Origin of the sequence: Carboxylicivirga caseinilyticus, assembly GCF_050589785.1 — a bacterium.
Taxonomy (GTDB): domain Bacteria; phylum Bacteroidota; class Bacteroidia; order Bacteroidales; family Marinilabiliaceae; genus Carboxylicivirga; species Carboxylicivirga caseinilyticus.
Window position 1 is genome coordinate 1 of record NZ_JBNGOX010000027.1, and the last position, 57,671, is coordinate 57,671.

A 57,671-nucleotide genomic window follows, 5' to 3' on the forward strand; every position below is an offset into this window, starting at 1 on the left:
CCTTCAGGGGATTTAGGGGTGACATAAAATGATATTTTATTACAAATTGAAACTAACGTTGTTCTGATGTTTAATTTTTGGACACCCTCTTTTTTATTGTAATAATTCCAGTCCCATTTCAAGATAAGAATATACGTCTGATGGGTGATGATTTATTTGCACCTTGCTCCGTTTGTGGCCAAGTCGTACGATAATTGCATTTTTCTCAGGTATTGAAAAAATATATTGACCAAGAATACCACGTGCATAAGGGATCTTGAAGCCTTCGTAATTGATAATCCAGCATTGAAAACCATAAAAATCTAGATCTTCTCCATCGTCTGTTTTTAAATAGCTTGCAGGTGTTATTGCTTCATCTATGTATTTTTGACTGATAATTTGCTGATTTCTCCAAAAGCCATGATGATTAATGAGTGCGCCGATTAATGCAAAGTCGCGAGCGTTTGAGTTAAAACAGCAATATGCTTTCTCCGTTCCATTCTTCTTATCAAGTGACCAAAGTGCTGTATTTTTGGCACCAAGTGGTTTCCAAAGTTTCTCTGAGGCATAGTCACTTAGGGTTCTGTTTGTGCTGTGGGTTATAATTTGCGCCAATAGTTGGGTGTCGCCGCTTTTGTATGAGTGAATTTTCCCTGGTTCTTCCACAATTGAAATATCTTCTGCAAGACTAATCAAATCGTTCCCATAATATGCTTTTGTTGTCATTGAAGTTGGACTGCTATAGCTTTCGTCCCAATTTGATCCGCTACTCATGGTTAATAAATTCCGGATGGATAATTCAGAATTCAATCCATCTTTCATATATGGAAGAAAATCACCTGCTTTCTGATCAACTGAAGAAATGTAGCCATCGTCTATGGCGGCTCCAATTAAAAATGACACCAGGCTTTTAGAGGCGGAAAATGAATTTGAGTATGAATCCGGTCCATAATCATCCCAATATTCTTCGTATAAAATGCTGTCGTTTTGTATAACCAGAAAGGCTACAGTGCTATAATGCTCTAAAGAGTCTCTTTGTTGTTGCGAAAACTCAAATTGATTATAGGTTTTACTGACCGGCCATTCAAAAGGATCATCAGAGGCTATTACTTCCCGATTATCGAATATTTTGTAGTCTTCAATACCCGGGAACCAATAAGTAAAAGCCATTCTTAAATGGTGTGGAAGGAAAAACCAAACACCAATTAAAATTACAACGATGAATGAGAAGCGAAATTTTTTGGATGAAGCCATGATTAAGATGATTTAGTCAGGAAGCCATTCGCGTATGTGAATTAAATCTGGGAAAGCCTCTTTTTTATAGATTGATTTATTGCTGATGGTTCTTAAACATTCTTGTATTCCTTCAGGTATACTAGGGTGAGGATAAAATATTTTTAAAACTTCCTGCAAACTGTTTCCCTGGTTAATTAAGTGCGCCACTGAAACAATAAAAGCGGATGCCTGTGGACCGGCAGCTCTCATGCCAAGAATTCTTTGTTCTTCATCGTTGCTAACCAGTATTTTAACAAATCCATTGGTATTTCGCATGGCAATAGCTCTGTTTACCAATTTGTTAGAATAGAAGGCTGCTTTATAAGGAATCTTTTTCTGTTGTAGCATTTTTTCGTTGGCTCCAACAGCTGCTACCTCTGGTTTAAAGAACATTAAAGTTGACATGTGTGAATAGTCAAGAGGATATAAAGGTACATCCCCGATTTTTTCTGCTGCCAGCCTTCCCTGGAATTCGGCTACACTATATAATTGCGTATGCCCTGTAACATCACCGGCAGCATAAACATGACAATGGCCTGTATCATCATGTAAAACGCAATCATCCTTTATTGGAATTGTTCCATTAGAATTAATTTGGATACCCAATTTATCAAGACCCAGGCTTTCGGTGTTTGGGACCCGGCCAATGGCAACCAAAGCAACGTCAACTTCTATCACTTTACTGTGACCATCCTGATAATCAAGGACCACTTCAAGGTGTTTAGGATGTTTTTTTATATGCCGTAACGTTGCTGTGTGATGAATTAAAACACCATTATTTTCCAGATTTTTCGATACAAAGGAACTGACATCATCATCTTCATAAGGTAATACCCTGTTGGATCGGTCAAGTAAATGAACTTCTGTTTGAGCAAAATTGGAAAAAATAGTTGCAAACTCACAGCCAATGATACCAGATCCAATTATCAACATTCTTTCAGGAAACTCCTTTAGATCAAGAATGCCATCTGAAGTGATAATTCTTTCTCCATCAATTTGTAACTGTTCGTATTCTCTCGGTCTTGAACCAGTTGCAATAACAAAGTTTTTAGCAAATATTTCCTTTGTGCTGTTATCGTTTTTTACTTCAATGGAGTTGGGAGTTTTAAATTTAGCCCATCCATATTCAATAGATAAGGAACCTTTTTTGCTTTTTTCAGGGGAGAAGGTCTCAATCTGACTTAACATTTGGTATTGCTTTTCTTTTGCAGCTCTAATAACGGTTTTTTTTACTTCATTAAAATCAACGCTAAGAGCACCAACTCTGTAACCTCTGTCAATTCTGGCAGCAACTGCATAATCCATCGATAGTTCATACATGGTTTTTGAAGTAAGAGCACCATTCATAATGCCTGCTCCACCAAGATGTTTGGCTTCAACAATGCATACATGTAATCCATAATCAAGGGCTCTCACTGCAGCAGAAAAACCAGCAGGTCCGCTTCCTATTACAACTAAATCAAATTGGTCTATCATATATGGTTCGATTATCAATAAATATATAAAAAAAAAGAGCTGCAATTGTTTGAAAGCAGCTCATTCTTTTATTTTGTGATATTTTTAATTGTGTGGTTCATCGGGTTTGAATGTTGTTACATGTCGACCCACTTTTTGTTTGTATAATTCATTGATAGTAATTATTATACCAGTCTCTTCAACATCTCCAAACCTATCGTTAATAGCAGTTCCGAAGGTTCTCATCGAAGGAGATAAATTCATGTAGGCATTAATCAATGGTGGAATATTTTCTCCAAATTCGCGCACTTTCTTTGTCAGAATTTTATAATCTTCAGCAAAGGTGTTATTGGGAAAAATTACCTTAATATCTTCTTGAGTCAGTCCAATTTTTACCGGTTCGTGTGGGTAAATCAAGTTGTCAGGATCTCCAAAATGTTTACTCATAAAGCCTAGGATCAAATCTCTCGCAGATTTATTGTAATGAGTATACATGGTTACCTTACCGAAAAAATATTTCATTTCTGGATGACTAACAATCAAAGATCCCAATCCATCCCATAAGTTATCAAGTGCAAACAGGCTTTTAGCACCTGCTTTTGATGACTGATAAATAGGTTGAACAAAGGAGCGACCTAATTCAATAGTAGTCGGTAAATATTCTTTTATGAACCTTTCCGAAAAATGGAAAAGTCGTGAAGTAGCTAATTTAACCTGGCCATTTTCATCTACAGGTATGTCATTACCTAATAAATAACGGTAGCCGCCAAGTACTTGCTTTTCCTCCGGATCCCAAACGATCAATTGACGATAAGGAACTTCAGCAATATCATAGTCATCGATATCGGCATCTTTACCTGTACCACCGCCTGCCATTCGAAAGCTGACTTCTCTTAATCTGCCTACTTCTTTCATTAAAGCAGGTGCTTCATGAGCTGTAAAATCGTAAATTTTATTATTCCCCTTGTTGGTGTTCCTAACAAAAGTTTCCTGTGTTAATTCAGCTTCAAGCTCTTCGCGAGGCACAGGAGGTATAATGTCTTTTGCTCTCATTCACTAGTTTTGTTAATGACTTACAAATTTAGTTTATTTTTTCAAGGAGTAAACTTCCTCTCTTATTTTTTGAGCCCAATCGTAAGGAGCTGTTCCATCATTCAGTTTTTCTGAAGGGATGGGTTTGCCAAAAGTAATTACAATTGTTTTATTGTATTGTTGATAAAGCTCATCTGCCAGATAAAGCATTTCAATGTTAGCCTTAATGCCTAATCTTTTTCTCCAATTGGCAAGGCTGTAAAAGAAATTGGTATTTTCACCCGAAATGTGAACCGGAATTATTGATCGTTTGTGTTGTTTAGCTTTAGTTACAAATGTCTTCTTCCATTCCAGGTCTCTGATGATGCCTTTTTTACGTCTTGAAACCAATCCTGCCGGAAACATGAGCATTTGAGCATCGCTGGCATATGCTTCATCTATTAAACGGGCAGCTTCTTTTGGATGTCCGCCATGCTTGTTAACAGGTAAGAATATTGAATTCAGATTTTTTAAATTCATCAAAATATCATTAACCGGAAATTTCAATTGGCTAAAAAACTTACCTACAGCGGCTACAAACACCATTCCGTCCATTCCGCCTAACGGGTGGTTGGCTGCAAACACAAATCTTCCTTCTTTTGGTATGTTTTCTTCTCCATTAATGATGTATCTTGCGCCGAAATTTTTGACTATAGCTTCCGCATACTCTATCCCAAAAATGTGAGAATTATTAACGATAAACTCGTTTATTTCATCCTGATGGGTGATTCGTTTCAGGTATTTGATTAGAAATTTGGGAATGATTTTTTTTAGTTCCGGATTCTTCTCTTCAAAAACCTTGTCTATATCAATAAGTTTAGCTGGCGTTTCTTTATCACTCATGATGATTGTTAACAAATTTGAGCTTAAAGTTTAGAAAAAATATTAGAAATAACGCCAGTTAAACCATGAAATCATTTGACTATGGTTGAATGTTGGTAGGAAAAGTTATTAACAATGTGGTATAAAGTGGAGTAAAGTGGTTGGAAGTGGTTTCTTTTTTACTTACTTTTACATTACTAATTTCATTTTGTTAATGATCACATTTATAGGCGATTTTGTTTGTAAGCCTGATGCAAAAGGGCGCATTGTGTTGCCATCACTGTTTAAGAAAGCAATGAGTGATGGTGGTCAACAGTGTTTTGTGATCAGTAAAGATTTGTTTGAAGATTGTCTGGTTTTGGTTCCTTATGATCGTTGGACGGAAGAAGTGAAAGTGTGGGAGGAAAGATTGAGTTCTTATCGTCAGAAGGATCGTCGGTTAAAAAGAGCTATGTATCGTTCTTCCGCAGAAATTGCACTTGATGGGAATGGTCGTTTTTTGGTACCAAAGCGTTTGATGGATATGATTAGTGTTGACGGTGAGGTGGTTTTGCTGGGTGTAGGAAGTAGTATTGAATTGTGGAGCAAGCAGCAGTTAGAGGCAGGTGAACTGGAAGGAGAGGAGTTGGGTAATTTGGCAGAAGAGTTGCTGGGTAGGGATGCTCCGCTAACAGAGTAGGGTAATCATAAGAGCATGGAACAAGAATATCATATACCAGTGTTGTTGAAAGAGTCGGTAGATGGTTTGGCTATAAAACCAAACGGGATCTATGTCGACTTAACTTTCGGAGGAGGAGGTCACAGTCGTGAAATTCTAAGCAGATTAGATGATGGTAAATTAATTGTTTTTGATCAGGATGCGGATGCATATGCTAATCGGCCTGATGATGATCGACTAATTTTTGTCCGTCATAATTTCCGGTATTTAACTCATTTTTTAAGATATATAGGTGTTGAAAAAGTAGATGGCATACTTGGTGATTTAGGTGTGTCGTCGCATCATTTTAATGAGGCTGATCGTGGATTTTCATTTCGTTTTGATGGAAAATTGGATATGCGAATGAGTCAGCAACTTCAGAAAACAGCGGCCGATGTTGTAAATACATATGATGAATCGGAATTGAAGCGTTTGTTCTGGCAATACGGAGAGATAAAGCAATCCGGCAAATTAGCAGGACAGATTGTGAAAAGACGCTCTGCCAATTTATTTGAAACCACAACAGATCTCAAAGAAGTTGCCGAGAATTGTGGTCCTAAAAAAGAACAATCTAAATTCTTAGCGCAGGTTTTTCAGGCTTTACGAATTGAAGTCAACCAAGAGATGGATGTGTTAAAGGCAGTACTTAATGCTTCTGTTGATGCTATAGCTGTTGGTGGAAGGTTGAGTGTGATATCATATCATAGTCTGGAAGACAGGTTGGTGAAAAACTTTATTCGTTCGGGTAGTTGTGATAAAGCAAATGCCGAACAGGATATATACGGTCAGACTAATGTTCCGTTTAAAGCGGTCAATCGAAAGATTATTGTACCGACCGATGAAGAAATTGAAGTAAACGGCAGAGCCAGAAGTGCGAAGCTAAGAATTGCTGAGAGGGTATGAATTGGAGAAAAAATAAATTCACTGAGTTTATTCAGTCCAAAGAGGAGTTTGGAGAGATAAAAGGTATCTCGTTTCGCGACATTATTAATGGTAGAATATTTACCAGAACATTGGTTACGAAGCAAATGCCATTTTTTATTTACCTGGCATTTATGGGATTTCTGTACATCGGGAATCACTATAAGATGGAAGAATTAATGCGTAAAGTCGCTGATCTAAATAAAGATTTAAAGGAATTACGATACGAAGCAATCACTACTTCATCGGAGCTGATGTTTATGAGTAAGCAAAGTGAAGTTTTAAAGAAAGTGAGAGCCAAAAATTTGGATTTGGAGGAATTAACTGAACCTCCACGAAAATTAAAAGTGCGAAAGTAGTAGCAATGCAGATTAAGAAAGGTATCATATTACGATTTGGAGTAGTCTATATAAGTATAGGTTTGCTTGCTGCATGGATTATTGTAAGTGCACTTTATTTGCAATTAATTGAGGGTGATAAGTGGGCTGAGGAAGAAATGAAACTCACTAATAAAGATATTATTATTGATGCTAATCGTGGAGATATTCTTGCTTCAGATCTTCGTAAACTGGCTTGTTCGGTGCCAACTTACCGGATATATATGGATATGAAGGCCAATGGTCTGACTGATGAGGTATTTAACGCAAATGTAGATAGTCTGGCAATTTGTTTATCTAAATTTTATAAGGATAACTCGGCCAGTTATTACCGTAATAATTTAAAAAAGGCCAGAGCGCAAGGGAAACGATATTATCAGGTTCATCCGCGTAGAATTTCATTTACTGATCTTAAGATAGTGAAGCAATTTCCATTGTTTAGGTTAGGTCCAAATAAAGGTGGATACATCGAAAAGAAATACGAGAATCGTAGACTACCATTTGGTGATTTAGCCTCCCGTACGATAGGTAGTTTGTATGCTGAAAAAGATCTGGGCGGACGTTTTGGTCTGGAGATGGCTTACAATAATACACTAAAAGGTATTAATGGAATCAGCAACAAGACACGTGTTGCAGGTAATTGGGTGGTAGAAGAAGAAATTGAACCAACGGATGGTAATGATGTGATTACAACCATTGATATTGGTTTACAGGATGTGGCAGAGCAGGCTTTATTAGAACAGTTAAGGGAGCATAGGGCAGATCATGGTTGCGCTATTTTAATGGAGGTAGGAACAGGAAAAGTTAAGGCCATCGCTAATCTGGGTCTTACTTCGTCTGGTGATTATTCTGAGCAATATAATTATGCAATAGGAGAAGCTACAGAACCCGGATCAACTTTTAAACTTGCTTCGATGATTGTGGCTCTTGAAGATAGAGTGGTAAAATTGGAAGATAGCATTGAAACCGGCAAAGGCTCTTGTTATTTCTATGATCGAAGAATGACTGATAGCCATCATGGAGGCTTTGGAACTATTACTGTTCGTCAGGCTTTTGAGAAATCATCCAATGTTGGAATTTCAAAAATCATCTTTAATAATTACAAGGATAATCCCCGACGATTTGTGGATCGTTTGTATTCGATGAACTTAAATGATCCGCTTGGCATTGAGATAAAAGGTGAAGGAATACCCCGTATAAAATATCCTAAGGAAAAAGACTGGTGGGGAACAACCTTGCCATGGATGTCGATTGGATACGAAACACAGTTAACTCCTCTACAAATTTTGGCTTTTTATAATGCAATTGCCAATAACGGTAAAATGGTGAAACCTATGTTTGTTGAAGCGGTTTCGCGTCATGGCGAAATATTAGAGCAACGAGAAACGGAAGTGATAAATCCTTCGATATGTTCATTGGAGACAATTGAGAAAGTGCATGAGTTGCTTGTGGGGGTAGTTGAAAATGGTACAGCCAAAAACATTAAAAATAATCGATATAAAATTGCCGGTAAAACCGGAACAGCCCAAATAGCAAAAGGAAAATCTGGTTATAAAGGTGAAGGCGGGGTTCAGTATCAGGCCTCATTTGTGGGATATTTTCCGGCTGACAGACCTCTTTACAGTTGCATAGTGGTTGTCAATGGCCCTTCGAATAACGTATATTATGGGAATCTTGTTGCAGGTTCTGTGTTTGGTGAAATCGCCGATCGGGTTTATGCACAAAATTACGATCATCCTGATATTAAAGAAGAATACGAAATACCTGTTGGTGAATATCAACCATATGCAAAAGGTGGTCTGAAAGAAGATCTTTTAGCTGTTTTTGAAGAGGTAGGAATCAATGTAAAAGGGCAGGAAATAAACTCGCAATGGGCATCAACCAAAGCTCGCGAACACGATATTCATCTGGCATCAAAAAGTTTTCCGGAAGGTTTGGTGCCTAATGTTTTAGGAATGGGAGCAAAAGATGCGGTTTCGATTCTTGAAAACATGGGCTTAAAGGTTGAGCTAAGTGGAGTAGGACGGGTGCGTCAGCAATCAATGACGGCAGGTCAGAATTTCAGAAGAGGTTCTACAATTTATTTGAAGATGGGCTAACTATTAAATCTGAGAAGTGAGGAATTTGAATAATATATTAAAAGAAGTTGAGGTTATCAAAATCATAAATGACAATGATGTTGAGATAACTGAAATTTGCTTTGATTCAAGAAAAGCCAAAGAGGGTTCGGCATTTGTAGCGGTTAAAGGTACAGTTAATGACGGACATCAATATATAAAGCAGGTTTTGGAAGCCGGATGCAGATGTGTTATTTGTGAAAAGGCACCTGATTCATATCCTGAAGATGCTATCATAGTAGAGGTTAAAAATAGTTCACTTGCTTTGGGTAAGATGGCATCCGCTTTTTATGATTACCCATCAAGAAAATTTAAACTGGTTGGCGTAACCGGTACTAATGGAAAAACCACAATCGCTACTTTACTTTATAAGTTGGTTTCATCGTTAGGTTATAAAGCCGGATTGTTTTCAACTGTTGCAAATTATATAGGTTCAGAAGAAATTCAGGCAACACATACAACACCTGATGCAATTGCATTAAATAGTTTAATGGCTCAAATGGTAGAAGCTGGCTGTGATTATTGCTTTATGGAAGTAAGTTCGCATTCGCTCGATCAAAACAGGGTGGCTGGTTTGCAGTTCGATGGAGCCTTGTTTACCAATATTACACATGATCATTTAGACTATCATAAAACCTTTAAAGCCTATATCGAGGCTAAAAAATCATTCTTCGATAATTTGGATAAAGAAGCCTTCTGTCTGGTGAATGCAGACGATAAGAATGGCATGGTAATGATGCAAAATACCAAGGCAGAAAAGAATACTTATTCCATTAAGGGGATGGGAACTTTTAAGGCTAAGATTATTGAAAGTATGTTCGAAGGTATGCAACTGGAGGTTGACGGACATGAAATATGGACTCAGTTTGTGGGTCATTTTAATGCACAAAATCTTTTGGCTGTATATGGTGCTGCTGTTCTACTGGGATTTGATAAAATGGAAGTGCTGGTTGCATTGAGTCAACTACAATCGGTTGATGGTCGTTTTGAGACCATTCGCTCAAAAACAGGAAAAACGGCTATTGTAGATTATGCTCATACTCCTGATGCACTAAAAAATGTGATAGAAACCATAAATCTGGTTCGTCAGGGGCAGCAACAATTGATAACTGTTGTTGGGGCTGGAGGTGATCGCGATCCGATGAAACGACCTGAAATGGCAAAAGAAGCGGTTCAGGGTAGTTCTCGTGTAATTCTAACTTCAGATAATCCACGAAGTGAAGATCCTGCTGAAATAATAGAGCAAATGATGAAAGGGATTTCTTTCAAAGAACGCATTAAAGTTCTGTCGATAGTTGATCGGAAGGAAGCTATCAGAACAGCCTGTATCGTTGCTCAACCTGGAGATATCATCCTTGTTGCAGGTAAAGGTCATGAAACATATCAGGAAATCAAAGGGGTGAGAAATCACTTTGATGATCGGGAAATTGTAAACGAAATTTTTAACGCAGAATAATTAAAGCCAATGTTGTACTATTTGTTTAAATATCTTGAAACTTTAAACTTTCCCGGAGCAGGAGTTTTTCAATACATCTCTTTTCGTGCAGGTTTAGCGGTTATTATTGCTTTATTATTCGGTGCTATAATTGGTAAAAAAGTTATAAAACTGCTTCAAAAGCAACAAATTGGAGAAATTGTTCGTGATTTAGGTCTCGAAGGTCAATATGCAAAAAAAGGAACACCAACCATGGGAGGTGTGATCATTATTGCAGCCATACTGGTTCCTGTGCTATTACTTAGTAAACTGGATAATGTATATATCCTGTTAATGATTATTTCAACGCTTTGGTTAGGAACCATTGGTTTTATTGATGATTATATCAAAGTATTTAAAAAAGATAAAGAAGGATTAGCAGGTAGATTTAAAATTGCAGGACAGGTTGGTTTAGGTTTAATCGTTGCTATTACCTTATTCGCAAGTGATGATGTTTTTGTTAGAGAACGGATTCCAGATGAAACAATTACTGTTCAGGCTGAAGATGGTACTATGGTTGAACGAATTGCTACTAAAGATACCAAGTCAACAGTTACCAATATTCCATTCCTTAAAAATAATCGGTTTAACTATTCAAAAGTAGTATGGTTTCTGGGTGATCAGGCCGAAAAATGGGGTTGGTTGATTTTTGCTGTAGCAGTTATTTTTATAATTACTGCCGTATCCAATGGAGCCAATATTACTGACGGGTTAGATGGTTTGGCAACAGGTACATCGGCGATAATAGGAACGACACTAGGTGTTTTTGCCTATCTGTCGAGTAATATTATCTATGCTGATTACTTGAATATTATGTATATACCCAATTCAGAAGAGTTGGTTGTTTTTATTGCAGCCTTTATTGGTGCCACGGTTGGCTTTTTATGGTATAACTCTTTTCCTGCTCAGGTATTTATGGGTGATACAGGTAGTTTGACTTTGGGCGGTATCATTGCTGTGTTTGCCATTTTGTTGCGCATTGAGCTTTTAATACCTATCCTTTGTGGAATATTCCTGGTTGAGAATGTATCTGTAATGATGCAGGTTAGCTGGTTTAAATACACTAAAAAGAAATATGGTGAAGGTCGACGCATCTTTAAGATGGCTCCTTTGCATCATCATTATCAGAAGAAAGGATATACAGAGTCGAAGATCGTTACCCGATTCTGGATAATCGGTATCATATTGGCAGTATTAACTATTGTAACCTTAAAAGTCAGATAAAAAATGAAACGCTTGGTTGTTCTGGGATCTGGTGAGAGTGGAGTAGGTACAGCTCTGTTGGCTGTGCAGAAGGGATGGACTGTGTTTGTTTCTGACAAAGGAAGCATCTCGCAGGAACATAAAAAAGAACTGAATGATGCTGGTGTTGAATTTGAGGATAATAAACATACTGAGGAAAAGATCTTAGCGGCTGATGAAATAATGAAAAGTCCGGGAATACCGGATACTGCTCCACTTGTGGTAAAAGCCCGTGCCAAAGGCATTCCTGTTGTTTCTGAGATAGAATTTGCCGGAAGGTACATGGATGCTAAATCAATATGTATTACGGGTAGTAATGGTAAAACCACAACTACCTTATTGATATACGAGTTACTGAAAAATGCCGGTTTGAATGTTGAACTGGCTGGAAATGTTGGAACCAGCCTTGCTCGTCAGATTGCTGAAGGTAAGAAGCCCGAATGGTTTGTGATAGAGTTGAGTAGTTTTCAGTTAGACGGAATGTTCGACTTTAAGGCAGATATCGCAGTGTTGTTAAATATTACTCCAGATCATTTGGATCGCTATGAGTATAGCATGCAAAAATACATAGAGAGTAAATTCCGTATTCTTCAAAATCAAACAGAGCAGGATTATTTTATCTACTGCGAAGACGATGAAAATATTAGAAATGAATTAGGAAATCATATTTATAAATCTAACCTGATACCCTTCACTCAAAGAGATTTACTAAAGAGTGGGGCATACGTCACCAATGACGAGGTCATTATTAATTACAACCAGGACACAATGAGTATTTTATCACAAGAACTTTCATTGCAGGGCAAACATAATCTTTATAATTCGATGGCTGCCGGAATTGTTGCTTCGGTTTTAAAGATTAAAAAGACATTTATTCGCGAAAGCCTGACCACATTTAAAGGGGTTGAGCATCGGTTAGAAAAAGTGTGTTCTGTAAGAGGGATTGAATTTATTAATGACTCAAAAGCTACTAATGTAAACTCAACATGGTATGCTCTTGAGTGTATGAATAAATCCGTTGTTTGGATAGCAGGTGGGGTTGATAAAGGGAATGATTACGAAGATTTAATGCCTCTTGCCAAAAGTAAGGTGAAAGCATTGATTTGTTTAGGAATAAATAATACAAAACTGATTGAATCATTTCAGGATGTTATTCCAACAATAAAAGAAAGTAAATCGATGAAGGAAGCTGTTGAACTTGCGTATCATCTGGGTAAGAAAGGAGATATTGTACTTCTGTCTCCGGCTTGTGCCAGTTTTGATTTATTTAATAGCTATATCGACAGAGGTATTCAGTTTAAAGAGTGTGTGAGAGAATTGTAAGAAATTGAAATGAACGAAACCTTACGCAAATACATTAAAGGAGATCGAATCATTTGGTTCGTTATTATAGCATTGGCTATCTTCTCCAGTCTGGTGGTTTACAGTGCTACTGCTAACCTGGCCTATAAACACCATGATGGTAATGCTATATATTATCTTTTCCGACATGCCAAATTTTTAATGGTTGGTATTGGAATTATTGTTGGAGTGCATCATCTCCATTACAAATGGTTTGCAAAGTTTGCATCTGTGTTTCTGTATCTGTCAGAGGCTTTGCTGTTAATTACCTTACTGACAGGTGTGAGTTTAAATCAGGCAAGTCGTTGGTTAACAGTTCCTGTTGTAGGTATCTCTTTTCAGCCATCAGAGTTGGCTAAGTTGGCCTTGATGATTTATATCGCTAAAATTTTAGCACAATATCAGCGCGATGATAAAAATGCTGATGAAGCTTTTAAACCTATCATGATTCATGTGGGTATTGTTTGTGGATTGATTTTTAAAGAAGACTTTTCAACGGCCGGACTAATTGGGGCTTCTGCTTTAATTGTAATGTTCATTGGAAGGGTGTCGTTAAAATATATACTTGGAACAGTTGCGGCTGTTTTGCTTTTTGTTACTGTTATTATTTTTTCAGCAGAATATGTTCCGTTTTTACATAGGGCCAGTACCTGGAAGGCACGTATAATGCGTCATGTAGAAAGTGAAGAAGATGCTGGAGGAACGGCAGATTATCAGGCCGAGAGATCTAAAATGGCAATTGCTACGGGGGGCATTATAGGTAAAGGACCGGGTAATAGTCATCAGCGTTACTTTTTACCACATCCATACAGTGATTTTGTTTATGCTATTATAACTGAAGAATTTGGATTAATTGGAGCTGTACTGGTTATGTTGGCTTATTTGATATTGCTGTTTCGGTCAGGTGTGATTGTCAGGGCCAGTTCAAGAACATTTCCGGCTTTTCTGGTCGTTGGTCTGGCTACCTTGTTGTCAGTTCAGGCATTTATTAATATGGGTGTTGCGGTAGGTGTCTTTCCGGTAACCGGACAGCCATTGCCTTTAGTTAGTATGGGAGGAACATCAACTTTATTTACCTGTTTGGCTTTGGGTGCCATACTGAGTGTAAGCAGAAATAATATGCAAGAACGTTCAGCTTTGGAGGCTGAAGAAAAACCAGAAGAAGAATGAGCGAATTAAAAGTAATAATCAGCGGAGGTGGAACCGGAGGTCATATCTTCCCGGCCATTTCTATTGCCAATGCGGTAAAAGAGCAGCTGCCTGACGCAAAAATTCTATTTGTAGGTGCTCAGGGTAAAATGGAGATGGAAAAAGTACCGGAGGCTGGTTATGAAATTGTTGGGTTGCCTGTTGCAGGTTTACAACGAAAGGTTACGCTTAAAAATTTATCCTTTCCATTAAAACTGATTAAAAGTTTGGCAAAAGCTCGTTCTGTTGTTAAAGAATTTAATCCGGATGTAGCTGTTGGTGTTGGAGGATACGCCAGTGGGCCTGTTTTGAGGGTGGCTTCTCAAAAAGGAATCCCTTGTTTATTGCAGGAACAGAATTCTTTTCCGGGTGTAACAAACCGGATTCTTGCCCGAAAAGCGGCAAAAATTTGTGTTGCTTACGATAAGATGGATCGCTTCTTTGAAGCACAAAAAATAATATTGACAGGTAATCCTGTAAGAAGTAATCTGATTGCATCGGTAGATAGAAAAGAGGCGGCCGAATTCTGGAAGTTAGATCCGGATAAAAAAACAATTTTGGTAATTGGAGGAAGTCTTGGGGCTCGTTCGGTTAATAATGGAATTTTGCATGGTATAGATCAGTTGCCCGAAGAGTGTCAGCTGATATGGCAAACCGGTAAATTTTATTTCGAAGAGATGAAGGCCGGTCTTCCTGAAGAGTTGAAGGGCAGGGTGATTGTAACTGATTTTATAAGTCGTATGGATATGGCTTTTGCAATGGCTGATGTGGTTGTTTCTAGAGCTGGAGCAGGAACTATTTCTGAACTCGCTATTTTAGGTAAGCCGACCATTTTCGTGCCTTCACCCAATGTTTCGGAAGATCATCAGACAAAAAATGCAATGGCCTTGGTAGAAAAAGATGCAGCCATGATTGTAAAAGATAGTCAAGTAAAAGGAATCATTCATGAAGCATCTCAATTGGCGTTAGATGAGCATCTGATCAGTAATTTGGCTGAGAATATAAAGAAATTGGCAAAGCCTGATGCAGCTAAAGATATTGCAAAAGAAGTTATCAAGTTAGGAAAAAGCAAAAAGTAGATGTTGAAGTTGAAAGACATAAAAAGTGTTTATTTTATTGGAATAGGAGGGATTGGCATGAGTGCCCTGGCTCGTTTTTTTAAACAGCAGGGGATGAATGTTGCCGGTTATGATCGTACTCCAACTCCATTAACAGATACTTTAAAGCAAGAGGGGATTGAGGTTCGTTTTGATGATGATGTAGAAAGTATACCACAAACATTTAAAGATAAGCAATCTTGTTTGGTAGTTTTTACACCAGCTGTTCCGGTTACTCATGCTGAATTACAATATTTTAAGAAGAATAATTTTCAGGTTAAAAAACGAGCTGAGGTATTAGGTCTGTTGACCCGTGGAATGGAAGGAGTATGTGTTGCAGGAACCCATGGTAAGACAACTATATCAAGCATGACAGCTCATCTGATGAAACAGTCAGAAGTGGGATGTAATGCCTTCTTAGGAGGAATTACCCGAAATTATGCTACCAATTTTCTGCTCGATGAACATTCTTCCTATGTGGTGATGGAAGCTGATGAGTTTGATCGTTCGTTTTTGCATTTAACGCCACACCTGGCATTGGTTTCGGCGATGGATGCCGATCATTTGGATGTATATGGAGAGGCCTCAAAAGTATATGAGGCATTTAATGAGTTTGTTCAATTAATAAGTCCCGGTGGAGCGTTGCTTTATAAGGAAGGTCTTCCGCTGGAATTGCCAGATGATGATGTTGAAGTTTTTACCTATTCAGCAAAGGAAGAAGGTGATTTCTATCCTTTTAATCTTAAGCTGGTAGATGGTTTGTATAAGTTTAGTCTGAAAACTCCATTTGGTAAGATTCATCATCTGAAAATGGGAGTACCTGGTTTGTTAAATGTTGAAAATGCGGTTGGAGCAATAGGGTTGTCACTATTAGCTGGCGTTGACGAAGACGAGATCAGAGAAGCATTGCCAAATTTTAAAGGAATTAGAAGGAGGTTTGAATATAGAATCAGAGAAGAAAACCTGGTTTATATCGATGATTATGCACATCATCCTGAAGAGATAAATGCAACTGTTGCATCTGTTCGGGCATTGTATCCAGGAAAGCAACTAACTGTTGTTTTTCAGCCTCATTTATTCACTCGTACAAGAGATTTTGCAGATGGATTTGCGGAGGCTCTGGATAAATGTGACAGGGTATTTCTGTTGGATATTTATCCTGCACGAGAGGAACCGATTGAAGGTGTTACTTCTCAAATGATAGTAGACAGGATGCAACTTGAAAAAGTTAAGTTGTTGAAATATTATGATTTAAAAGAAGAATTGAAAAGTGATGTTCCTGAGGTTATTTTAACTCTTGGAGCAGGCGATATAGATAAGCTTACAGATGATTTAGAAGGGCATTTAAAACTATTCATCTTCAATGAATAGGCTTTTGACAAATTGTTAATAACTATTGAAATATTTCCGGTAGTTGAAAGGCTGAAAAAGCTATATTTAAACGGTATAATGGGTGTTTTGAGAACATGAAGAAGTGGAAAAACATAGTTTTAATTGTGGTAGTGGTAATTTACTTCCCTATCATCTTCTCCTTTGTGTCGGTTGGTAAGAGTCAATTGGTTTGTGGTGAGATTGTTCCGGCGATCTGCGACAGTGTTGAAAACCGTTTTATCAACAGTGAAGAAATAACAGATATTGCTCTGGAAAAATATCCGGGCATACTGGGAAGAAAAATTAGTGATGTGAACTGTGAGGATATGGAAGTCTTTTTCAGGAAACATCCGGCAATTGAAAGTTGCGAAGTGTATTTTACCTATGGTGGTGCACTTCATATTGATATTTCGCAACGCGAACCTATGTTGCGTATTTTTGAAGGTAATTCATCTTACTACCTGGATACTAAAGGTAATAAGATGCCATTATTTAAAAATCATACGGCACACACTTTGGTTGCGAATGGTCACTTGAATAAACTTGATTCGAGAGATGATTTGATTATGATATCTCAGGCTATTATCAACGATTCGTTTTTAAAAGCCCAGATCGAACAGGTTTATGTAAATGATAAAGGTGAATTTATTTTGGTTCCCAGGGTGGGTGATCACCTGATTGATTTTGGAGGAATTGATCGGATGGAAAATAAATTTCGTAACCTGAAAGCATTGTATAAATCGGGATGGGATTCCCGTGAATGGAATTTGTATAAAAGAGTCAACTTAAAGTATAAAGGACAAGTCGTTTGCACAAAAGCATAGTTGTATGAATCAAGAACCTAACATAATTGCCGCCATCGATATTGGTACAACTAAAATTGTTGCCATTGTAGGGCGAAAGACAGAAGAAGGAAAACTTCGATTGTTGGGCATGGAACAGGTGCCTTCAATTGGAGTGAAGCGTGGGGTTGTTTTAAATATTGATGAAACAGTATCGTCAATAAAACAGGTAATTGCCAAAATTGAACAAAAATTAAATATCACACTAACCGAAGTGTTTGTGGGTATTGCTGGACAGCACATCAAAAGTATGAGAAATCGTGCCTATCGCTTTATCGAAAATGGCTTCGAGATTAATCAGAAAGATGTTGACCAACTGTTTGATGATAATTACAAAATACCGGTTGAGGCTGGTGAGAAAATCATGCATGTTATACCACAGGATTACATTGTGGATAACGAAACCGGAGTGAAAAATCCGGTGGGTATGTCCGGACGTCGATTGGAAGGAAATTTCCACATTGTGTTAGGACGTATTGCTTCAGTTAAAAATATTGAGAAATGTATTCACAGAGTGGCCTTACAACTTAACGACTTGATTCTTGAGCCACTTGCATCTTCAAAAAGTGTTTTAACTGAAGAAGAAAAAGAAGCGGGTGTTGTATTGGTTGATATTGGCGGTGGTACAACTGATGTTGCTGTTTTTTACGATGGAATAATACGTCATACCGCAGTTATACCTTTTGGGGGTAATGTGGTGACGTCCGATATAAAAGAAGGTTGTTCGGTTTTGTATAAACAAGCTGAATCTTTAAAAGTCCAATTTGGATCTGCTGTAGGAGATATGGCCCGTGAGGACATGGTGGTAACCATTCCGGGAGTTGCAGGTTGGGAACCAAAAGAGATTTCATTCAAAAGTCTTTCTTACATTATTCAGGCTAGAATGGAAGAAATTATCGATTACGTTTTGTTCCAGATCGAGAGCTCAGGATGTTACGATAAATTAGGTGCCGGTATTGTTTTAACAGGTGGTGGTTCTCTTTTGAAAGATCTGCCTCAGTTAATTAAATTTAGAACCGGATTAGATGTTCGTATGGGATTACCTGATCGTTTTATTGAAGGTAATTTACCTGAAATGGCGCATCTTCCTAATTACTCTACAAGTATTGGGTTGGTTTTAAGTGCAATGGAACGACCAAAGCGTAAAATTATTGAACCTGAGTTATTTGGTGAAGTAGAACCTCAGAAGCAGGATATCAATAATAAGTCTGTGAAACGCGAAAAACCTAAGAAGGAGAAAAGTAGTTATATGACCGGAAACCTGTTTAGTGGGTTGACTAAAAAGATTGAGACCATCTTTGATGAGAAAGATGTTGAAATGTAGTGGTGATTAAAACGGACGGAAATGAGTGAAGATTTGATGAATTTTGATATGCCTCAGAATAATTCTTCGATTATCAAAGTGATCGGGGTAGGAGGAGGCGGAAGCAACGCCGTCAACTACATGTACAGTCTGGGCATAAAAGATGTTAGTTTTGTGGTGTGTAACACCGATGCACAGGCATTAGAGAATAGTCCTGTTCCTGTTAAAATTCAGTTAGGTGAATCATTAACCGAAGGAAGAGGTGCAGGTAACCGTCCCGACAGAGGGCGTGAAGCAGCCATTGAGAACCTCGAAGATGTTGTACGGGTATTGGAAAACAATACCAAAATGGTGTTTGTAACTGCTGGTATGGGTGGAGGCACCGGTACAGGAGCTGCTCCTATTATAGCAAAAAAAGCTAAGGAGATGGGCATCTTAACAGTTGGTATTGTAACCATTCCTTTCCGCTTTGAAGGTAAACTGAGAATCAATCAGGCACTTGATGGTATTGCCGAGATGGAGAAGAACGTCGATTCGTTGCTTATTATCAACAATGAGCGTTTGCGTGAGATGTTTGGTGATCTGAAACTGTCCAATGCTTTCTCCAGAGCTGATGATGTTTTATCTACAGCAGCAAAAGGTATCGCAGAGATCATTACGGTTCATGGCTATATAAACGTCGACTTTGCTGATGTTGAAACAGTGATGAAAGATAGTGGTGTGGCTATTATGGGATCGGCCTATGCCGAGGGAGCTACTCGTGCCATTGATGCAATTCAGGCCTCATTGGAGTCTCCATTGCTGAATAATAATGATATTAAAGGAGCTAAAAATATACTTCTGAATATAACCTCGGGAAGTGATGAGGTGACCATGGATGAAGTGGGTGAAATAACCGACTATGTGCAAGAGGTTGTTGGTGACAGTGCTTCGATTATTTGGGGTACAGGTAACGATGAATCTTTAGCAGGTCAGGTTTGTGTAACCATTATTGCGACTGGTTTTGTTTCCGGTCAGTTAATAGAGCATCAGGAGAAAAAGAAACAGGATGCCGTAACCCGTTTTTCACTTGACGAGAATGGAGAGGTTACAGATGCTGTTATAGAAGACGAAGAAAGTGCTTTTGATCTCTCAGATGAGGAAGAAGGAGTTGGCAGAGTTGTAGATTTCGAAAAGATCGAAAAACAAAAACAACAGCGAATAGATAAGTATTATAAACCAATTGTTCCTCAAAATACCAATAAGGTGCCTGAAGTTGAGAAGTTTCAACTGGACGATAATCTATTTGATACCGGTTATGGTATGGAGCAAAGTGCTGCAACATATGGCCATCGTCGTGTTCAACTAACGCAGGAGGAGATGGAAGATGAAAGAATGATAGAGCAATTGGAAAATATCCCGGCTTATAAACGTAAACAGATGGCTTTGGGTAAAACCAAACCGGAAGTAAGTCCACAGTCGCAGGTAAGTCGTTTTTCTTTATCTGATGATTCAAAGAATGGACCACGCATTAGCAGGGATAATCCATACTTACATGATAATGTTGATTAAAGCAAAAATACAATGAGTTTAGAAGTAACACTTAATAATGATATTAAAGAAGCCATGAAGGCTAAGGATCGTATCCGTTTAGAGGCTTTACGTGGTATTAAAAAAGAAGTTCTTGAAGCAAAAACAGCCAAGGATGGAAGTGGTGAATTAACAGATACGGATATTGTAAAAATTATACAGAAAATGGTGAAGCAGCGTAAGGATGCTGCAGCTCTTTTCTCAGAACAAAACAGAGCAGATTTAGCTGAAAAGGAATTGGCCGAAGTAGAGGCAATTTCGGGCTATTTGCCAGCTCAAATGAGTAAAGATGAGTTAGTAGTTGCTGTTAAGGCTATCATTGAACAAACAGGTGCAACATCAATGAAAGAGATGGGTAAGGTGATGGGAGTAGCATCGAAAGAACTGGCAGGTAAAGCTGATGGTAAAGATATTTCTGCTGTTGTTAAAGAACTTTTAGGATAGTACGATTAGATTAAAATATAGGTAACCGGATTCGAAAGATTCCGGTTTTTTTGTGCCCAGTTATTTCTTTTAATTTTTGGAACTGCAATCGTATGCACGATGACAATAGTATCAAAAAAAAGCAGAACATGAAGTTCTGCTTTTTGTATATAACATAGATAAATTCTAGTAGAATTTAATTCTTTCGTCTACAATATTGGCTTTGTCCTTAATAGTCTGATATGCCTGGTAAACTTTGTAAGCATTGTTTTGCTTCATTTGAGCTTTAGCCGCTTCAACATCAGTTTCATCCATGGTAACATTAGTAACTTTAACAACAAATACTCCGTTGTTACCTGCAACAGGTGCACTGACTTCACCTTGTTTTGCTGTTGTTGCCAATGCAACTAGGGCTGGTTCAACACCTGCACCAGGCACCTGGTATGAAGCAAATGTAATATCGTTTGCCGATTGAACTTCTTCGTTAATTGCAGAAGCCAAAGCATTCAGGTCATTACCTTTTTTATTGTTGTTGATTTCAGCAATCAATTGTTCTGCTTTTTTCTCATTACGTAACTGGCGCTCTATTGCAGATTTTACAGAAGCTAAAGATTGGTATCCTTCTTCGTTGATTCCGGTTAGGTATGCGATTACATATTCATCACCAAACTCAAAAATCTCTGACATGTCTTTAAGATCAGCTTTGAATGCCCAACGCACCATTTCTCTTGAATTCTCAAGATTAGAAACTTTGCGATCTGCCTGACGGATGTTACGTCCGTATCTTTTAATCAGGTTTTCGCTTTGAATACTCTCATTAAACTGATCGTAAGTTTTGTTTTGAGAGGCAAATTTAGCAGCCTGCGCATAAACCTGTTGATTAGTTTTAGAGCTGTATGTAATCTGACGATCAAGTGTTGCAATGTTATATTTTGTAACAGGAGTTCCTTTATCCTGGATGTTGATAATGTGAATGCCAAATTGAGTCTGAACTTTCACAATATCGCCTTTTTTACCATTGAAACAAGCATCGTTAAATTCTTTTACCATGGTTCCTTCGTTGAACCATCCAAGGTCGCCACCATTAATAGCGGATCCAGGATCCTGAGAATTAGAACGAGCGATATCAGCAAAATTAGCTCCACCTTTAACAAGATTAAACAGGCTATCAGCAACAGCTGGATCTTTTAATAAGATGTGACGTGCTTTTACTGAGTCAGGCATTTCCTTAATATCAACCAAACGAGTTAATTTGTAGGTTTCGCCTTCCAGATAAGGTCCGTAAACTTCACCAACCTTAGCACCACTAACAAAATCCTGTAGTTGTATACTCAGTTGTTCTTTTTTCCAGTTACGATCAGCGTACTCAGTTTCTGAGTTCATTTTAACATACTGAATTGGGTCAGTATCAGGATTTGCAAACTCAGCTCTTGATTTAGTAATCCAATCAAGAGTTGCTTCTTTATCTTCAGCCGAAGGTTTTACTTCAAAAGAAACATATTCAACTTCGCGAGTAGCATCTTGTTTGTAGTTTTCAATGTTTTTGTTGTAATAATCTTTGATTTCACTTTCAGAAATAACGATAGTTGAATCTGAAATAGAACGGTAACGTTTTACAACAAAATCGAAATCAACAACTGCTTTCTTGGCTTCAGCTTCAGCTTGAGCTTCGGCGGTTGTGATAAACATTCCTTTGTTTAGTAATTCACTATATTTTTTCATTAAACGCTCTTTCTTGATTTGTTTCTCAAGAAACATCCAGTAGAAACGAGCATTTGAATCATTGTTTTTCTGACTAAGGAAATTGATTACTTGTTGCTTGTCAAAAATTCCTGTTTGAGGATTGGTAAACATTTGACGAATCTGAGGGTGTACATTTTTACCTGTAGCCATCTCAAAAATTTCATCAGATGTCACTTCTATTCCAAGCTCATCATACTTCTCATTCATAATTACATCCTGAACCAGTTGATTCCATGCAGTTTCTCTTAATTCATAAGAAGTATTCTCATCCATTCCGGCCGAACGGGAATTGAGTTTATAGTAATCTTCTAATTCAGTTAAATAAGCCTGATATTCAGGTAATGATACAGTAGTTCCGTTTATTTCAGCAATTTCCATCTGACTGCTTCTAAACATAGAACCCCCTGAGTTCATTAAGTCTCCCAACAAAAAGGCAGCCATACCGACACCGATCACAACGATCACTAAACCGGCTTTGCTCCTAATTTTTTCTAATGTTGCCATTCTTTATTACTTATAATTATTGTCTTTTTTCAAAATAGGTTACGAATATACAAAAAACATAGTATTATGCATTCTGACGATGATTCTTTATATGAATAAAGTTTCAATAAATTACTGAGAGGAAATAGAAACCTTCACCAATTCGATGCGTGCATTGGTCGCCTGCAGAATCTGGAAGGTAAAACTACCAATGTTAATTACATCATTCACCTCTGGTATTGATTTATTATGAGTCAGAATTAATCCTGCTATTGTTTCGTAATCGTCAGATAGGGGCAGGTTTATTTTGTATTTTTCGATCAGGTAATCAATTTCTAGTCGAGCAGAGAAAATGTATTCAGTCTCACTTAGTTTTTGTTCTACATGTTCCGAAACATCATGCTCATCGTTAATCTCTCCAAATATTTCCTCCAGAATGTCTTCCAAAGTTACAACGCCTGCTGTACCACCAAATTCGTCAACTACGAGGGCAATACTTTTATGCTCTTTAGTAAATAGTTCCAGAACTTTATTAGCTGTCATAGTTTCCGGAACAATGGAGATCGGACTCACACAGTTTCGAAGTTTTTTAGGATTCTTAAACAGTGATGATACATGTACGTATCCAATGATATTATCGATACTATCTTTAAAAACCAATATTTTTGAAAGGCCTGTTTCAATAAATTTTTGTCTCAATGGCTCAATCTCTTCTTGTACTTCTATGGCCTGAAGGTCTGTCCGGGGTACCGTACAATCTCTGATTTTAAGTTTTGAAAAATCAAGGGCGTTTTTCAATAATTTGATTTCATGAGAGGCATCGTCTGTTTTATCTATTTTGTCGTGATGTTCGGTTAACAGGTTATCGAGGTCTACTCTTCCCAACATCCATTTGGCTCGGGGTTGGATGTTTTTTGAGCGCAGAATTACCTTTATCACAACGTTTGAAAGCCACATGGTAAAGCGGCTGATTGGATAAAGTATAGTGTAAAAAAACAGCAAAGGCAAAGCAAAAACATTCAATAGCATTGTGGGATGTATCCTAAAAAGTGTTTTTGGAAGAAACTCAGCTGTTATTAAAATTATTAATGTTGAAAAAGAGGTTTGCAGCAGTAATATGCCACTGTCTGAATCGGTGATATGCAATTTTATAAATGGCTCTAATATATCTGCCATTTGTAAGCCATATATAACCAAGGCTACATTGTTGCCCACTAATATGGTAGAAAGGAACACCTCCGGATTCTGAACAAACCGATCAATGATTCGCGCAGGAAAAGGATATTTTTTTTTATTGAGTTCCAGCAATAGTTTGTTAGAACTGAAAAAGGCCATTTCACAACCTGAAAAGAAGGCTGAGAAAATTAAGGTTAATAAAATGATCGTGTAAGTGTTCATTTATGCAATGCGACTATTCAGTATGAAAGATAGGAAAAATTAATTGGAACCATCATCTTCGAATTCCATTTCACCTGATATATCTCTGATTTCCCATTGATCCATATTCTGATCAGCGTCAAATCCTGTACCCATCCAAATTCCACTTTCGCTGGTAATTTTCACGAATTTATCTGAGTAGATAATTTCTTTTTTAGTATCCCAAAACAATTGTTCTGTATTCAGAATCTCATTTTTTTCACTTACTGCCTCAACATCGTTATTTAGTTCCCACAGTTCGTCTTTTTCGTAGTAGATGGCATGGCGGGCTTTGATTTGTCCTTTTACACTTCCATCAGTGTTATAGGTAATCACATTTAATCCTTGTGGAAATTCAATTCTTGCTTCATCTTTTGAATAAGTAAAGTGTTTCATTTCAGGTGTAATAACACGCCTTTGTACTCTTCCGGAATCGGTAAAAACACTCTCTAAATCACGAAATACAAGGGAAGGTATTTCTTCCCTGTTGCTAATAGCTTGAATTTCTTCGGGTTTATTGGTTGAGCATGAGCTCGATAAAACATAAACAGCAAGCAGTAATATACTGCTTGCTGAATATATAATGTGTTTAGTATTTTTAAAATAAGGTATCAAGTGCTTATTTTTTAGCTCTAACTGTTGTTTGAACGTTAATCCAGTCTCCCAATTTGTATGCTTCTCCTTCTTTTAAGTTACGGAAGAAGATTTCTTCTGTACCAGGGAAATATTGAGAATAAGTAACAATCAAATCATTTGCTTCGCTTGCTGATTCCGGATCAACAGATTTAGCTTTTGCGAATTGATCAACTGCAGCCCAATAAGCTGTTTTGTGTTCAAATTCATCAGCTCCAAAGTTATTTGCTCCAGCGGCATAAGCTTTACCGATCATGATGTAAGGTTTACCCCAATCTGGACGTAAAGCAATAGCTTTATATGCTTCTGCACGCACAGCAGCATATTGTTTTTGCGACAAATAGATTATTGAAAGGTAGTTATGATATTTAGCTTTTGTGTTGATATCTTCTTCCAATTCAACAGCTTCTTTGCCATATTGTATCGCTTTGTCAAGATCGTTTGTTTTCAAATACATCTGCATTAAACCAAATGCTGAAGATGAAGATGGTTCAATGTTATGCAAATGCTCTGATGACTTGTAAAACAAATCAGACTCGGTACAATCACCTCTCGCCAACAATCGGTTTACTCTTTTTAACCAGTCTAAATCCTGAGTATGATCTGGTAATTGAGGTTCAAAGATACTAGCTAAAGTTCCACAGTCGGCAGCTCCACTTTGAGCAAAAAGGCCTTCAACTTGATTCTTAAGCTCAATAAGCTTGTCAGTATATTTCGAATCAGCATCAATTTGTTTCTGGAAAATGTTTGAAACTTCAATATAAGTATCAACTAAATCTTCAGCTGTAGTGGCGTTTAATTTAAAAGTAGCAACTGTACTCATCATATATGACATCAATACAGCAGGTTGAGCGCTTGCTTTACGTTCAGATACAGTTTGTTTTAATAGAGCCTGAGCTTCTTTTACCACTTCAGGATCATCTTTCTTATACTGTAGCATCGAAACAGCTTTTTTACCATTGATGTATGAAGCAGGATACCTCTTGTGATCACCAAAATATTTAATTCTTTGGTCGTAGACCTTCATCAATAATTGATAAAGCTCTTCCTGTTTAGTAGCATCTTTTTCTTTTTTCATCATGGCTTGAATCATGTTCTCGCCATCAGAATAAATGCGGCTGGTTGACAATGGGCATTCATTAAATGCAATTTGCCAATATGGAAATGCTTCTTTTAAGTTTTTTTGCTTATAGTATTCAGCATAAAGCGAAAGGTTTTCTAAGCATCTTACGCTATCCTCTCCATGTCCATATTTGGACCCATCTTCAACTCCCTTTTGTGCAAATGCAGCAGTGCTTAAAAGCAAGGCTGTAATTAGTAATGTAGTAATTTTCATTGGCATGGTATTGCGGTTTATCTTTTATTAATCAAATTTACGTTTAACAAACCAGAACTCGTGAAGAGTAAGGTTCATTGTTAATTTAGCATAGTTCTCTTTTACAAGATTATAATCTGTTGTTCCTCGTTGTCCCCATTCAAAAGCTAAATTGAATGACGTTTTTGTTCTTTTCAATGGTAAACCTACACCAAAACTTATGCCAAAGTCAGTTAGTTGGTGTTCGTTTAAAATTAAATAGTCTTTCTTATAGTATGTTCCAAAACGGTATCGCAGACGTGATAAGTAGGATGTAGCGCGCTCATTAGGAATAATTTCACCTCCAAATGCCCACTTCTGCATATCGGATGTTTCTGTTATTTCATCCGGAAATTTGGCTTCACTCCACTTTTCAAGTGTATATTCTGCCGTTAATGTTACTGCATCTTTTAAGTTATAGGCAACACCAAATCCAATTTTTTCTGGCATCTCAAATGCAGTTCTTTTTAATTCATCTTGTACGAATTGCAGCGTGTCAATCGTATTAACCATTGAACCATCTGAATTCAAACTGGTACCCTGACCTACTAATTTCGTCATATTTGCATTTATACCAGTTTTCGGTCTGTAGATACCACCAATAACAAGTTCCTGTTTTTGGTTGATATTGATTTTGTATTGCAGACCAAAGTCAAAATAAATATCATTTATACGTAAAGCTTCTTCAGAGCCCAAATAAGAGGCAAATGGGTCATTCTGAAATTGAGCAATATTTGAATTTTTTATTTTACCAAAAAGATAAACAGAATGCACACCTATAGAAAAATCTTTAAAAGGCCTTAATGCTAAACCAGCATAGGTTTTAGTAGTATTGCCATTACCCATGGCTGACGAAAGGGTATAGTCGCCTGAGTTTTCGGTATTGGTGTTTTCTTCATAAAAGTCGTACCCAACTGCCGATGCTGGTTGAAGCCCAAAAGACATGAATCCCCATTTTGCTATAGGAAAACCTATTGCGAAATAGTCGAAATGCATGTCAGAAAAATTAGAACTTGCATCAGTCGATTTTAAAGATTGACTGTAATTCATCAAACCTCCTTCGAAATAAAACGACATAGAATCCAAGCCGCTATATGATGCTGGATTTATATTGTTAAGGTTAAACGAATTTTGAAGTGCAATACCGGTTCTACCCATAGCTGCATTACGTCCGAAACCACCATCTTGCAATTCGCCAATACCATATCTTGAATAAGGCGAGTAAGTTCGTTTTTGAGCCGTAGCTGAAAACGTCAGTAATGCAATGATTATTAGGGTTAAACCACTTTTATATGTGTTGTGCATTATATTCCAGAATTCTATTAAGTCCAATAAGTACTAAATTAGGAGCTACAAAGATGGGATTTTTTACTTTTCTAGCAAAAAATTCTGCATCTCCCCCTGTAATAATAGATGTAAGGTGAGGGTAATTGCCTCTAAAGTGATCAATTAGCCCTTCAATTTCTAAAGAAATACTATTCTGAACTCCTGCTTCGATGGCTTCCTGAGTAGATGTTCCAATAAAAGGTGCATCAGCATTTGATTTTAATAATGGCAATCGGCTGGTAAAAGTATTTAATGCTTTAAAACGCATTTGCATGCCTGGCGAAATGTTACCACCTAAAAAAGTTCCGGTATGGTCAATTACTTCATAGGTTAGAGCTGTTCCAGCATCAAAAACCAATATATCTTTTTGAGGATATAGCTCAATGGCGCCTGCCACTGCTGCCAGACGGTCTTTGCCGATTGTTTCTTTTGATTTGTAATTCCATGAGAATGGAAGAAGTGTCAGATGCGATAGCTCCAAAAAGAAGTTGGTCTCTTCTTGAATGTTTTTTGCTAAAATATCGTTTCTTTCTTCAACAACAGATGATAATATAGCATTTGAGATATCAAATTCTTTTACCAGTTTTTTAATGTCATTTTTATCAAGAAAATTGGTTGAATCAGTAGCAACTAACTTGCACTGGTCAAAAATACCATATTTAAGATGGGTATTTCCTCTATCAATAACTAAATTCACGCTAAATTATCTTAAATTAATTGTTTAAGGTTGATAGAACGATACAAAGATACGAATATTATTTCTGCTAAAAACCGGAACTAACTGAGAGAAGATTTTTATGAGAAAAGTAGTTGTTGTTGAAGACGATAAGTTTATTGCAGCCATTTTTACGATGTTTCTGCGTGAACTTGGACATGAATTGGTTGGACGTTGTTCAACCGGTGCTGAGGCAATTGATCTCTGTCATCGCCTTCGACCCGATGTGGTGTTGATGGATATTCATCTTGATGGTGAGTTAGATGGTATTCAAACATCGGAACAATTGCGTCGAGAACTTGATATTCCGGTAATTTATGTTTCTTCTGATACCAGTAGCCAGGTAATTAAAAGAGCTATAGTGTCTAATTCGTATGGTTATTTGGTGAAACCTGTTAATAAAAAGGAATTAGGGATTAGTATTGATCTGGCATTTTATAAGCATCGTGTTGATCAGGAACAGCGTGAAAGAGAGCGGGGATACCGCCAATTTATAAGTGATGCACCCATGCCATTAATGATTTTACAGGATGGCAGAATACAATATTTGAATCATTTAGCACTTGATTTATTTAAAACTCATTATATGGAAGATGTAATTACACTTCCTTATCTGAATTTTGTGGAGCCGGAATACAAAGAAATGGTGGACAAACTTCTGAAAGAGTTTAAAGATAAAGGGCAAGGATTTCAGAATCAATTATTGGCAATGCAGGATGTGCACGGGCAGGTATTCTATGCAAAGATATCAGGATCACCCATTGTTTTTAATAAGAAGAAGTCGTTGCAGGTGACAATGGTTGAAGCATCTGATATGGAGTACAGCAACAAGACATCTCTTGCTTATAAAACCATGATTGATTCATTTGGTCTTCCTTATTTTATCACAAATGCTGATCTTGAAATTAAGGAAATTAGCAACAGCTCTCTTTTTGACGGCTTAGAGTTAAATGGTAAGAATATTGAAGACTTATCAGATTATTTTCAAAAGATCTCAGAAGAATCAGTTTTATCATACAAATTGATTGCCGATGATAAAGTACCAACCTTATTTAAAAGCCATATCATCAAAGATGCTTCCGGTAAAGTGATGGAAATATTCTTCTATCCAGGTAAATAATTAAGATGAATGGTACATTTGATTAATTATTTCTCTTGCTTCTTCAATCGAGTTAATGTCTTTCATCATCAGGTATAGCTTACTCTTTCCTTCTTTCATTGTGGCTTTTCTGGGGTTGTTCTGTAGCCATAATAAGATTTTACTAAATACCTGTGATTGGAAAAAGATAGATTCCTGATTGGATACAAAATACAGGTAAAGCAGGTTGTTTTTCAACATGATTTTTTCAATACCCAGTTTTTTGGCGATCCTTCTGATACGAACAATCTCAAATAAACCTTGACCAGATTCAGGAATAGGACCAAAGCGGTCAATGAGATTGTTTTCAAAAGCCTTCAGTTCTTCTTCCTCTTCAATGTTATCTAAATCGCGGTACAACTGCATTCGCTCTGCAATATTTTCAATGTACGATTCAGGCAGTCGTAATTCGCTATCAGTTTCAACAATACAGTCTTTTACAAATTCTGCATTCTCAAGATCTTTCTCTTGTTCTTCTTTGTATAAATCCTGATATTCTGTTTCTTTCAGTTCTAATAAAGCTTCATTTAAAATCCGCTGATAAGTTTCGTAACCAATATCAGAAATAAAACCACTTTGCTCACCACCTAACAGGTCACCTGCGCCTCGTATATCCAAATCCTGCATGGCAATATTAAAGCCACTTCCCAGGTCAGAAAATTCTTCGATAATTTTTAATCTTCGACGAGCTTCCTGGGTTAAAGTAGAGAGAGGTGGTGCCATCAAATAACAAAAGGCCTTCTTGTTTGATCGTCCAACACGTCCACGCAGCTGATGCAGTTCGCTTAATCCAAAATTATTGGCATTGTTAATAATAATGGTGTTCGCATTAGGTATGTCCAGACCTGATTCAATGATGGTTGTTGCAATTAGAACATCATATTCACCTGATATAAAGTCAAGCATAATTTTTTCTAATGTTGGTCCGTCCATCTGACCATGAGCTACAACAGTTTTAATATCGGGCAGAATACGTCGTACCATATCCTGTATCTCCATAATGTTCTGAACCCTGTTGTGTATAAAGAAAACCTGTCCGCCACGTTCTACTTCATACAGGATGGCTTCTTTGATTATTTCTTCGTTTAAAACATGTAACTCAGTAATAATTGGATGTCGGTTGGGAGGTGCTGTGTTTAAAATAGACAAATCGCGTGCACCCATCAACGAAAATTGCAGGGTTCGCGGTATAGGTGTTGCAGTAAGTGTCAGTGTATCTACGTTTACTTTTAACTGTTTAAGTTTTTCTTTTACTGATACACCAAATCGCTGTTCTTCATCAATAATAAGTAGACCCAGATCTTTAAACTCAACATCTTTTCCAATTAAACGATGCGTTCCAATTAAGATATCAAGTTTTCCTTCTTTGAGATTTTTAATGGCTTCCCTAATATCTTTAGGTTTTCGAAGTCGACTGATGTAATCAACTGAAACAGGAAAATCTTTCAATCGATCTTTAAAGGTCTGAAAATGCTGCAGGGCCAAAATGGTGGTGGGCACTAATACCGCAACCTGTTTATTGTCTGTAACAGCTTTAAAGGCTGCGCGAATAGCTAATTCTGTTTTTCCAAAACCAACATCACCACAAACCAAACGATCCATTGGAGTCGATGATTGCATATCATCTTTAATTGCAAGGGTTGATTTATATTGGTCGGGAGTGTCCTCATAAAGGAACGAAGCTTCTAATTCGGTTTGTAAATAAGTATCCGGCGCAAAAGCAAACCCGGGATTGGCTTTTCGTTTGGCATACAAAGCAATTAGTTCACGGGCAATATCTTTAACCTTCGATTTGGTTTTATCTTTCAGCTTTTGCCAGGCAGGTGTTCCCAGTTTGTTGATTTTGGGTGGTGTGCCGTCTTTGCCTTTGAATTTACTAATGCGATGAAGCGAATGGATATTAACTAATAATACATCATTGTCGCGGTATATCAATCGAATGGCTTCCTGTGGTCTTCCATTTACCTCTGTAGTGACCAAGCCTCCAAATCGTCCAACTCCATGATCGATATGAACAACGTAATCACCCGGATTCAGGCGATTCAGTTCTTTTAATGAAATGGCTTGCTGCGCAGCTTTAGCCTTTTCAGTTCGTAATGAGAATTTATGGTAACGTTCAAAAATCTGATGATCAGTATAAAAAGCAAGAAAAGCATCATTATCAATAAACCCTTCATGCAAACTGTGATCAATTTCGGTGTATTTGACATTTATACCTCTGTCCTGGAAAATGGCCTTCAAACGTTCGAATTGCTTTGGATTATCGGATAGAATGTGATTTTCGAAGCTGTTGCTTTTCTTTTCCTGTAAATCCTTTTCTAGCAGATCAAAGTTCTTATGAAATACCGGTTGCGGAGATAAATCGAAATCGATTATAGAACTGCTGTTTAAAGAGTTTTTGCTCCCAAATACCAAAACGGTTTTATTATTCAGTCCAGTTTTAAAATCTGAATAGGTGCAAACCTGATTTGAAAGCAGGTACTGATGAGTGTCCTCTTCATCATCTTCTGTTTCAATTTCTGGAATGTCTTTTAATTTTGTTTCAATATCATTCAAGCGATCCTGAATGAATTGGGGATCGGCCATCCATATTTTAGTATTAGATGGCAAATATTCCGAAACAGCACAAAGCGATTGATTATCCTGATTCTCGGTTAGGTTAGGAACAATAATTACTTTTTCAATCTTCTCTTTTGATAATTGATTTTCGAGGTTGAACTTTCGGATGCTGTCGACTTCATCTCCAAAGAAATCAATCCGGTATGGGTCTTCATCAGAGAAAGAATAGACATCAATAATACTACCGCGAACTGAATATTGTCCTGGCTCAAATACAAAATCAACCCGTTGAAAATGATATTCGGCTAATACTTCAGTTATGAAGGAGATATCAAGGTGATCTCCTTTTTTTATCACCAACCGATTATTATCCAACTCTTCTGCCGAGATTACTTTTTCTATCAAAGCCTCGGGATAAGTTAAAACAAAGAGTGAACTATTCTCAGAGTGAAGATGACTTAATGCCTCGGTGCGCAACAGAACATTCTGACTGTCTTTTTGGCCATATTCTGGTGATCGTTTAAACGAAGAGGGTAAAAATGATACATGTTTTTGAGAGCTTAGCTGAACGAGATCGTTATAAATATATGCCGCTTCTTCGCGATCATTCATTACTATCAGATGTGGTCCCTCTTTTAAAAGGCTGGCCATTAAAACTGATTTGGCACTTCCTACAAGGCCATTCAGGTATATTGATCTAGTATTACTTTCAAAAAATGATTTGACCTGAATGATTCGTTCGTCGTTCTGATAGAATGATAGTATACGGCTTAGCTCCACTTCTAAAAATTTTTGCAAAGGTAAGGGAAATAATTTATTCAATGATAAAGCGCAGAGCAAGCTAAATGTTCGATCGGGGTCATAAAAAATGGCTAACCGAAAGGGAAGCCATTATAACATCTATTGTTTTTTGTGTTAATTGTTTTGAACTGATTGTTGAGCTGCTTTAAAACGTTTTGAGTTTTTATGTGCAAAATCATTCAGGTAATCTTCAATCATGTCAACCATATCTTTCGAGCCTGTATAGAAGGGTGTGCGTTGATGTAATGATTTGGGTTGAATTTCCATTATACGTTTTTCACCATTGGAGGCTTTACCTCCGGCTTGTTCTGCCAGAAAAGCTATTGGGTTACACTCGTAAAGCAAACGAAGTTTGCCCAATGGAGCGGATTCTGTTTCGGGATAAATAAAAATGCCTCCTTTTAAAAGGTTACGATGGAAATCAGCTACCAATGATCCAATATATCTTGAAGTATATGGGCGACTGGTTGATTCGTCCCGTTCCTGGCAATATTTTATATATTTCTTAACTCCTTTGGGGAATTTCTTGTAGTTGCCTTCGTTGATGGAATAAATACGACCCGTTTCCGGAGTAGTTATTCTGCGGTGTGAAAGACAGAATTCACCAATGGAAGGATCCAGAGTAAAACCATTTACACCATTGCCTGTAGTGTAAACCAGCATGGTGGAACTGCCATATAAAATATATCCGGCTGCAAGCTGAGCTGTTCCTGGCTGTAGAAAATCTTCCATACTTGCTTTTTCGCCAATGGGGGTAACCCTTTTATAAATTGAGAATATTGTGCCGATTGAAACATTTACATCAATATTAGAGGAGCCGTCAAGTGGATCCATCAGGAAAACATATCTTCCATTTCTGCCTTTTTCATCATCAAAAAAGATAAAACTCTCATTTTCTTCTGAAGCAATGGCACAAACTTCACCACAACCTCTGATTGCATCAATAAAGTGTTCGTTGGCAAAAATATCCAGTTTCTTCTGATCTTCGCCCTGCACATTGGTATTTCCTGCTTCACCCAGAATGTCAACCAGCCCAGCTTTATTTACTTCTCGATTAACAATTCGGGCAGCTGTACTAACATGATGAAGCAGGTGTGAGAAGCCTCCACGCGAATGAGGAAAAGACATTTGTTTGTTGAGGATATACTCGCTCAACGTTGTGACTTCGAATTTTGTCATAGTATTTGGTTTTAAATTGTAACGGGTGTTCAGGTATTGTAATTAACAAGGTTTGCTATCGAAAGTTTTTTCAATTGATTAAAGTCAGTTGTGAATTGATAGTAGTAGATTTTTTTTGGATAAATATGAAATTATTGAACCTTTCGTTTAATTTTACTTACCTATTCGAGTAGTTTATGAAAGTATTTAAGTTTGGCGGCGCATCTGTTAAAGATGCCGATGGTGTCAGAAATCTGGCCAGTATTGTTAATCGATATAACGACCCGTTAGTAGTGGTCATATCGGCAATGGGAAAAATGACCAATGCCTTTGAAGAATTGGTACAGGCTTATTTCGAAGGAAATGGAATTGAAGAGCATTACAATAAGATAAAGGATTATCATCAGAAAATTGTTGCCGATTTATTTGATGAGTCAGAAAATGATTTGCTGGATGAATGGCTTGAAATCATACACTTAAAACTCGAAACTGAACCCTCGCTTAATTTTGATTATGAATATGATCAGATTGTGCCATTCGGTGAGTTGATGAGTACTTTTATTGTTAGTGCCTACTTAAATAAAATTGGTTGGGAGAATAATTGGATAGATATACGGAAGATTTTAAGAACGGATGACTTGTATAGAAGTGCTGGTGTTAACTGGGAATTGACCTCGAGGTTAATGAAGGAAGTATTTAGTTTTGATGGAGATAAAAGATATATAACGCAGGGTTTTATTGGATCAACTGATACGAATCTTACCACAACACTGGGGCGGGAGGGATCAGATTATACAGGAGCCATTATTTCATATGCTTTGGATGCTGAAAGTTTATCTATTTGGAAGGATGTGCCCGGGGTACTGAATGCTGACCCGCGATGGTATCCAAAAGCTCAGATGCTGGATGAACTATCATACTGGGAAGCCATTGAATTAACTTATTATGGTGCGCAGGTAATTCATCCAAAAACCATAAAACCACTGCAGAACAAACAAATTCCATTATTGGTAAAGTCTTTTATTCATCCTGATAATGCTGGAACGGCTATCAAGGCAACTGAGCAAAACCTGCAATTACCGCCAATTTATGTGTTAAAGCGCAACCAGACATTACTAAGTATCTCACCTAAGGATTTTTCGTTTATATTGGAAGAAAATCTGAGTGAAATTTTTGAAGTTATCAGCAGGCACAGGATTAAGATTAACCTGATGCAAAGTTCTGCACTAAATTTTTCTGTTTGTGTAGATCATCATAAAAATATTGATGCTGTAATAGAAGAATTAAGTAACCATTATGGAGTGTTATATAATACAAATATGGAGTTGGTTACCATACGTCATTACACACAAGAAGCAATTGATGAGGTAATGGAAAACAAGGAAGTTGTTGACTCTCAGGTTAGCCGAAAAACAGCTCGTTATGTGATGAAAGGATCAGAGTGGAGTTTTAATGAATAGTACCATTTGTTTTCTTTATCGGATATTATTTTTATTGAATGTTATTTTGCTAATTTATACTTACCCGTTGAGTATAACTTTAGTTTTTTATATGGAATAACCGACCACGGAGCAGATTCTTCTGATTTGATAATTACTGGTGATTTACATTCAAAATAAATTCCTTTGGGAGTAAGATACCAGTCAGGAAATTGCCATAGTTTGACATTGTTATAACTAAAGGCTGTATTATCATTCGGATTCATTTTTTCAGGATATAGCTCATTAAGTAAATCCAGTATTTTAGGGCCATAAATTTTATATCTGTATTGAAACCATTGGTATTCTCCCGGACTGTATGATGGTTGTGGAAGTTCCCCAAACCAGTAGAGTTCTTCAAATTGCACTGCCTCAGCATTGGCCATTTTCAGGGTACGGTACATCTTTTTTTCTGGTTCCTGTATTCCATAACATGATGAATTGATAATGATGCTGTAACTCAGTAATTCATTATCTATATAATGAATACTAAAAGAAGTTGAATATTTACCCTGTTTACCCAGGTTAACACAGCTATAAGTCATGTTAATTGCATCCAATTGTTCGGCTTCGAGCCAGGTATTGATAGAATCAACCTGCATACGTCCTTTTTTATTTGATTTGACTCTGAACCATGTTATATCACTTTCGGGTTCCTTGAGATAATCGATAAAAATATTTTTACCTATTTTTTCTGTTTTGATGGTTTCAAATTGTATTGCTCTTGTTTTATATGCCAGGTAGGGAGTGACGCGGTACTTTTTAATAGCTTTAACGCATGGATGATTGAGTTCATCAACCAATAAAGGTTTTAATTTAAAATCAGACTGTTTGCCATTTTTATCTATCCATTTGCCGTCCCATTTATCCAATTCGATTTCGTGAAGAAAGAGAGAGTCTGTTATTACTTTTTGTCTTTTCTCATCATCAAAATAAGATGCAGTCAGAATAAATTTTCCTCCTTTAAGAATCTTTCCTTCCAGCGTTTGATCAAAAAGGTTGTCTTCAGTTATGTATCTGGCCATACAAACATCACCGTATTCATCCAGTTGAATAACAATTTCCTTATCGTATAATCTTCCTTTAAGGTAATAAGTCTCTTCGCGATGTGCATAAAGATTCAGACAACCAAAGAAAAATATGATCAAGAGTAGATGAAATTTCATATATATTCAGGTTTTGGAACAATATTCCAGTTTTGCTTACTATATTAATGCTAATTTGCCGCAACTTATTAAAATAACCTCAAAAAATGGATCAATTTCTATTTTATTTAAAACAAGGAATAGACCATATTACCGATCTGCAAGGTCTGGATCATATGGTTTTTATAATAACTCTTTGTGCGGTCTATCAGTTGAATCGCTGGAAACAAATTCTGATTCTCATCACTGCATTTACTATTGGACATACAGTTACACTTGCATTGGCAGGGTTGGATATAATAAGTGTGAATCAAAAACTGGTTGAGACTTTGATTCCGGTTACTATATTATTGACCAGTATATTTAATCTTGCCCAAAAGTCAACACCTGATAAGAAAATACAACTCAATTATTTTCTGGCTTTAACATTTGGTTTGATTCATGGTATGGGATTCTCTAATTTTTTTCGTTCAATGATGATGGGGATATCTGATGAGTCAATTGTCTTTCCATTGTTTTCGTTTAATCTGGGTATTGAAGTAGGTCAAATTATAATTGTTGGTGTTTTTCTGTTAGTTAATTTAATAATGACACGCTTGTTCGCCATTAAACATCGTGACTGGAATCTGGTTGTTTCTGGTGCAGGAGGAGGGATCGCACTGACAATGATTATAAAAGCTATGATTTAATAAAATGAAATTCAGATTAAAAAACTTGCTGCTGGCCACTTTATTTACATTTATCTGTTTTTCAGTAAGTGCACATCCAATTAAGATGACAACGGGTAAACTGGAGATTGATTCTGAAACTATGTCGTGTAAATTGACAATAAATTTTTTTGCGGATGATTTTGAATCTGCTTTACAGTCTGAATTTCCTCAACCTTCGTTTAACTATGATAATCCTCAACCCGAAATGATTGAAACAATTAAGAATTATGTGTCGGGTGAGTTTTTGCTATCTGTTGATGATGTAGAAGTTAAATTAGAAATGTTAAAAGTAAAGATGATCGAAGAAAATGTTTGTCAGGTTACTTTTAGCGGTGATTTGAAAACAGTGAGACTGTTTGAAACGGTAACTATAAAAAACACATTACTTTTTGATGCTTTTAATAAACAGTCGAATATTTTACATCTGATTTTTAATGGAGATAAAATTACTATTCTTCAGTTTTATCCTGCAGTTCCTGTTCGAAAGGAGAGGTTGCAGTAATTAATGTCTTTATTAACCACCTTTCAGTTTCAATTCATTGATATGCTTGTTTGCTTTTATCCAGGGAGCTGAAATCATGGATGTGTCAATTGGTTCAACATATCTAATAAAGAACGTTAATTTAGTTACTTCAACAATTCGCCTGTTATAACCAAAAGATCCTAAATCAAGCATCTGAAATTCAATGCTTTTATTTTTAAGTTGTTCATGCTCATACAGTATAGTCTGAGTTTTCCAAACATCGGTGTAATTAGTTGTGGCTAATACAATTTCACTGATAATTATTGCACCAGTAGCTATAAACGTACTTTTGTTTTTTAAATTTTTGAAATGGAATAGGTTTACTAAATTTTTGACAACGAAATAAATCAACAGTATTAAACTAAACCTTATAATAAGTTCATTAGTAATCTCCAACGGTTTAATAAAAACAGATAGGATCCATAAGATTCCTAGCAGAATGGATAAAACAATAATTGTGGTATTTATTATTCGTTTCATTACATCCTTTTTATTTTGATGATTGCAATGAATTTATTTAATGTATTCTATTATAACATGAGTTTTACGAATATAGTCGGATTTACATTTTTTATTGTTATAAATCAGCGACATTGATCAAGTAAATTATATACTAAACTACTTTGCATTCCTAGTTTTATAGCTTTTTTAAATTCTTTTTCAGCTTTTTTTCTATTTCCCATTTTCAGATAGATTTCTCCTCGGGTAACGTATGCATTAGCGTAGGTTTTTTTAAGGCTTATAGCTTTATTTACATCTGTTATGGCCTTCTCATATTCTCCTTTTCGCATATAAAAGTCTGCCCTGTTATTAAATGGAATAGCCTCATAAGGAACCCGTGCAATTATTTCATCCATATCACTGATAGCTTCATCCAGTAGGCCCTGTTCAACTTTTATAATGGCTAGATTCGTTGCTGCCGGGAAAAATTTTGGATTAAGTTTTAGTGCTGATTGATAATCATTGACTGCGGCAATTGTATCTCCCATCACTGTTTTAGTATGTGCTCGTTCTGAATATGCATTAACATCTTTAGCGTCAATAGATATGATTAAATTATAGTCTTCGATGGCACCATTGTAATCATTAAGCTGCCTTAATAAAGAGGCTCTGTTCTTTAATATTCCAACGTCTTTTGGGGCTAATAATAAAGCTTGGTTATATGATTCCAATGCTTCTTTCTTTAAACCATAACGTCTTTGCGCCGTTCCCAGATTTGATAATATAAGATGTCTTTTAGGATGTTTTGTGTCGATTAAAGAAAGAGCCGAGTTATAATTTTCGATCGCACATTTATAATTTTCTTCGCTAAAGCATTCGTTACCGCTATTTACAAAGTCTCGATATTCCTGTGCTGAGACATTAAGAAAACTCACAAATAAGATGAATAACAATAAATTTCTCATGTTGAACATTTAAAAGAATATGGATAATTTTTTATAATAAATTATTGCCAGTCAGATTAATTGATCGACCAGTTATCGTCAACTTTAAAAAGTGTAAAAGAAATTGTATCCTTATTATCTTCAATATCAATTACATAATACAAATCAATTTTATTCTTCTCTTCATTCATTAAAAACGAAACTTTCTCAAATTTCATGTCTATTAATTTCTTTCGTTTAATCTTTTTTGAAAAATCCGAATCAGAAATCATCATATCAATGGTTTTATTTAAACCCTGAAACATTATTTTACTTTCTATGCGAATAGATTTGGCTCCAATTATTTCCATGTTTTTCAGTCGTGTCATGGCTGAAAAATAATACTCTATTCCGTCTATAGTTTGAACGTCAGTTAGAAAATTACTTGTGCCTTCATAGGAGAATGAACAGGAAGTGATATTAATAATACAAAGAGATATAAAGAATAGTTTCTTCATAATGTTAGGAATTAGGGTTTGAGTTATTCTAAGGTTAAATATTAATGTTTAAAATTAACAGACATAATTAATATTCCAAACAGTATGCTTAATAAAAATTAAAGAATTGTGAATAATATATATGCTAGATTTTTTTCAATCATTCTTGGTGTTTAAGAATATAAATTGAAATAATAAATTCTTAAGAATCTAATCCTGTTGTAAATTGCAATTTGATTTGTTATAACGTTGAAATACAGGTAGTTTTCAAATAAAGAAAGAAGGGTGAATTGTTCGTTTTACTAGATTGTTAAGTTTAAAAAGGGGTTTGTTCGTATATAAACTCCTTTTTTAGTTCTTTGAGAGGATAATTGGTTTAGACTTCTGATAAGTCTTTGTTCAGATTCTTCTATTTTAATTTTATATAAAATGCAGCTTTGTGTCCCAGAAAAACACCATCATCAGTATTTGCTTCATACGACACCAAAACAGATAACACCTTTTTAGTCATTATTTGGTTCTGTTCATCGTAGTACCACGATTCCCAAAATTGAAGTTTCCCAACCTGATCTCTCGAAAAACCCTCTTGCTCTTCAATTGCCTTTACTTCAGAAATACTCATTGGTGCTTCAGTCATATAATTAAAGGCTTGTGCTTTATGATTATAAACAGATTCAAATAACTTATCAATCATTTTTATACGATCCAGACTTTTTAAACACTCTTCTTTCCAGTGGTCATTCGGATCATAGTTTTTGATTTCTACAGTATAGATAATAGTATCAGCTAAAAGCTCACCATTGATCTTTTCATTTGAAGTTACATTATTGGTGTTTTTTTGATTATCACAGGCCTGTAATAATCCAAAAAAGCACATCGCAATAATAAGGATGTGCTTTGAGATGGTTATTTTATTCATGAAGTATAGCCTTAATAGTTTATCTGTCAAAAGAAAGACGTTCTCCTTTTACTTTTTCGTTAACCTGGCCATTGGAATAAGCCAACTGACCATTTACTAAAGTATGGGTTACGGTGTGAGAAAATGTAGTTCCTTCAAAAGGCGACCAGCCACATTTATAAAGAATGTTTTCTGGTTTAACTTCCCAGACTTGATTAGGATCAACTAATACCAGATCTGCTTTAAAGCCTTCTTTGATATAGCCACGCTTTTCAATCTGGAATAAAACAGCCGGGTTATGACTCATTTTTTCAACTACCATTTCATAGGTAAAATGACCTTGTTTAACCATTTCCAACATGGCGACCAAGGCATGTTGTACCAATGGTCCACCGGATGGTGCTTTAAAGTACTTGTTGTCTTTTTCTTCCTTTGTATGAGGAGCATGGTCTGTGGCAACAATGTCAAGGCGACCATCAGCAAGACCTTTACGTAACTCATCCCTATCATGTTCCGATTTTACAGCCGGATTCCATTTAATTCTCGAGCCATAAGTATCGTAATCTTTATCACTAAACCAAAGATGGTGTACACAAACTTCACCGGTTACTTTTTTATCTTTCAATGGCATGCCCTGATCGAGTAATTCAAGTTCTTCGGCTGAACTCAAATGAAGAATGTGCAGTCGGGCATTGTGTTTACGTGCCAGAGTTGAAGCTTTTTTCGACGACATGTAACAGGCTTCAGCCGATCTGATAACCGGGTGATATTTGAATGGCATATCATCGCCAAATTTGTTTTTATAGATTGTTGTGTTTTCGCGGATTGTAGCTTCATCTTCGCAATGAGTCGCGATTAAAACCTTACTTTCTGCAAAAATTTTGTCCAGTATTGATTCGTTATCAACCAGCATGTTTCCTGTTGATGAACCCATAAAGATCTTAATTCCGCAAACAGTCTTTGGGTTGGTCTTGAGTAGCTCCTCAACATTATCGTTTGTAGCTCCAATATAAAAAGAGTAGTTAGCAACAGAATTCTTCGCTGCTACCTTATATTTTTCTTCTAATATTTCTTGGGTGGTTGCCTGCGGATTAGTGTTGGGCATTTCCATAAAAGAAGTGATTCCTCCGGCCACAGCTGCCTTTGATTCACTGTTGATGTCACCTTTATGAGTCAAACCCGGTTCGCGAAAATGCACCTGATCGTCAATCGCACCAGGAAGTAAAAGTAATCCTTCTGCGTTAATCGTTTCATCAGCCGATGGTAATTCACCTTTGTAAATAATTGTTTTGATCAGATCATTTTCAACTAAAACACTTCCTTTTTTTTGAATGCCTTCGTTGATGATAGTTGCATTTTTAATCAGTATGGTTGACATATCTTTGTTTTTCGCGTTAATTGATAAATTTACCAAGAGTGAGGCTTAAAGTCAAACTTCATAGCTTTTAAAGAAGCTTGCTATCTTCATTTTTATCACACCCCACACTGCTTCGTTAAAAATTCCTCCACTCATTTTTGAAGTCCCTTGTGTGCGATCGGTAAAAACAATGGGAACTTCCACTATTTTAAAACCATACTTCCATGTAGTAAATTTCATTTCAATCTGAAACGCATAACCTTTTAACCGAATTTTATCCAGTTTAATAGTTTCAAGAACTTTTCTGCGATAACATTTAAAACCAGCAGTGGTATCCATTATCTTCATGCGGGTTATGAATCGAACATATACCGATGCAAAGTATGACATGAGAACTCGTCCCATGGGCCAGTTCACCACATTAACACCCGAAATATATCTGGAGCCGATTGCCAGATCAGCATTCTGATTAAGGCAGGCGTCGTGCAGACTAATCAGGTCTTTGGGAGGATGAGAAAAGTCGGCATCCATCTCAAATATATAATCATATTTGTGTTCGATAGCCCATTTAAAACCAGCAATATAAGCTGTGCCTAATCCAAGCTTTCCTTTGCGCTCAACCATATGAAGCTTAGCTGGAAATTCCTGCTGTAGTGTTCTGATAATATCTGCGGTGCCATCAGGAGAGCTATCCTCAATGATCAGGATTTCAAATTCACGAGGTAATTCAAAAACTACCCTTATTATATTTTCAATATTCTCTTTCTCGTTATAAGTCGGTATAATAACCAGGTTCTTACTCATCTGAACTTATTAAAATGAATAGGCCAAAGGTAATAAAATGATAAAATGCTAGATGTTTTCTATGTGTTAATGTTAATTCTATTATTAAATCCGAGAGTTAAAAAGAATCAAAAAACAAATAAAATGATCAGTAACTAAAACTACTGCCCCCTACAAATTCGCGCAATATTGATGTTGGTGGAATGTCAGAACTTAGCAAAGGTTTGAAATAACTAAAGAAACGTAATAACCTTCTGGCTTCAGAATATTCCTTCTGATTAGGTTGAACTTCCAGTAAGATTGATTCTGCTAACGGTTTCAAAACAGATAATTCGTAAAGCAATGCTGTATTAAACATTACATCAGCTTCCTCCTGGTAGGGGAAGATATGCAAATCCTCGCCACGTCTCACACTTGGCCAGCGCGAAATGGTATCTTGCGCAGAATACTTACGGTATTTATAGTCACGAACAATTCTTCTTATCAGACGATTGTCGGTTGTATGAATCAGGTTTTGATTATCAATATTAATGGATGTTAATGCAGAGACATAAATTTTAAATTTTGATTCGTTGGGGATGAGGTGAGTCAATTGGGGATTTAAGCCATGAATACCTTCAACAATCAAAATATTGTCATCACCCATCTGTAATTTCTCACCATCATAATAGCGCTCGCCTTTCTCAAATGAGAACTTTGGAATTTCCACTTCATTTCCGGCCAGGAGATCAACAAGCTGTTGATTGAATAATTCTATATCTAAAGCATTGAGCGCTTCAAAATCAAAATCACCATTTTCATCCAAGGGTGTCTGCTCCCGATTGACAAAGTAATTATCAAGAGAAAGATTTAAAGGTTTCATACCCGCAACCATCAGTTGAATTGCCAGGCGTTTGCCGAAAGTGGTTTTGCCACTAGAAGAAGGACCGCTGATAAGAACTAATTTTACCTGATGATTCCGGGCAGCAATCATATCTGCGATATGACCTATCTTCTTTTCGTGGAGAGCCTCAGATACCTTAACCAATGTTTCAGCTTTACCATTGTTACATGCCGAATTGATATCAGCCAGGTTGCTGACTTTTAATACTCTGTTCCATTCTGCAAATTCCTGAAAGATATCAAACATCTTATTTTGGATCACAATATCTTCCAGTAGGTCGGGCTGAGTTCTTTTGGGTATTTGAAGTAGCATTCCATTGTAATACTTGATAAGATCAAAAACCTTTAGATAACCTGTGGATGGAACCATGTAGCCATAATACATACCAATATGATTATCCAAAGTATAATAGGTTGTATAGACTTGACCACGGTGTTTAATCAGATCCGTTTTATCAAATTGATTTTCAGCCTCGAAAAGTTTTATTACTTCGTCCGATTCTTCTTCTTTACGAATGAATGGAATGTCAGCATCTATAAGTTTACGCATTTTATCACCAATCTCAAGAATCTCGATCATCTGAAGTTCTTCAATATTTTCTAAAGAACAATAGGTGCCTTTAGACACAGAATGTTCGATGCGTAAGGTAGCATGTGGATACAGTTCTTTCACTGCTAATGATAATACAAATGATAGACTTCGGATATACATTCGCATTCCATCCGGTTCAGTAATATCAATAAAACGTATGTTCTTGGGATGATATAATTCGTACGATAACTCTGTTAAGGTATTGTTGACATAGGCACCTAGAATAGGATTCTCAAGTTTAATTTTCATATCATCAGCGATTTGCTGAAGAGTTGTGCCAAGTGGATATTCTTTCTGGAGGTTATTGTTAAGACACTTAATACGTACGGTGCGTTTCATATTGTTAAGGTTTTAGGGAATTAAAAATACGGAATAATATCAGAAAATTATATTATTCATGGATAAGGCATAAGAAATAAAAAAAACAGGGACTCTTTATTAGAATGCCTGTTTTTAGTTTTGTGAATTCGATCAGTTACGCTTTTAATTCTTCTTTTAAAAATTTAGCTGTATAACTCTTCTTGTTTTTAGAGACTTCTTCTGGTGTGCCACAACAAACCAGTTCGCCACCAAATCGTCCGCCATCAGGACCGATATCAATGATGTGATCAGCTACTTTTATAACGTCCAGATTGTGTTCAATCACTAATACAGTATTGCCTTTATCAACAAGTCGTTTTAATACATCAAGAAGTACCCTGATGTCTTCGAAATGTAAACCAGTAGTTGGCTCATCCAGAATATAAATGGTTTGTCCTGTATCTCGTTTTGCCAGTTCTGTAGCCAATTTAACTCTTTGGCTTTCACCACCTGATAAAGTTGTGGAAGGTTGACCTAATGTAATATATCCCAGGCCAACATCCTGCAAAGTTTTTAATATCTTAATAAGTTTGGGTATGTGTGCAAAGAATTCAACAGCCTGATTAATGGTCATGTCAAGCACATCGCCAATTGATTTACCCTTGTATCGTACTTCTAGTGTCTCACGATTATATCGGCGACCACCACAATCGGGGCATTCAACCATAACATCCGGTAAGAAATTCATTTCGATAACCTGAACACCTCCACCTTTGCATGTTTCGCATCTTCCTCCGGCAACATTGAATGAGAATCTGCCGGGTTTGTATGCCCTGATTTTTGATTCGGGTAACTCAGCAAAGAGTTTTCTGATCTCATCAAACAGTTTTGTATAAGTAGCAGGGTTCGATCTTGGTGTTCGACCCAGTGGTGTTTGATCCACATCAACTACTTTATCCAAATGCTCCAGTCCTTCAACTGATTTGTAGGGTAGAGGATCTTTAATTGCATTGTAAAAATGTTGATTAAGGATTGGGTAGAGAGTCTCATTAACCAACGAAGATTTACCACTTCCTGAAACACCGGTTACACAAATCAGCTTACCCAAAGGAAAATCAACATTGATACTTTTCAGGTTATGTCCTGTAGCTCCTTTTATGGATAGTACTTTGCCGTTTCCTTCTCTTCGTTTTACGGGTAATTCAATTTTTTTACGACCTGTCAGATAATCAGCCGTTAAAGAATTTTTTTGCATGATCTCCATAGCAGTCCCCGCTGCCACAACCTCTCCGCCGTGGCGACCTGCATGAGGTCCCATGTCAATTACATAATCGGCAGCCAGCATCATGTCTTTATCATGCTCAACTACCAAAACAGAGTTTCCTGTATCACGCAGTTGGCAAAGAGAGTTAATTAAACGATGATTATCTCGCTGGTGCAGACCAATACTTGGTTCGTCCAGAATGTAAAGCACATTTACCAACTGCGATCCAATTTGTGTTGCCAGTCTGATACGTTGACTTTCGCCACCAGATAAAGTCATGGCACCACGATTTAAGGAGAGATAATCCAATCCAACATCAATTAAAAATCCCAGTCGGCTTCTTATTTCTTTTAAAACTTCATAACCAATGGTTTTTTGTTTTTCTGTTAATCGATCTTCCAAACCGTCAAACCAGGTATGTAATAACCCCAGATCCATATCGGCCAGCTCAGCTATATTCTTGTCATCAATTTTAAAATGTAATGCCTCGAGGTTTAATCTTTGTCCATTACACTCATCGCATTGCGTATGCTTGATAAATTGACGGGCCCATTTGCGGGCTTGCATAGATGTATCATTATCTTGCTGGTCAAGAATATATTTTATTACTCCCTCAAAACTCAAATAGTAATTAGAAGAACCTCCTAATGGAGTGTTCTTAAGAGTGACAGGTTCACTGGAACCATGAAGGATAATGTCAATGGCTTCTTCCGGTATGTTTTTAATGGGAGTATTAATTGTAAAACCATGTTTCTCGCCAATAGCCTCAATTTGCCAGAAGATGAGGTTATTCTTGTATTTACCTAAAGGAGCAATCCCTCCATTTTTAATGGTGGCTTTAGGATCCGGAACTATCTTATCGAAGTCAACTTCGTCAAGTGTGCCTAAGCCTTTACATTTTGGACAGGCTCCCTGAGGAGAGTTAAATGAGAAGGAGTGGGGTGCAGGTTCGTTGTATGAGATTCCACTTGTTGGGCACATCAACTGACGACTGTAGTATCGCTGGTCGCCCGAGTCTGCATCTACCAGCATCATAATGCCTTTTCCATGCTGCATGGCAAGCTGAATACTTTCTTTTAGTCGTTTGGTGTCATCATCAGATATTTTAACCCGATCAACAACCATTTCTATGAAGTGATTCTTGTACCTGTCTACTTTCATTCCCTGAACCACTTCGTGAATTTCTCCATCAATGCGAACGTGCAAAAATCCTTTTTTTCGTATCTGATCAAATAATTCTTTGTAATGGCCCTTTCGTCCTTTAACCAATGGAGCTGCAATGTATGCTTTCTTTCCTTTAAACTGTTCAAGTATCAGTTTCAGAATTTGCTCATCAGTATATTTCACCATTAACTCACCTGTTTTATATGAGTACGCCTGTCCGGCACGAGCATATAAAAGACGAAGAAAGTCGTATATCTCAGTGGTTGTTCCTACTGTTGAACGAGGGTTTTTTCCGGTGGTTTTTTGTTCTATTGAAATTACAGGACTTAAGCCGGTAATTTTATCCACATCCGGGCGTTCCATATTTCCTAAAAACTGGCGGGCATATGCAGAGAAAGTTTCAATATAACGACGCTGACCTTCTGCATAAATAGTATCAAAAGCAAGTGATGATTTTCCACTTCCGCTTAAACCGGTTACAACAACCAATTTGTCACGCGGAATGCTAACATCTATATTTTGAAGGTTATGAACTCTTGCTCCATATACATCTATCTGTCCAGGATCTTCTACAAAAGATCCTTGATCTGCTGCCTTTTTTTCTGCCATAAACCAGTTTTTGGAAGCCCAAAGATAGCAATCTTTTGGGCGAAAGATAAACGCATAGACTTGTATCCTTGTTTATGGATACAATAAAAAACGCATGGAATACCGGAGGGTAACCATGCGTGAATATTCATTATATTAATACTGTTATTTTATTATTTTCATAGGATCAATGTTTTTACCATCTTTTTTTATCTCAAGATGAAGGTGTGGACCAGTAGAAGTGCCACTTGATCCAACCAGACCAATTACATCACCTTGTTTTACTTTATCACCTGCTTTGGTTTTGTACTCGCTTAACTGAGCATAAAGTGAAGAATAACCGTTGGCATGATCAATAATTATATATTTGCCATATCCTTTGCCTTGTTCAAAATTTAACTCAATTTCACGAACAGACCCATCTTCAATTGCAACAACAGGAGTATTTAATTCAGCTTTGAAGTCAGTACCCTTATGCATCTTCTTCATCTTTAATATTGGATGAACACGCATCCCAAATTGAGATGTGATTTCGTAAGAATAATCTTCTTTAATGGGATTTATGAAATTTAAATTCTTGCTTTCCTTCTCAGTTCCAAGCATATTTTTCGGTTCCGCAATATATATTCTGTTAGGAGCAAATTTAATAATTGCGTCTTTCTCACTTGAAATACAATCGTTGAAAGGTTTATTAAAATGATTGATTGCAATATTATTTCGTAATTCTGAAAAAGCATCACTTACTTCATTTAATAATGCGTCCGCATCTTTATCTGAAGTATTGATATCTCTTTGTAAGTAGACAAAGCTTATATTTGAATAATTAGCATTGTCTAAATTCTCAACGGAAAGTCCTGATTTACTTAGAAAACTTATTACTGCTGATTTAACCTCTTTTATTTCTACTTTATTGCCTTTCAGTAGTAATTGTCCCTTAGCATTTATCAGAATGGGAAGTGCATTTTCAGCGAGAGCTTTGTTTCCTTTTAAATTCTCGTCCGGCTGCATGTAAAACAACATGCTTGCTTCTTCTGGTGACTCTGGCCATGTTAGCTTCTGTGAAAACTCATCCTCAACTTTATACTGAGAGAATGATTTAGTATTGGTTATTGTAACCACTAAAACAGCCAATGTGACGGGTAAAATAAGAAAGAACTTTTTTATTGATTTTGATTTATAATTTGACATGATGATACGTTTTTTGATGAGTTGATAACTGAAAGGACTCATCAGAGGCATATATGTCTTATCAGCTGATTGTTGCAGAACCAGTCGAAAGTAGTCACTGATTGATTCGTTATTATTAATAGCATCATTATCAGCCTGAAATTCATGAACCTCTTCTAAAGCCTTTCGATACAAGTAAATAAAAGGATTCATCCAGAATAAAATCATCAGCACTTCAACAAATAGTCTGTCAAACGAATGTTTATGCCTGATATGACTAAGTTCGTGCTTAAGAATTAAATTCCTGTTGGTTGAATCCCAGTTTGTTTGGGAAATGAATATATAACGAAAGAAAGAAAAGGTATTGTGCTTTTTTAAAAGCACAAGGGTGAATTTAGCATGTTTTATTTTTTCATTTAATTGTATAGTTTTTATTATTTGAGTAAGATGTCTGAGAAATCGGAATATTAAAATTGCTGAGATAAATACTAATATATACAATCCAATTTCATTAGGTATTGAATTTGATTCCGGTCTGGAAATTTCGTTGAGTGAAATCTCCTCAGTAAATGAAAACTGATTAATGGAACTCTGAATAGAACTAATGATTGGTAATTGTGTATTGGTAAAAGGATAAACATTTATCCTGGTAAATGGAAACACATATGAAAAGACTAAACTAACCAGCAAATAGAATCGATTCAGTTGAAAAAATGATTCTTTACGCAGTAATATCTGATATATCAAAAAGAAAATACCAGAAACGATACTTGTTTTGAGTAGATAATATCCAATGGAGATCATTTCTTTTTCTGTTCAATTTGTTGATCAATTAACGCTTTTAATTCTTCCAATTCCAAAAGAGAGAGGTCGCTTTCTTTTGTATAGAAAGAGGCAAATTGTTGCTGCGAATTATTAAAAAAGTTATTCACCAGAGTTTTTACAAACCGTTTTGTGTAGTCTTTCTTATTAAGTAAAGGAAAGTATTCGTTGACTTTACCATAAGTTTTAAATCCAATGACTTTTTTCTTCACCAATACTCTAACCACTGTCGAAACGGTAGTATAGGCAGGGCGAGGTTCAGGATATTGTTCAACAATATCTTTTAAAAACCCTTTTTCAATATTCCACAGGTACTGCATAACCTGTTCTTCTGCTTTCGTTAATTCAATCATTTCCCAAATGTTTAGAACAAACATACAACTATTAATATAGTCATGCAACTATTTCTTTAATTATATTACTATAAAAATAGTCATAATGTGTTACTGGCCATAAAATCACGATTATTAATAAAAAAAGGCAACAGAATTAATCCTGTTGCCTCACTTAATTTTTTAATATTATATAAATTAACTTTTTATTTGTGTCGAGTCTTTTGGAACGATTATTTCTTTTTGCTCTGAACTTTTTAAAGGCAGTTTAATTGAATATGCTTTTTTCGATGGATTACTCAAAGATGTTTCACGTAACCACGGATTCAAATCTTTTAATTCTTTGTATGTAATGTTATTTTCAAGTGCAAAATCCGGGAAACTTGAAATTTTATCATTGATTTCAATCTCTATTGTTTCTATAGGTTGATATAAATCGTTACTTTTTACATGAAATCCATAAGTATCCGGTTTTGAAAGAATTTCTTTAATTGCTAAAATTCGATATACATATCTTCCAGTTTCCTCATTTAAAAGAAGGTCATAATAACTTTCTACTTTCTGACGATCAAGCTGACGATTTATTCCTGTTCTTCCTGCATTGAATGCAGCTGCAGCCAGTGTCCAGCTTCCATAATGATCATGCATTTTCTTCAGGTATTTGCATGCTGCAACAGTTGATTTTTCAATATGATATCGTTCATCAATTTCGTTGTTGATTTCTAAACCGTACTCAACTCCGGTACTTTTTAAGAATTGCCAAAAACCAACAGCTCCAGCTGGTGATTGAGCTCGTGGCATAAAGCTACTTTCAATAAGTGACAAATACTTAAAATCATCCGGCACGCCATTTTCTTTCAAAATAGGTTCAATGATTGGAAAATATCTGTTAGCTCTTTTGATAAACAATACTGTTTGTGATTGCCAGTATGTATTTACCAATAATTCCCTGTCGAAGCTTTCCATAATATCAGAACGTTCAATGGGTACAGATTCATTGGCAAATGTCATATTCGAAGGGATGTCCAGAGAATAGATAGCGTAATCACTTAATTCCTTCTCAACCTGTTTTGATGTTTCTGGTTCAGAGGAGAATGTAAATAATTGAAATGCTAAAACAATTGCAATAAATGCACTAGAAATTGATAATAACTTTGTATAAAAATTCGCTCTCATAATCCGGCCCTTTCCTTTATTTAATGGAGGTTTCAAAAATATATTATCACAATTAAGAAACCAAAAACTATACCATTAAAATTCTTTTGAGATAGTACGCTTATCTAATGAAAATGTTTGCCCCAAGACTAAAAAAAAATGATTGGTCAAAACATTCTTGCTATTTATTGCCCTATTAAGATATTGTTAGTAAGTTGTCTGTAATAATTGTTTTAAGCGATGTGATTTGTTTCATGTGTTCGTTTGAGAGTTTAAGTTTAAAAAATGAGTAAAATATTAAATTGCGAGCAAGTTGCAATGTCATCTTTTGAGGCTACTGTAGTATTTGACAGAAATACTAAAAAGGTAGTTTATATGAATAATCGTGCAAGGCAATTATTTAATCTTAATGAAATTCCCTTAGACGAAATTAGAGTACGTAACTTTTGTAGTAGAGCTGATCGCTTCAATGAAAAAGCTGCCATTGAACTTTTTGCATCAATTAATAATAATTTTTCTCAAAAATATGATTGGCCCGTTCGTTTGGGTAGTATTCGTTGGTTATCAGCTTTTATTAGTAGCTATATCGAAAATGAGAATGAGTTTATAGTCGTAACATACAGAGATAATACAGAGGAGAAGGAAAGTTTGATGAAGCTCGATAGTATAATTGGCTTCAGAGATATGTTAGATAATCTGCTTTCATATAACACTATCGTCGCTGCTGATAAAATACCTTGGTTAATAGATAATTCGCTTGCCATGGTTGGTAATTTCTTTCATTGTGATCGAAGTTATGTGTTTCAATATTCTGAAGATTTAAGACTTCATTCCAATATTAATGAGTGGTGCGCACATGGAGTAGAACCCTATATTAATGAATTGCAGAATATTCCCAGCAATAAGTTTGCTTATTTATCCAGACATCTTTTAAATAAAGAAATTGTTTGCCTTAATGATGTAAGTGAACTGCCTGATGAAGCAAAAAATGAAAGGGAGGAATTTGCGAAAGAAGGAATTCAATCCATATTGCTAATACCATTTATTGAAGGAGAAGAAGTAATTGGTTTTGTGGGTTTAGATCATGTTAGAACTTCAAAAATCTGGACAGCAGTAGAAATTTCGAACCTGAAATTGCTTGCCAGGGCATTTGCTAATATGCTTTTACGTCAAAGAAAGGAAAGGAGGATTAAGGAACAAGAGGAGATGTATAAAACATGGTTTATGGCAGCCAATGATTCCATTGCAATTTTTAAGCATGGCGTATGTATTGATGCAAATCCCAAGTTACTCAAAGATCTGAATTGTTCACGGGATTATTTAGTGAATAAAAGTTTAGTTGAACTTTCAGCTACAACCCAGTCTAATGAGAAATCACCAACCTATATTAATGTATATCATCAGAATGCATTGGAAGGAGCTCCACAATTTTTCGAATGGATTTTAAGGAGGCAGGATGGAAGTGATTTTGAAGTTGAAATTAGTTTAAATCGTTTTTCGGATAAAGGAACGGCGCATACCATTGCAATATTTCGAGATATTTCCGGGCATAACCAGCTTGTTAGTAATATTCTTGCTTCTGATTCGAATGATATTTCCTTAGAAGTTCAAAAGAAAAGGTTGAATGAGGGTGAATTATCGATACTTGAATTATTCGACATTGACCAACTACAAAAACTACAGGATGCTTTTTCATTTGCAACAGGTATTTCATCATTAATTACAGATACCAAGGGAAATCCAATAACGAAAATGTCTTTCTCGAACGAGATATGTAAGAAAGTACGAAGTACAGAAGAAGGAGATAAGATGTGTCAGCAAAGTGGACGTGAACTTGGGCAAATGGCAGCAGAACAACTTAAACCGGTATCGAAATCCTGTAGTTCATGTGGATTTATTGATGCTGCTGCTCCTATTATAATTGACGGACATCACCTGGGTAATTGGGCTATAGGACAAGTCAGACCGAAAGAATTAAAGATTGAGAATGTTAAAAAATATACCCGCCAATTGGGTATAACAGATCAATTTATTGAAAAGGAATTTGCCAACCTGGTTGAGGTGACTCCTCTGCAATTTGATCGTACATTAAAGTTGCTGAATGTTCTCAGCAAGGAGTTATCGATACTAGGATACAATAATTTAAAGCTTGCCAAGTCAATTCAAAATCATGTAGCGTTAGAGAAAAAGCTTAGAATGGCAAAGCAAAAAGCAGAAGAAAGTGATCGTTTAAAATCAGCATTTTTAGCGAATCTATCACATGAAATAAGGACTCCAATGAATGGTATTGTTGGTTTTACGGAGTTATTGCAGTATGAAGGTCTGACACCTGATGACCGAAAAGAATATATTCGTTTGATTCATCAAAGTTCGCGTCAGTTGTTGAATATTATTAATGATATTATAGATATCTCTAAGATTGAATCTGGTCAGATTGAAGTTCACTCAGGCTTTTTCGATCTGAATGCTGTTTTTATTAGTCTCGAATCATTATTTATGCCCAATGCCGAAGCAAAGAAAATAAAGCTGCAATTTATAAATGATGAAAGTGATGAGATGGAGGTGTTTTCTGATGAGGTTAAGTTTCGGCAGGTGTTGACGAACCTGATTTCGAATGCAATAAAATTCACTACTATTGGGCATGTCGAGTTTGGTTATGAGAGTCTTGAGAATAATAAGGTTCGTATTTTTGTGAGAGATTCAGGAGTAGGAATCGATGCGGATAATGTGGATTTTATTTTCGACCGTTTCTGGCAAGCCAAAGATGCAGATGTTAAGAAGGGTGGAACAGGACTTGGATTGGCTATCACTAAAGCATATGTTGAACTTTTAGGCGGTCATATTCATGTTGAATCAAAAGTTGATGAGGGTACCGAATTCAGTTTTGTTATACCTCGCGTTTTAAGCTAAAAAAAGAGAAGCCCAATGACTTCTCTCTTCTTATTAATATTATTTGGTTCTTCTTAAACAATACCAGAGAAACCCATAAAGGCCATTGCAAGTAACCCGGCAACAATTAAGGCGATTGGTGTGCCTTTCATGCCTTTAGGTACATCCATTAAATCCAGCTGCTCACGAATTCCGGCAAAAGTAATCAATGCCAAACCAAAACCAAGAGCAGTTGAAGCTGAGAATACAACAGCGTGAACTAAATCATAGTCTTTCTGAATGGTCATAATTGCAACACCTAATATTGCACAGTTTGTTGTTATTAAAGGTAGAAATACTCCTAGTGCCTGATATAATGGAGGACTTACTTTTTTTAGGATGATTTCTACTAACTGTACTAATGCAGCAATTACTAAAATAAATGAGATGGTTTGAAGGTATCCAACCCCAAATTTATCCAATACATATTTCTGTAATATATAAGTTACAACAGTAGCAATAACCATTACAAAGGTTACCGCACCCGTCATACCTACACCCGTTGATATCTTTTTTGAAACACCCAGGAATGGACAAATTCCAAGGAATTGGCTCAATACAATGTTATTAACAAAGATGGCCGAAATCATTAACAATACAAATTCCATAATCTATCCTCCTAAGCTGTTTTTTTAACACGATTAATAAAGGCGATCAGGTATCCTAAAGCAATAAATGCTCCCGGAGCCAACACAAATACCAACATACCATAGTCTTCAGGGTAGATGGATACACCAAACATTTTACCACTGCCTAATAGCTCACGTACAGAACCTAAAATGGTTAAAGCCATTGCAAAACCAAGTCCCATTCCCAAACCATCAATAATAGATGAGATTGGATTGTTCTTGGAAGCAAATGATTCAGCACGACCTAGAACAATACAGTTAACCACAATAAGCGGAATAAACAATCCCAGTGATTCGAATAATGCAGGAACATAAGCTTCCATGGCCATTTGAACTACTGTTACAAAGGTTGCGATTACCACAATGAAAGCAGGTATACGAACTTTGTCAGGAATTAAATTCTTGATTAACGATATCACTAGGTTAGACATCACCAATACAAAGGTAGTGGCTAGTCCCATCCCTAATCCGTTAGAAGCCGAAGAGGTTACTCCCAATGTCGGACACATACCTAGTAGTAAGGTAAATACGGCATTTTCTTTGAAGAAACCTTTTGAGAAATTACTCCACTGATTCATTGTTACCTCCTTCCTCAACCGCTGGAGCCGAATCAGCCTTAGGGTTGTTATTGTTTTGGTTATATGTTTCGTAAGCCACACGCACTGCATCTAAGAAGGCACGCGAACTGATGGTTGCAGCTGTAATTGCATCTACTTCACCACCATCTTTACTGACTGTTAAGTTATTTTTACCCGGATGTTTTGAGATAACACTTTGGCTACCTTTATCTGTCTTAAACCATTTATCCATCTTGGTTCCCAAGCCAGGAGTTTCTGCATGTTCCAATACCTGGTAATTAATGATGGTACCATCAGGTTTAAAACCTATCATTAATCGAACATTTCCGCCAAATCCTTTATTAGTCATGGTTTCGATGGCTGTACCAACCAATTCTCCATCTTTTTTGGCAGGAAAGAATTTTAGTGTAAAGCCTTCTTTTGATGTGGCTTCATATACCTCTTCACCTGGATTATTATTGAATTCCGGAACTACTTGTTTGATAGCTGCTTGCTGTTTAGCTAATTTAGCAGCTGCAATAGGCTCTTTCGTTAATTCGTACATCGAACCCAACGAGGCCCCTGCTATACCTGTAATGACCAGCAGGGTAAGAACCATGTTTTTTAGAGTTGATTCTGTTTTTGCCATGATTATTTATTTACCTGCTGTTTTTACTACCTCACCAAAACGTTTTGGTTTGATGTATTTATCAATTAACGGTACGAATCCGTTCATAATTAGAATCGCAAATGATACACCCTCAGGATAGGCTCCGAAAACACGAATGATAACGGTTATAAACCCTATTCCAATACCGAAAATTATCATTCCTTTCTTCGACATGGGAGAACTAACATAATCGGTTGCCATAAAAATTGCTCCCAGCATCACTCCACCAGTAAGTATGTGAAACAAAGGTCCAGCATAAGCTTCTGGATTCGCCAGATGCATTAAGCCTGAGAAAACAAAGATGGTACCAATCACCGAAACAGGAATGTGCCAGGTAATGATTTTTCGAATCAGCATAAATATCAATCCAACCAAAAGTGCAACTGCTGCTATTTCACCTGCTGAACCACCCATATTTCCAACAAATAGTTCGGTAACAGAAGGAATTTTAGACATTAATGTGCTGACAGATTCACCATTGGCCAATCCTTCTTTCATAATTGAAAGCGGAGTTGCTCCCGTAGTGGCATCTAAATAGCTTGTTAAATTCTTACTTTGCTCGGGCCACGATGTCATTTGAACCGGAAAAGAAATCAATAAAAATACACGACCTACCAAAGCCGGGTTAAAAATATTGTTACCTAATCCACCAAAAGACATTTTACCAATACCGATGGCAACCAAACTACCAATGATAATAATCCATATAGGCATGTTGGTTGGTAAGTTAAAAGCTAAAAGCAGTCCGGTTAAAGCTGCTGAACCATCAATAATTGATGGTTGAGTTTTTAATAAAAACTTTTGAATAGCCCACTCAAAAAATACACATGAAATCACAGCTGCCAGCGTCACAATCAATGCGCCTAACCCAAAATAATAGAGCGAGGCTGCCAGCGCCGGAAGCAAGGCTAAAATCACCCCGTACATGTTTTTCTTCACAGAGTCGCCACTGTGTACATGCGGTGAAGGTGATACGGTTAACGTGTTCATATTAGTATGTTATTATTCGTTCTACTTATTTAGTTCTGCTTCGCATGATTTGACCAACTTTGCCTTTACCTAAGCGAATGTAATCGAGCAATGGTCGGCTGGCAGGGCAGGTGAAACTGCATGATCCGCATTCGATGCAGTCCATGATTTTTTCCTCCTCAGCTCTGTCCCATATAGCTTTATCTGAAACAGTCATCAACAAATATGGAGATAAGCCCATTGGACATACAGAAACACATTTGCTGCATCGGATACAGTTTTCAATTGGTTTGCGGGTAGCAATTTTTTCAGGCATTATTAATATACCTGAACTTCCTTTGGTAACAGGTACGTCAATCGAAGTAAGTGCCTTTCCCATCATTGGTCCGCCACCAATTACTTTACCAGTGTCTTCAGGTAGTCCACCAGCAGCTTCAATTAGTTGCGAGATGGGTGTACCTACCCGTGTCATAAAATTAGAAGGCTTGGTAACTGATTTGCCTGTTACTGTAACCACCCTTTCAAACAAAGGCTTGTTTTTCTGAATAGCTTCGTAAACAGCGTAGGTTGTGCCAACATTCTGCACCACGGCACCAACCTCAATAGGCAATTTACCAGAAGGTACCTGACGTTTAATACAGGCATCTATCAATTGTTTTTCTCCTCCCTGAGGATATTGAACTTTTAATGATTCAACTGTAATGCCATTATATTTTTTTGCCAGTTCGCTCATGTGAGCAATGGCGTCTGGTTTGTTATTTTCAATGCCGATAACTGCTTTGTCAACTCCTAAAGCCGTCATCAGAATTTGAGTTCCTACCATTATCTCTTCACCTTTTTGCATCATCAACTGATGGTCGGCAGTAAGATAAGGTTCACACTCAACTGCATTTAAAATCAGAATATCACATTTTTTACCCGGAGGTACGGAAAGCTTAACATGAGCCGGGAAGGTTGCACCTCCCAAACCAACTATTCCTGCCTCTCCAATCTTTTTAACGATTTCT

48 protein-coding genes (1 of these 48 running past the window's edge) are annotated in these 57,671 nt (G+C 36.6%); 19 read left to right on the forward strand and 29 right to left on the reverse strand.

Translation table 11 applies throughout. The annotated features are described in order from the left end of the window. Positions 1 to 93: 93 nt before the first annotated feature. The 4 genes from ACRD62_RS13905 to glsA form a co-directional block, all read right to left on the reverse strand. Complete coding sequence (locus ACRD62_RS13905; protein WP_430820712.1) at positions 94 to 1,233, reverse strand: serine hydrolase domain-containing protein; 1,140 nt, start codon at positions 1,231 to 1,233, stop codon at positions 94 to 96. 12 nt (positions 1,234 to 1,245) lie between these two features. After that, complete coding sequence (locus ACRD62_RS13910) at positions 1,246 to 2,730, reverse strand: dihydrolipoyl dehydrogenase family protein (RefSeq protein WP_430820713.1); 1,485 nt, start codon at positions 2,728 to 2,730, stop codon at positions 1,246 to 1,248. 84 nt (positions 2,731 to 2,814) lie between these two features. Next, complete coding sequence (glsB, locus tag ACRD62_RS13915) at positions 2,815 to 3,762, reverse strand: glycine N(alpha)-acyltransferase GlsB (protein WP_430820714.1); 948 nt, start codon at positions 3,760 to 3,762, stop codon at positions 2,815 to 2,817. A 33-nt stretch (positions 3,763 to 3,795) separates the two neighbouring features. Beyond that, complete coding sequence (gene glsA, locus ACRD62_RS13920; RefSeq protein WP_430820715.1) at positions 3,796 to 4,623, reverse strand: lyso-glycine lipid O-acyltransferase GlsA; 828 nt, start codon at positions 4,621 to 4,623, stop codon at positions 3,796 to 3,798. 193 nt (positions 4,624 to 4,816) lie between these two features. Here glsA and ACRD62_RS13925 point away from each other — a divergent pair, with 193 nt between their 5' ends. The 14 genes from ACRD62_RS13925 (at position 4,817) to ACRD62_RS13990 (ending at position 20,585) form a co-directional block, all read left to right on the forward strand. Further along, positions 4,817 to 5,281 carry a division/cell wall cluster transcriptional repressor MraZ gene (locus ACRD62_RS13925; RefSeq protein ID WP_430820716.1) on the forward strand — a complete coding sequence of 155 codons (465 nt, stop codon included), beginning with the start codon at positions 4,817 to 4,819 and terminating at the stop codon, positions 5,279 to 5,281. A 15-nt stretch (positions 5,282 to 5,296) separates the two neighbouring features. After that, a complete protein-coding gene (gene rsmH / locus ACRD62_RS13930) occupies positions 5,297 to 6,202 on the forward strand; it encodes a 16S rRNA (cytosine(1402)-N(4))-methyltransferase RsmH (protein WP_430820717.1) in 906 nt (301 codons plus the stop codon). After that, positions 6,199 to 6,579, forward strand: coding sequence for an FtsL-like putative cell division protein (locus tag ACRD62_RS13935; protein ID WP_430820718.1), 381 nt, complete (start codon positions 6,199 to 6,201; stop codon positions 6,577 to 6,579). Before rsmH ends, ACRD62_RS13935 begins: the two co-directional genes overlap by 4 nt. 5 nt (positions 6,580 to 6,584) lie before the next feature. Beyond that, complete coding sequence (locus tag ACRD62_RS13940) at positions 6,585 to 8,696, forward strand: penicillin-binding protein (RefSeq protein ID WP_430820719.1); 2,112 nt, start codon at positions 6,585 to 6,587, stop codon at positions 8,694 to 8,696. A 16-nt stretch (positions 8,697 to 8,712) separates the two neighbouring features. Next, the gene (locus ACRD62_RS13945; RefSeq protein WP_430820720.1) at positions 8,713 to 10,170 is read left to right on the forward strand and encodes a UDP-N-acetylmuramoyl-L-alanyl-D-glutamate--2,6-diaminopimelate ligase; all 1,458 of its coding nucleotides are present in this window, start codon (positions 8,713 to 8,715) and stop codon (positions 10,168 to 10,170) included. A 9-nt stretch (positions 10,171 to 10,179) separates the two neighbouring features. Then, positions 10,180 to 11,412: a phospho-N-acetylmuramoyl-pentapeptide-transferase gene (gene mraY, locus ACRD62_RS13950; protein WP_430820721.1), complete on the forward strand. Its 1,233-nt coding sequence runs from the start codon at positions 10,180 to 10,182 to the stop codon at positions 11,410 to 11,412. Between the two features lie 3 nt (positions 11,413 to 11,415). Further along, on the forward strand, positions 11,416 to 12,753 hold the full coding sequence (murD, locus tag ACRD62_RS13955; protein WP_430820722.1) for a UDP-N-acetylmuramoyl-L-alanine--D-glutamate ligase: 1,338 nt from the start codon (positions 11,416 to 11,418) through the stop codon (positions 12,751 to 12,753). Positions 12,754 to 12,762: 9 nt separating this feature from the next. Then, complete coding sequence (locus tag ACRD62_RS13960; protein WP_430820723.1) at positions 12,763 to 13,941, forward strand: FtsW/RodA/SpoVE family cell cycle protein; 1,179 nt, start codon at positions 12,763 to 12,765, stop codon at positions 13,939 to 13,941. Continuing rightward, positions 13,938 to 15,038 carry an undecaprenyldiphospho-muramoylpentapeptide beta-N-acetylglucosaminyltransferase gene (gene murG, locus ACRD62_RS13965; protein ID WP_430820724.1) on the forward strand — a complete coding sequence of 367 codons (1,101 nt, stop codon included), beginning with the start codon at positions 13,938 to 13,940 and terminating at the stop codon, positions 15,036 to 15,038. Before ACRD62_RS13960 ends, murG begins: the two co-directional genes overlap by 4 nt. Beyond that, a complete protein-coding gene (gene murC / locus ACRD62_RS13970) occupies positions 15,039 to 16,427 on the forward strand; it encodes a UDP-N-acetylmuramate--L-alanine ligase (protein ID WP_430820725.1) in 1,389 nt (462 codons plus the stop codon). A gap of 95 nt (positions 16,428 to 16,522) precedes the next feature. Next, positions 16,523 to 17,251, forward strand: a complete 729-nt coding sequence (locus ACRD62_RS13975) for a cell division protein FtsQ/DivIB (RefSeq protein ID WP_430820726.1) — start codon at positions 16,523 to 16,525, stop codon at positions 17,249 to 17,251. Between the two features lie 4 nt (positions 17,252 to 17,255). Then, the gene (gene ftsA / locus ACRD62_RS13980; protein ID WP_430820727.1) at positions 17,256 to 18,593 is read left to right on the forward strand and encodes a cell division protein FtsA; all 1,338 of its coding nucleotides are present in this window, start codon (positions 17,256 to 17,258) and stop codon (positions 18,591 to 18,593) included. A 21-nt stretch (positions 18,594 to 18,614) separates the two neighbouring features. Then, the gene (ftsZ, locus tag ACRD62_RS13985; RefSeq protein ID WP_430820728.1) at positions 18,615 to 20,123 is read left to right on the forward strand and encodes a cell division protein FtsZ; all 1,509 of its coding nucleotides are present in this window, start codon (positions 18,615 to 18,617) and stop codon (positions 20,121 to 20,123) included. A 12-nt stretch (positions 20,124 to 20,135) separates the two neighbouring features. Beyond that, positions 20,136 to 20,585, forward strand: a complete 450-nt coding sequence (locus ACRD62_RS13990) for a GatB/YqeY domain-containing protein (RefSeq protein ID WP_430820729.1) — start codon at positions 20,136 to 20,138, stop codon at positions 20,583 to 20,585. A gap of 165 nt (positions 20,586 to 20,750) precedes the next feature. On the opposite strand, the gene ACRD62_RS13995 is transcribed toward ACRD62_RS13990, so the two are convergent. The 6 genes from ACRD62_RS13995 to ACRD62_RS14020 all read right to left on the reverse strand — a co-directional run bounded on the left by ACRD62_RS13995 (position 20,751) and on the right by ACRD62_RS14020 (position 28,216). Continuing rightward, positions 20,751 to 22,811, reverse strand: a complete 2,061-nt coding sequence (locus tag ACRD62_RS13995; protein ID WP_430820730.1) for a peptidylprolyl isomerase — start codon at positions 22,809 to 22,811, stop codon at positions 20,751 to 20,753. Positions 22,812 to 22,922: 111 nt separating this feature from the next. Beyond that, a complete protein-coding gene (locus ACRD62_RS14000; protein WP_430820731.1) occupies positions 22,923 to 24,188 on the reverse strand; it encodes a hemolysin family protein in 1,266 nt (421 codons plus the stop codon). Between the two features lie 39 nt (positions 24,189 to 24,227). Continuing rightward, positions 24,228 to 24,821: an LPS export ABC transporter periplasmic protein LptC gene (lptC, locus tag ACRD62_RS14005; protein WP_430820732.1), complete on the reverse strand. Its 594-nt coding sequence runs from the start codon at positions 24,819 to 24,821 to the stop codon at positions 24,228 to 24,230. 4 nt (positions 24,822 to 24,825) lie between these two features. Beyond that, positions 24,826 to 26,181, reverse strand: coding sequence for a tetratricopeptide repeat protein (locus ACRD62_RS14010; RefSeq protein ID WP_430820733.1), 1,356 nt, complete (start codon positions 26,179 to 26,181; stop codon positions 24,826 to 24,828). 21 nt (positions 26,182 to 26,202) lie between these two features. Further along, the gene (gene bamG, locus ACRD62_RS14015) at positions 26,203 to 27,525 is read right to left on the reverse strand and encodes a BamG family beta-barrel-assembly machinery protein (protein WP_430820734.1); all 1,323 of its coding nucleotides are present in this window, start codon (positions 27,523 to 27,525) and stop codon (positions 26,203 to 26,205) included. Then, positions 27,482 to 28,216 carry a type III pantothenate kinase gene (locus ACRD62_RS14020; protein ID WP_430820735.1) on the reverse strand — a complete coding sequence of 245 codons (735 nt, stop codon included), beginning with the start codon at positions 28,214 to 28,216 and terminating at the stop codon, positions 27,482 to 27,484. The genes bamG and ACRD62_RS14020 overlap by 44 nt, the downstream gene beginning before the upstream one ends. Before the next feature lie 100 nt (positions 28,217 to 28,316). Between ACRD62_RS14020 and ACRD62_RS14025 the strand changes: the two genes are divergently transcribed. Continuing rightward, entirely contained in the window at positions 28,317 to 29,354 is a 1,038-nt protein-coding gene (locus ACRD62_RS14025; protein WP_430820736.1) for a response regulator, read from the forward strand. Here ACRD62_RS14025 and mfd read toward each other — a convergent pair whose 3' ends face one another. Together mfd and fbp are read right to left on the reverse strand one after the other, a co-directional pair. Further along, complete coding sequence (mfd, locus tag ACRD62_RS14030; protein ID WP_430820737.1) at positions 29,355 to 32,729, reverse strand: transcription-repair coupling factor; 3,375 nt, start codon at positions 32,727 to 32,729, stop codon at positions 29,355 to 29,357. Positions 32,730 to 32,846: 117 nt separating this feature from the next. Further along, positions 32,847 to 33,911, reverse strand: coding sequence for a class 1 fructose-bisphosphatase (gene fbp / locus ACRD62_RS14035; RefSeq protein WP_430820738.1), 1,065 nt, complete (start codon positions 33,909 to 33,911; stop codon positions 32,847 to 32,849). A 176-nt stretch (positions 33,912 to 34,087) separates the two neighbouring features. Between fbp and ACRD62_RS14040 the strand changes: the two genes are divergently transcribed. After that, on the forward strand, positions 34,088 to 35,350 hold the full coding sequence (locus ACRD62_RS14040) for an aspartate kinase (protein WP_430820739.1): 1,263 nt from the start codon (positions 34,088 to 34,090) through the stop codon (positions 35,348 to 35,350). Between the two features lie 41 nt (positions 35,351 to 35,391). On the opposite strand, the gene ACRD62_RS14045 is transcribed toward ACRD62_RS14040, so the two are convergent. Next, complete coding sequence (locus tag ACRD62_RS14045; RefSeq protein ID WP_430820740.1) at positions 35,392 to 36,534, reverse strand: hypothetical protein; 1,143 nt, start codon at positions 36,532 to 36,534, stop codon at positions 35,392 to 35,394. An 86-nt stretch (positions 36,535 to 36,620) separates the two neighbouring features. Here ACRD62_RS14045 and ACRD62_RS14050 point away from each other — a divergent pair, with 86 nt between their 5' ends. Continuing rightward, on the forward strand, positions 36,621 to 37,202 hold the full coding sequence (locus ACRD62_RS14050) for a HupE/UreJ family protein (protein WP_430820741.1): 582 nt from the start codon (positions 36,621 to 36,623) through the stop codon (positions 37,200 to 37,202). Between the two features lie 4 nt (positions 37,203 to 37,206). Continuing rightward, positions 37,207 to 37,725: a DUF6702 family protein gene (locus ACRD62_RS14055; RefSeq protein WP_430820742.1), complete on the forward strand. Its 519-nt coding sequence runs from the start codon at positions 37,207 to 37,209 to the stop codon at positions 37,723 to 37,725. 12 nt (positions 37,726 to 37,737) lie between these two features. On the opposite strand, the gene ACRD62_RS14060 is transcribed toward ACRD62_RS14055, so the two are convergent. From ACRD62_RS14060 to ACRD62_RS14110, 11 genes are all read right to left on the reverse strand, one after another. Continuing rightward, on the reverse strand, positions 37,738 to 38,226 hold the full coding sequence (locus ACRD62_RS14060; protein WP_430820743.1) for a hypothetical protein: 489 nt from the start codon (positions 38,224 to 38,226) through the stop codon (positions 37,738 to 37,740). Between the two features lie 104 nt (positions 38,227 to 38,330). After that, on the reverse strand, positions 38,331 to 39,152 hold the full coding sequence (locus tag ACRD62_RS14065; RefSeq protein ID WP_430820744.1) for a tetratricopeptide repeat protein: 822 nt from the start codon (positions 39,150 to 39,152) through the stop codon (positions 38,331 to 38,333). A gap of 56 nt (positions 39,153 to 39,208) precedes the next feature. Next, positions 39,209 to 39,628, reverse strand: coding sequence for a hypothetical protein (locus ACRD62_RS14070; protein WP_430820745.1), 420 nt, complete (start codon positions 39,626 to 39,628; stop codon positions 39,209 to 39,211). Between the two features lie 388 nt (positions 39,629 to 40,016). Then, positions 40,017 to 40,526: a hypothetical protein gene (locus ACRD62_RS14075; protein WP_430820746.1), complete on the reverse strand. Its 510-nt coding sequence runs from the start codon at positions 40,524 to 40,526 to the stop codon at positions 40,017 to 40,019. A 19-nt stretch (positions 40,527 to 40,545) separates the two neighbouring features. After that, positions 40,546 to 41,883, reverse strand: a complete 1,338-nt coding sequence (locus ACRD62_RS14080; RefSeq protein WP_430820747.1) for a dihydroorotase — start codon at positions 41,881 to 41,883, stop codon at positions 40,546 to 40,548. Positions 41,884 to 41,934: 51 nt separating this feature from the next. After that, positions 41,935 to 42,666, reverse strand: coding sequence for a polyprenol monophosphomannose synthase (locus ACRD62_RS14085; protein ID WP_430820748.1), 732 nt, complete (start codon positions 42,664 to 42,666; stop codon positions 41,935 to 41,937). A gap of 127 nt (positions 42,667 to 42,793) precedes the next feature. Next, on the reverse strand, positions 42,794 to 44,458 hold the full coding sequence (locus tag ACRD62_RS14090) for a uridine kinase family protein (protein WP_430820750.1): 1,665 nt from the start codon (positions 44,456 to 44,458) through the stop codon (positions 42,794 to 42,796). A 136-nt stretch (positions 44,459 to 44,594) separates the two neighbouring features. Next, the gene (uvrA, locus tag ACRD62_RS14095; protein ID WP_430820751.1) at positions 44,595 to 47,456 is read right to left on the reverse strand and encodes an excinuclease ABC subunit UvrA; all 2,862 of its coding nucleotides are present in this window, start codon (positions 47,454 to 47,456) and stop codon (positions 44,595 to 44,597) included. A gap of 144 nt (positions 47,457 to 47,600) precedes the next feature. Next, positions 47,601 to 49,406 (reverse strand): peptidoglycan DD-metalloendopeptidase family protein, encoded by a 1,806-nt coding sequence (locus ACRD62_RS14100; RefSeq protein WP_430820752.1) that lies wholly within the window; start codon positions 49,404 to 49,406, stop codon positions 47,601 to 47,603. Then, positions 49,403 to 49,777, reverse strand: coding sequence for a BlaI/MecI/CopY family transcriptional regulator (locus tag ACRD62_RS14105; RefSeq protein WP_430820753.1), 375 nt, complete (start codon positions 49,775 to 49,777; stop codon positions 49,403 to 49,405). Before ACRD62_RS14105 ends, ACRD62_RS14100 begins: the two co-directional genes overlap by 4 nt. A 177-nt stretch (positions 49,778 to 49,954) precedes the next feature. Beyond that, positions 49,955 to 50,932, reverse strand: coding sequence for a lytic transglycosylase domain-containing protein (locus ACRD62_RS14110; protein ID WP_430820754.1), 978 nt, complete (start codon positions 50,930 to 50,932; stop codon positions 49,955 to 49,957). Positions 50,933 to 51,196: 264 nt separating this feature from the next. On the opposite strand from ACRD62_RS14110, the gene ACRD62_RS14115 reads away from it, so the two are divergent. Further along, on the forward strand, positions 51,197 to 53,821 hold the full coding sequence (locus ACRD62_RS14115) for a PocR ligand-binding domain-containing protein (protein ID WP_430820755.1): 2,625 nt from the start codon (positions 51,197 to 51,199) through the stop codon (positions 53,819 to 53,821). A gap of 53 nt (positions 53,822 to 53,874) precedes the next feature. On the opposite strand, the gene rsxA is transcribed toward ACRD62_RS14115, so the two are convergent. The 5 genes in view from rsxA to rsxC are tightly spaced (at most 25 nt apart) and all read right to left on the reverse strand, a layout consistent with a single transcriptional unit that may run on beyond the window. Next, positions 53,875 to 54,447 (reverse strand): electron transport complex subunit RsxA, encoded by a 573-nt coding sequence (gene rsxA / locus ACRD62_RS14120; RefSeq protein ID WP_430820756.1) that lies wholly within the window; start codon positions 54,445 to 54,447, stop codon positions 53,875 to 53,877. A gap of 11 nt (positions 54,448 to 54,458) precedes the next feature. Beyond that, positions 54,459 to 55,046 (reverse strand): electron transport complex subunit E, encoded by a 588-nt coding sequence (locus ACRD62_RS14125; RefSeq protein WP_321412688.1) that lies wholly within the window; start codon positions 55,044 to 55,046, stop codon positions 54,459 to 54,461. Further along, positions 55,030 to 55,674: an RnfABCDGE type electron transport complex subunit G gene (locus ACRD62_RS14130; RefSeq protein ID WP_430820757.1), complete on the reverse strand. Its 645-nt coding sequence runs from the start codon at positions 55,672 to 55,674 to the stop codon at positions 55,030 to 55,032. The genes ACRD62_RS14125 and ACRD62_RS14130 overlap by 17 nt, the downstream gene beginning before the upstream one ends. A gap of 6 nt (positions 55,675 to 55,680) precedes the next feature. Continuing rightward, complete coding sequence (locus tag ACRD62_RS14135) at positions 55,681 to 56,685, reverse strand: RnfABCDGE type electron transport complex subunit D (RefSeq protein ID WP_430820758.1); 1,005 nt, start codon at positions 56,683 to 56,685, stop codon at positions 55,681 to 55,683. Between the two features lie 25 nt (positions 56,686 to 56,710). After that, positions 56,711 to 57,671, reverse strand: the 3' portion of a protein-coding gene (rsxC, locus tag ACRD62_RS14140) for an electron transport complex subunit RsxC (protein WP_430820759.1). 371 nt of this gene lie beyond the right edge of the window; only the last 961 of its 1,332 coding nucleotides appear in the window; its start codon lies off the right edge, out of view — the gene reads right to left on this strand; the stop codon is at positions 56,711 to 56,713.

Excerpts from the sequence above, each read along its gene's own strand:
- ACRD62_RS13925 (WP_430820716.1), top strand. The coding sequence starts at position 4,817 with ATGATCACATTTATAGGCGATTTTGTTTGTAAGCCTGATGCAAAAGGG.
- ACRD62_RS14115 (WP_430820755.1), top strand. The coding sequence starts at position 51,197 with ATGAGTAAAATATTAAATTGCGAGCAAGTTGCAATGTCATCTTTTGAG.
- ACRD62_RS14085 (WP_430820748.1), bottom strand. The coding sequence starts at position 42,666 with ATGAGTAAGAACCTGGTTATTATACCGACTTATAACGAGAAAGAGAAT.
- ACRD62_RS14000 (WP_430820731.1), bottom strand. The coding sequence starts at position 24,188 with ATGAACACTTACACGATCATTTTATTAACCTTAATTTTCTCAGCCTTC.
- ACRD62_RS13935 (WP_430820718.1), top strand. The coding sequence starts at position 6,199 with ATGAATTGGAGAAAAAATAAATTCACTGAGTTTATTCAGTCCAAAGAG.
- ACRD62_RS14010 (WP_430820733.1), bottom strand. The coding sequence starts at position 26,181 with ATGCCAATGAAAATTACTACATTACTAATTACAGCCTTGCTTTTAAGC.
- rsmH (WP_430820717.1), top strand. The coding sequence starts at position 5,297 with ATGGAACAAGAATATCATATACCAGTGTTGTTGAAAGAGTCGGTAGAT.
- ACRD62_RS13995 (WP_430820730.1), bottom strand. The coding sequence starts at position 22,811 with ATGGCAACATTAGAAAAAATTAGGAGCAAAGCCGGTTTAGTGATCGTT.
- ftsA (WP_430820727.1), top strand. The coding sequence starts at position 17,256 with ATGAATCAAGAACCTAACATAATTGCCGCCATCGATATTGGTACAACT.
- mraY (WP_430820721.1), top strand. The coding sequence starts at position 10,180 with ATGTTGTACTATTTGTTTAAATATCTTGAAACTTTAAACTTTCCCGGA.
- murD (WP_430820722.1), top strand. The coding sequence starts at position 11,416 with ATGAAACGCTTGGTTGTTCTGGGATCTGGTGAGAGTGGAGTAGGTACA.
- ftsZ (WP_430820728.1), top strand. The coding sequence starts at position 18,615 with ATGAGTGAAGATTTGATGAATTTTGATATGCCTCAGAATAATTCTTCG.
- ACRD62_RS14070 (WP_430820745.1), bottom strand. The coding sequence starts at position 39,628 with ATGAAGAAACTATTCTTTATATCTCTTTGTATTATTAATATCACTTCC.
- uvrA (WP_430820751.1), bottom strand. The coding sequence starts at position 47,456 with ATGGCAGAAAAAAAGGCAGCAGATCAAGGATCTTTTGTAGAAGATCCT.
- ACRD62_RS14055 (WP_430820742.1), top strand. The coding sequence starts at position 37,207 with ATGAAATTCAGATTAAAAAACTTGCTGCTGGCCACTTTATTTACATTT.
- ACRD62_RS14130 (WP_430820757.1), bottom strand. The coding sequence starts at position 55,674 with ATGGCAAAAACAGAATCAACTCTAAAAAACATGGTTCTTACCCTGCTG.
- ACRD62_RS13990 (WP_430820729.1), top strand. The coding sequence starts at position 20,136 with ATGAGTTTAGAAGTAACACTTAATAATGATATTAAAGAAGCCATGAAG.
- ACRD62_RS13960 (WP_430820723.1), top strand. The coding sequence starts at position 12,763 with ATGAACGAAACCTTACGCAAATACATTAAAGGAGATCGAATCATTTGG.
- ACRD62_RS14100 (WP_430820752.1), bottom strand. The coding sequence starts at position 49,406 with ATGATCTCCATTGGATATTATCTACTCAAAACAAGTATCGTTTCTGGT.
- ACRD62_RS14040 (WP_430820739.1), top strand. The coding sequence starts at position 34,088 with ATGAAAGTATTTAAGTTTGGCGGCGCATCTGTTAAAGATGCCGATGGT.
- ACRD62_RS14050 (WP_430820741.1), top strand. The coding sequence starts at position 36,621 with ATGGATCAATTTCTATTTTATTTAAAACAAGGAATAGACCATATTACC.
- ACRD62_RS14105 (WP_430820753.1), bottom strand. The coding sequence starts at position 49,777 with ATGATTGAATTAACGAAAGCAGAAGAACAGGTTATGCAGTACCTGTGG.
- murC (WP_430820725.1), top strand. The coding sequence starts at position 15,039 with ATGTTGAAGTTGAAAGACATAAAAAGTGTTTATTTTATTGGAATAGGA.
- ACRD62_RS13905 (WP_430820712.1), bottom strand. The coding sequence starts at position 1,233 with ATGGCTTCATCCAAAAAATTTCGCTTCTCATTCATCGTTGTAATTTTA.
- ACRD62_RS14110 (WP_430820754.1), bottom strand. The coding sequence starts at position 50,932 with ATGAGAGCGAATTTTTATACAAAGTTATTATCAATTTCTAGTGCATTT.
- ACRD62_RS14065 (WP_430820744.1), bottom strand. The coding sequence starts at position 39,152 with ATGAGAAATTTATTGTTATTCATCTTATTTGTGAGTTTTCTTAATGTC.
- glsA (WP_430820715.1), bottom strand. The coding sequence starts at position 4,623 with ATGAGTGATAAAGAAACGCCAGCTAAACTTATTGATATAGACAAGGTT.
- ACRD62_RS14080 (WP_430820747.1), bottom strand. The coding sequence starts at position 41,883 with ATGTCAACCATACTGATTAAAAATGCAACTATCATCAACGAAGGCATT.
- ACRD62_RS14060 (WP_430820743.1), bottom strand. The coding sequence starts at position 38,226 with ATGAAACGAATAATAAATACCACAATTATTGTTTTATCCATTCTGCTA.
- ACRD62_RS13940 (WP_430820719.1), top strand. The coding sequence starts at position 6,585 with ATGCAGATTAAGAAAGGTATCATATTACGATTTGGAGTAGTCTATATA.
- ACRD62_RS13910 (WP_430820713.1), bottom strand. The coding sequence starts at position 2,730 with ATGATAGACCAATTTGATTTAGTTGTAATAGGAAGCGGACCTGCTGGT.
- glsB (WP_430820714.1), bottom strand. The coding sequence starts at position 3,762 with ATGAGAGCAAAAGACATTATACCTCCTGTGCCTCGCGAAGAGCTTGAA.
- rsxA (WP_430820756.1), bottom strand. The coding sequence starts at position 54,447 with ATGGAATTTGTATTGTTAATGATTTCGGCCATCTTTGTTAATAACATT.
- fbp (WP_430820738.1), bottom strand. The coding sequence starts at position 33,911 with ATGACAAAATTCGAAGTCACAACGTTGAGCGAGTATATCCTCAACAAA.
- ACRD62_RS14090 (WP_430820750.1), bottom strand. The coding sequence starts at position 44,458 with ATGAAACGCACCGTACGTATTAAGTGTCTTAACAATAACCTCCAGAAA.
- ACRD62_RS13975 (WP_430820726.1), top strand. The coding sequence starts at position 16,523 with ATGAAGAAGTGGAAAAACATAGTTTTAATTGTGGTAGTGGTAATTTAC.
- murG (WP_430820724.1), top strand. The coding sequence starts at position 13,938 with ATGAGCGAATTAAAAGTAATAATCAGCGGAGGTGGAACCGGAGGTCAT.
- ACRD62_RS14135 (WP_430820758.1), bottom strand. The coding sequence starts at position 56,685 with ATGAACACGTTAACCGTATCACCTTCACCGCATGTACACAGTGGCGAC.
- ACRD62_RS14075 (WP_430820746.1), bottom strand. The coding sequence starts at position 40,526 with ATGAATAAAATAACCATCTCAAAGCACATCCTTATTATTGCGATGTGC.
- ACRD62_RS14045 (WP_430820740.1), bottom strand. The coding sequence starts at position 36,534 with ATGAAATTTCATCTACTCTTGATCATATTTTTCTTTGGTTGTCTGAAT.
- ACRD62_RS14025 (WP_430820736.1), top strand. The coding sequence starts at position 28,317 with ATGAGAAAAGTAGTTGTTGTTGAAGACGATAAGTTTATTGCAGCCATT.
- ACRD62_RS14125 (WP_321412688.1), bottom strand. The coding sequence starts at position 55,046 with ATGAATCAGTGGAGTAATTTCTCAAAAGGTTTCTTCAAAGAAAATGCC.